At 68.9% G+C, this 56,107-nt stretch carries 57 protein-coding genes, 1 tRNA gene and 3 rRNA genes (1 of these 61 cut by a window edge); 28 read left to right on the top strand and 33 right to left on the bottom strand.

Features of this window, described 5'->3' with window-relative positions; all coding sequences use genetic code 11:
• The 12 genes from ACUZ2Y_RS00305 to ACUZ2Y_RS00250 form a co-directional block, all read left to right on the top strand.
• Window positions 1-658, top strand: the end of a protein-coding gene (locus ACUZ2Y_RS00305; RefSeq protein ID WP_476331481.1) for an FtsK/SpoIIIE domain-containing protein. It extends 743 nt beyond the left edge of the window; only the last 658 of its 1,401 coding nucleotides appear in the window; its start codon lies off the left edge, out of view; the stop codon is at window positions 656-658.
• Entirely contained in the window at window positions 658-825 is a 168-nt protein-coding gene (locus ACUZ2Y_RS00300) for a hypothetical protein (RefSeq protein WP_476325712.1), read from the top strand. Before ACUZ2Y_RS00305 ends, ACUZ2Y_RS00300 begins: the two co-directional genes overlap by 1 nt.
• Window position 826: 1 nt before the next feature.
• Window positions 827-1,063, top strand: coding sequence for a hypothetical protein (locus ACUZ2Y_RS00295; RefSeq protein ID WP_476325710.1), 237 nt, complete (start codon window positions 827-829; stop codon window positions 1,061-1,063).
• Window positions 1,064-1,384: a hypothetical protein gene (locus ACUZ2Y_RS00290; RefSeq protein ID WP_476325708.1), complete on the top strand. Its 321-nt coding sequence runs from the start codon at window positions 1,064-1,066 to the stop codon at window positions 1,382-1,384.
• Between the two features lie 68 nt (window positions 1,385-1,452).
• Window positions 1,453-1,734 (top strand): hypothetical protein, encoded by a 282-nt coding sequence (locus ACUZ2Y_RS00285; RefSeq protein WP_476325706.1) that lies wholly within the window; start codon window positions 1,453-1,455, stop codon window positions 1,732-1,734.
• Window positions 1,735-1,737: 3 nt separating this feature from the next.
• Entirely contained in the window at window positions 1,738-1,965 is a 228-nt protein-coding gene (locus tag ACUZ2Y_RS00280; RefSeq protein WP_476325704.1) for a hypothetical protein, read from the top strand.
• Entirely contained in the window at window positions 1,962-2,303 is a 342-nt protein-coding gene (locus ACUZ2Y_RS00275) for a hypothetical protein (protein WP_476325702.1), read from the top strand. Before ACUZ2Y_RS00280 ends, ACUZ2Y_RS00275 begins: the two co-directional genes overlap by 4 nt.
• On the top strand, window positions 2,290-2,700 hold the full coding sequence (locus ACUZ2Y_RS00270; RefSeq protein WP_476325700.1) for a hypothetical protein: 411 nt from the start codon (window positions 2,290-2,292) through the stop codon (window positions 2,698-2,700). The genes ACUZ2Y_RS00275 and ACUZ2Y_RS00270 overlap by 14 nt, the downstream gene beginning before the upstream one ends.
• Before the next feature lie 39 nt (window positions 2,701-2,739).
• Window positions 2,740-3,465 (top strand): DUF2637 domain-containing protein, encoded by a 726-nt coding sequence (locus tag ACUZ2Y_RS00265; RefSeq protein WP_476325698.1) that lies wholly within the window; start codon window positions 2,740-2,742, stop codon window positions 3,463-3,465.
• 85 nt (window positions 3,466-3,550) lie between these two features.
• Window positions 3,551-4,927, top strand: a complete 1,377-nt coding sequence (locus tag ACUZ2Y_RS00260; RefSeq protein WP_476325696.1) for a replication initiator — start codon at window positions 3,551-3,553, stop codon at window positions 4,925-4,927.
• A complete protein-coding gene (locus ACUZ2Y_RS00255) occupies window positions 4,905-5,084 on the top strand; it encodes a helix-turn-helix transcriptional regulator (RefSeq protein WP_476325694.1) in 180 nt (59 codons plus the stop codon). Before ACUZ2Y_RS00260 ends, ACUZ2Y_RS00255 begins: the two co-directional genes overlap by 23 nt.
• Window positions 5,085-5,266: 182 nt before the next feature.
• Window positions 5,267-6,295, top strand: coding sequence for a tyrosine-type recombinase/integrase (locus ACUZ2Y_RS00250; RefSeq protein ID WP_476325692.1), 1,029 nt, complete (start codon window positions 5,267-5,269; stop codon window positions 6,293-6,295).
• 109 nt (window positions 6,296-6,404) lie between these two features.
• Here ACUZ2Y_RS00250 and ACUZ2Y_RS00245 read toward each other — a convergent pair.
• Window positions 6,405-6,478 (bottom strand) — tRNA-Pro (locus tag ACUZ2Y_RS00245).
• A 441-nt stretch (window positions 6,479-6,919) separates the two neighbouring features.
• Here ACUZ2Y_RS00245 and ACUZ2Y_RS00240 point away from each other — a divergent pair.
• Window positions 6,920-7,243: a hypothetical protein gene (locus ACUZ2Y_RS00240; protein WP_476325690.1), complete on the top strand. Its 324-nt coding sequence runs from the start codon at window positions 6,920-6,922 to the stop codon at window positions 7,241-7,243.
• A 28-nt stretch (window positions 7,244-7,271) separates the two neighbouring features.
• Window positions 7,272-8,060 (top strand): alpha/beta fold hydrolase, encoded by a 789-nt coding sequence (locus tag ACUZ2Y_RS00235; RefSeq protein WP_476325688.1) that lies wholly within the window; start codon window positions 7,272-7,274, stop codon window positions 8,058-8,060.
• Here ACUZ2Y_RS00235 and der read toward each other — a convergent pair whose 3' ends face one another.
• From der to cmk, 3 genes are read right to left on the bottom strand one after another with little or no spacing between them, the layout of a single operon-like run.
• The gene (gene der, locus ACUZ2Y_RS00230; RefSeq protein WP_476325686.1) at window positions 8,061-9,464 is read right to left on the bottom strand and encodes a ribosome biogenesis GTPase Der; all 1,404 of its coding nucleotides are present in this window, start codon (window positions 9,462-9,464) and stop codon (window positions 8,061-8,063) included.
• On the bottom strand, window positions 9,461-10,105 hold the full coding sequence (locus tag ACUZ2Y_RS00225) for a lysophospholipid acyltransferase family protein (protein ID WP_476325684.1): 645 nt from the start codon (window positions 10,103-10,105) through the stop codon (window positions 9,461-9,463). The genes der and ACUZ2Y_RS00225 overlap by 4 nt, the downstream gene beginning before the upstream one ends.
• Window positions 10,102-10,797 carry a (d)CMP kinase gene (gene cmk / locus ACUZ2Y_RS00220; RefSeq protein WP_476325682.1) on the bottom strand — a complete coding sequence of 232 codons (696 nt, stop codon included), beginning with the start codon at window positions 10,795-10,797 and terminating at the stop codon, window positions 10,102-10,104. The genes ACUZ2Y_RS00225 and cmk overlap by 4 nt, the downstream gene beginning before the upstream one ends.
• A gap of 140 nt (window positions 10,798-10,937) precedes the next feature.
• Between cmk and ACUZ2Y_RS00215 the strand changes: the two genes are divergently transcribed.
• Both ACUZ2Y_RS00215 and ACUZ2Y_RS00210 read left to right on the top strand, forming a co-directional pair.
• Entirely contained in the window at window positions 10,938-11,363 is a 426-nt protein-coding gene (locus ACUZ2Y_RS00215; RefSeq protein WP_476325680.1) for a nitroreductase family deazaflavin-dependent oxidoreductase, read from the top strand.
• Window positions 11,360-12,439, top strand: a complete 1,080-nt coding sequence (locus ACUZ2Y_RS00210) for a winged helix DNA-binding domain-containing protein (protein ID WP_476325678.1) — start codon at window positions 11,360-11,362, stop codon at window positions 12,437-12,439. Before ACUZ2Y_RS00215 ends, ACUZ2Y_RS00210 begins: the two co-directional genes overlap by 4 nt.
• 279 nt (window positions 12,440-12,718) lie before the next feature.
• Here the strand turns inward: ACUZ2Y_RS00210 and ACUZ2Y_RS00205 are convergent, their stop codons facing one another.
• The 4 genes from ACUZ2Y_RS00205 to ACUZ2Y_RS00190 form a co-directional block, all read right to left on the bottom strand.
• The gene (locus ACUZ2Y_RS00205; protein WP_476325676.1) at window positions 12,719-13,138 is read right to left on the bottom strand and encodes a CBS domain-containing protein; all 420 of its coding nucleotides are present in this window, start codon (window positions 13,136-13,138) and stop codon (window positions 12,719-12,721) included.
• Between the two features lie 70 nt (window positions 13,139-13,208).
• Entirely contained in the window at window positions 13,209-14,366 is a 1,158-nt protein-coding gene (locus ACUZ2Y_RS00200) for a kynureninase (protein WP_476325674.1), read from the bottom strand.
• The gene (locus tag ACUZ2Y_RS00195; protein ID WP_476325672.1) at window positions 14,363-15,166 is read right to left on the bottom strand and encodes a tryptophan 2,3-dioxygenase; all 804 of its coding nucleotides are present in this window, start codon (window positions 15,164-15,166) and stop codon (window positions 14,363-14,365) included. Before ACUZ2Y_RS00195 ends, ACUZ2Y_RS00200 begins: the two co-directional genes overlap by 4 nt.
• The gene (locus tag ACUZ2Y_RS00190; RefSeq protein ID WP_476325670.1) at window positions 15,163-15,969 is read right to left on the bottom strand and encodes a PaaX family transcriptional regulator; all 807 of its coding nucleotides are present in this window, start codon (window positions 15,967-15,969) and stop codon (window positions 15,163-15,165) included. The genes ACUZ2Y_RS00195 and ACUZ2Y_RS00190 overlap by 4 nt, the downstream gene beginning before the upstream one ends.
• A gap of 73 nt (window positions 15,970-16,042) precedes the next feature.
• Between ACUZ2Y_RS00190 and ACUZ2Y_RS00185 the strand changes: the two genes are divergently transcribed.
• The 9 genes from ACUZ2Y_RS00185 to ACUZ2Y_RS00145 all read left to right on the top strand — a co-directional run bounded on the left by ACUZ2Y_RS00185 (window position 16,043) and on the right by ACUZ2Y_RS00145 (window position 25,107).
• Window positions 16,043-16,882 (top strand): LLM class flavin-dependent oxidoreductase, encoded by an 840-nt coding sequence (locus ACUZ2Y_RS00185; RefSeq protein ID WP_476325668.1) that lies wholly within the window; start codon window positions 16,043-16,045, stop codon window positions 16,880-16,882.
• Window positions 16,879-18,927, top strand: a complete 2,049-nt coding sequence (locus ACUZ2Y_RS00180; RefSeq protein WP_476325666.1) for an oxidoreductase — start codon at window positions 16,879-16,881, stop codon at window positions 18,925-18,927. The genes ACUZ2Y_RS00185 and ACUZ2Y_RS00180 overlap by 4 nt, the downstream gene beginning before the upstream one ends.
• Window positions 18,924-19,682, top strand: a complete 759-nt coding sequence (locus tag ACUZ2Y_RS00175) for a creatininase family protein (protein WP_476325664.1) — start codon at window positions 18,924-18,926, stop codon at window positions 19,680-19,682. Before ACUZ2Y_RS00180 ends, ACUZ2Y_RS00175 begins: the two co-directional genes overlap by 4 nt.
• 30 nt (window positions 19,683-19,712) lie before the next feature.
• Window positions 19,713-21,239 (top strand): benzoate-CoA ligase family protein, encoded by a 1,527-nt coding sequence (locus tag ACUZ2Y_RS00170; RefSeq protein ID WP_476331478.1) that lies wholly within the window; start codon window positions 19,713-19,715, stop codon window positions 21,237-21,239.
• Window positions 21,236-21,916 carry an SDR family NAD(P)-dependent oxidoreductase gene (locus ACUZ2Y_RS00165; protein ID WP_476325662.1) on the top strand — a complete coding sequence of 227 codons (681 nt, stop codon included), beginning with the start codon at window positions 21,236-21,238 and terminating at the stop codon, window positions 21,914-21,916. The genes ACUZ2Y_RS00170 and ACUZ2Y_RS00165 overlap by 4 nt, the downstream gene beginning before the upstream one ends.
• Window positions 21,913-22,740 (top strand): enoyl-CoA hydratase family protein, encoded by an 828-nt coding sequence (locus tag ACUZ2Y_RS00160; RefSeq protein ID WP_476325660.1) that lies wholly within the window; start codon window positions 21,913-21,915, stop codon window positions 22,738-22,740. The genes ACUZ2Y_RS00165 and ACUZ2Y_RS00160 overlap by 4 nt, the downstream gene beginning before the upstream one ends.
• Complete coding sequence (locus ACUZ2Y_RS00155; protein ID WP_476325658.1) at window positions 22,737-23,144, top strand: RidA family protein; 408 nt, start codon at window positions 22,737-22,739, stop codon at window positions 23,142-23,144. Before ACUZ2Y_RS00160 ends, ACUZ2Y_RS00155 begins: the two co-directional genes overlap by 4 nt.
• Before the next feature lie 280 nt (window positions 23,145-23,424).
• Window positions 23,425-24,516 carry an acyl-CoA dehydrogenase family protein gene (locus ACUZ2Y_RS00150; protein WP_476325656.1) on the top strand — a complete coding sequence of 364 codons (1,092 nt, stop codon included), beginning with the start codon at window positions 23,425-23,427 and terminating at the stop codon, window positions 24,514-24,516.
• Window positions 24,517-24,528: 12 nt separating this feature from the next.
• Entirely contained in the window at window positions 24,529-25,107 is a 579-nt protein-coding gene (locus tag ACUZ2Y_RS00145) for a DUF4240 domain-containing protein (RefSeq protein ID WP_476325654.1), read from the top strand.
• Window positions 25,108-25,161: 54 nt separating this feature from the next.
• Here ACUZ2Y_RS00145 and ACUZ2Y_RS00140 read toward each other — a convergent pair whose 3' ends face one another.
• Window positions 25,162-26,523 carry a TrpB-like pyridoxal phosphate-dependent enzyme gene (locus ACUZ2Y_RS00140; protein WP_476325652.1) on the bottom strand — a complete coding sequence of 454 codons (1,362 nt, stop codon included), beginning with the start codon at window positions 26,521-26,523 and terminating at the stop codon, window positions 25,162-25,164.
• 89 nt (window positions 26,524-26,612) lie between these two features.
• Between ACUZ2Y_RS00140 and ACUZ2Y_RS00135 the strand changes: the two genes are divergently transcribed.
• Both ACUZ2Y_RS00135 and ACUZ2Y_RS00130 read left to right on the top strand, forming a co-directional pair.
• Window positions 26,613-27,095, top strand: coding sequence for a cation:proton antiporter regulatory subunit (locus ACUZ2Y_RS00135; protein ID WP_476325650.1), 483 nt, complete (start codon window positions 26,613-26,615; stop codon window positions 27,093-27,095).
• On the top strand, window positions 27,095-28,264 hold the full coding sequence (locus ACUZ2Y_RS00130; protein ID WP_476325648.1) for a cation:proton antiporter: 1,170 nt from the start codon (window positions 27,095-27,097) through the stop codon (window positions 28,262-28,264). Before ACUZ2Y_RS00135 ends, ACUZ2Y_RS00130 begins: the two co-directional genes overlap by 1 nt.
• Here the strand turns inward: ACUZ2Y_RS00130 and ACUZ2Y_RS00125 are convergent.
• The 10 genes from ACUZ2Y_RS00125 to ald form a co-directional block, all read right to left on the bottom strand.
• Window positions 28,261-28,716 carry a VOC family protein gene (locus tag ACUZ2Y_RS00125; protein WP_476325646.1) on the bottom strand — a complete coding sequence of 152 codons (456 nt, stop codon included), beginning with the start codon at window positions 28,714-28,716 and terminating at the stop codon, window positions 28,261-28,263. The two genes, ACUZ2Y_RS00130 and ACUZ2Y_RS00125, sit on opposite strands and share 4 nt — an antisense overlap.
• Before the next feature lie 30 nt (window positions 28,717-28,746).
• Complete coding sequence (locus ACUZ2Y_RS00120; RefSeq protein WP_476325644.1) at window positions 28,747-29,925, bottom strand: DUF1015 family protein; 1,179 nt, start codon at window positions 29,923-29,925, stop codon at window positions 28,747-28,749.
• Between the two features lie 41 nt (window positions 29,926-29,966).
• Entirely contained in the window at window positions 29,967-30,704 is a 738-nt protein-coding gene (locus ACUZ2Y_RS00115) for a pseudouridine synthase (protein ID WP_476325642.1), read from the bottom strand.
• Complete coding sequence (gene scpB / locus ACUZ2Y_RS00110) at window positions 30,694-31,491, bottom strand: SMC-Scp complex subunit ScpB (RefSeq protein WP_476325640.1); 798 nt, start codon at window positions 31,489-31,491, stop codon at window positions 30,694-30,696. Before scpB ends, ACUZ2Y_RS00115 begins: the two co-directional genes overlap by 11 nt.
• The gene (locus ACUZ2Y_RS00105; RefSeq protein WP_476325638.1) at window positions 31,488-32,321 is read right to left on the bottom strand and encodes a segregation and condensation protein A; all 834 of its coding nucleotides are present in this window, start codon (window positions 32,319-32,321) and stop codon (window positions 31,488-31,490) included. The genes scpB and ACUZ2Y_RS00105 overlap by 4 nt, the downstream gene beginning before the upstream one ends.
• The gene (locus tag ACUZ2Y_RS00100) at window positions 32,318-32,698 is read right to left on the bottom strand and encodes a hypothetical protein (RefSeq protein WP_476325636.1); all 381 of its coding nucleotides are present in this window, start codon (window positions 32,696-32,698) and stop codon (window positions 32,318-32,320) included. The genes ACUZ2Y_RS00105 and ACUZ2Y_RS00100 overlap by 4 nt, the downstream gene beginning before the upstream one ends.
• On the bottom strand, window positions 32,695-33,633 hold the full coding sequence (locus tag ACUZ2Y_RS00095; protein ID WP_476325634.1) for a ParA family protein: 939 nt from the start codon (window positions 33,631-33,633) through the stop codon (window positions 32,695-32,697). Before ACUZ2Y_RS00095 ends, ACUZ2Y_RS00100 begins: the two co-directional genes overlap by 4 nt.
• Window positions 33,634-33,734: 101 nt before the next feature.
• Window positions 33,735-34,049 (bottom strand): ArsR/SmtB family transcription factor, encoded by a 315-nt coding sequence (locus ACUZ2Y_RS00090; protein ID WP_476325632.1) that lies wholly within the window; start codon window positions 34,047-34,049, stop codon window positions 33,735-33,737.
• A gap of 57 nt (window positions 34,050-34,106) precedes the next feature.
• On the bottom strand, window positions 34,107-35,027 hold the full coding sequence (xerD, locus tag ACUZ2Y_RS00085) for a site-specific tyrosine recombinase XerD (RefSeq protein WP_476331475.1): 921 nt from the start codon (window positions 35,025-35,027) through the stop codon (window positions 34,107-34,109).
• Window positions 35,024-36,145 (bottom strand): alanine dehydrogenase, encoded by a 1,122-nt coding sequence (gene ald / locus ACUZ2Y_RS00080; protein ID WP_476325630.1) that lies wholly within the window; start codon window positions 36,143-36,145, stop codon window positions 35,024-35,026. The genes xerD and ald overlap by 4 nt, the downstream gene beginning before the upstream one ends.
• 93 nt (window positions 36,146-36,238) lie before the next feature.
• Here ald and ACUZ2Y_RS00075 point away from each other — a divergent pair, with 93 nt between their 5' ends.
• Window positions 36,239-36,730, top strand: coding sequence for a DUF1707 domain-containing protein (locus tag ACUZ2Y_RS00075; RefSeq protein WP_476325628.1), 492 nt, complete (start codon window positions 36,239-36,241; stop codon window positions 36,728-36,730).
• Between the two features lie 139 nt (window positions 36,731-36,869).
• Here ACUZ2Y_RS00075 and ACUZ2Y_RS00070 read toward each other — a convergent pair whose 3' ends face one another.
• The 14 genes from ACUZ2Y_RS00070 to ACUZ2Y_RS00005 all read right to left on the bottom strand — a co-directional run bounded on the left by ACUZ2Y_RS00070 (window position 36,870) and on the right by ACUZ2Y_RS00005 (window position 55,908).
• A complete protein-coding gene (locus ACUZ2Y_RS00070; RefSeq protein WP_476325626.1) occupies window positions 36,870-37,490 on the bottom strand; it encodes an NUDIX domain-containing protein in 621 nt (206 codons plus the stop codon).
• Window positions 37,487-39,196 (bottom strand): CTP synthase, encoded by a 1,710-nt coding sequence (locus tag ACUZ2Y_RS00065; protein ID WP_476325624.1) that lies wholly within the window; start codon window positions 39,194-39,196, stop codon window positions 37,487-37,489. Before ACUZ2Y_RS00065 ends, ACUZ2Y_RS00070 begins: the two co-directional genes overlap by 4 nt.
• A gap of 216 nt (window positions 39,197-39,412) precedes the next feature.
• Complete coding sequence (locus ACUZ2Y_RS00060) at window positions 39,413-40,075, bottom strand: hypothetical protein (protein ID WP_476325622.1); 663 nt, start codon at window positions 40,073-40,075, stop codon at window positions 39,413-39,415.
• Between the two features lie 167 nt (window positions 40,076-40,242).
• A complete protein-coding gene (locus ACUZ2Y_RS00055) occupies window positions 40,243-41,184 on the bottom strand; it encodes a copper transporter (protein ID WP_476325620.1) in 942 nt (313 codons plus the stop codon).
• A complete protein-coding gene (gene steA / locus ACUZ2Y_RS00050; RefSeq protein ID WP_476325618.1) occupies window positions 41,181-42,365 on the bottom strand; it encodes a putative cytokinetic ring protein SteA in 1,185 nt (394 codons plus the stop codon). Before steA ends, ACUZ2Y_RS00055 begins: the two co-directional genes overlap by 4 nt.
• A 146-nt stretch (window positions 42,366-42,511) precedes the next feature.
• On the bottom strand, window positions 42,512-44,284 hold the full coding sequence (gene recN / locus ACUZ2Y_RS00045) for a DNA repair protein RecN (RefSeq protein WP_476325616.1): 1,773 nt from the start codon (window positions 44,282-44,284) through the stop codon (window positions 42,512-42,514).
• 55 nt (window positions 44,285-44,339) lie between these two features.
• Window positions 44,340-45,227, bottom strand: coding sequence for an NAD kinase (locus ACUZ2Y_RS00040; protein WP_476325614.1), 888 nt, complete (start codon window positions 45,225-45,227; stop codon window positions 44,340-44,342).
• Window positions 45,224-46,033, bottom strand: coding sequence for a TlyA family RNA methyltransferase (locus tag ACUZ2Y_RS00035; protein WP_476325612.1), 810 nt, complete (start codon window positions 46,031-46,033; stop codon window positions 45,224-45,226). The genes ACUZ2Y_RS00040 and ACUZ2Y_RS00035 overlap by 4 nt, the downstream gene beginning before the upstream one ends.
• A 4-nt stretch (window positions 46,034-46,037) precedes the next feature.
• The gene (locus tag ACUZ2Y_RS00030) at window positions 46,038-46,253 is read right to left on the bottom strand and encodes a hypothetical protein (RefSeq protein WP_476325610.1); all 216 of its coding nucleotides are present in this window, start codon (window positions 46,251-46,253) and stop codon (window positions 46,038-46,040) included.
• A gap of 41 nt (window positions 46,254-46,294) precedes the next feature.
• A complete protein-coding gene (locus ACUZ2Y_RS00025; protein ID WP_476325608.1) occupies window positions 46,295-47,281 on the bottom strand; it encodes an HAD-IIA family hydrolase in 987 nt (328 codons plus the stop codon).
• Between the two features lie 114 nt (window positions 47,282-47,395).
• The gene (locus ACUZ2Y_RS00020; RefSeq protein ID WP_476325606.1) at window positions 47,396-50,383 is read right to left on the bottom strand and encodes a hypothetical protein; all 2,988 of its coding nucleotides are present in this window, start codon (window positions 50,381-50,383) and stop codon (window positions 47,396-47,398) included.
• A gap of 303 nt (window positions 50,384-50,686) precedes the next feature.
• Window positions 50,687-50,803, bottom strand: a 5S ribosomal RNA gene (gene rrf / locus ACUZ2Y_RS00015).
• Window positions 50,804-50,911: 108 nt separating this feature from the next.
• A 23S ribosomal RNA gene (locus ACUZ2Y_RS00010) occupies window positions 50,912-54,020 on the bottom strand.
• A gap of 370 nt (window positions 54,021-54,390) precedes the next feature.
• Window positions 54,391-55,908: ribosomal RNA gene (locus ACUZ2Y_RS00005) — 16S ribosomal RNA — on the bottom strand.
• Together the 16S, 23S and 5S rRNA genes form the textbook arrangement of a ribosomal RNA operon.
• Between the last annotated feature and the right edge of the window lie 199 nt (window positions 55,909-56,107).

The raw sequence follows: 56,107 nt of genomic DNA, 5'->3' as shown, positions 1-56,107 counted from the left end.
CCGGGCCGGGCTGGTGCGGCTGTGGCTGGCTGACCCCAAGCAGTCGGAGTTCGCCGCGCTGCGCCCGATCGCCTACCGGTACTCCGCCACCGTGGAGACCGACGACGATGACGAGTACTCGATCGTCTCCCTGATCTCGGAGTACCGGGCGGAGATGGAAGAGCGGCAGCGGCAGATGGCCGCCAATGGGCAGCGCTCGTTCGCCATCTCGACGGAGACCCCGCTGGATCTGCTGATCCTCGACGAGATCGGCGCGATCACCGCCTACAGCGACATCGCCCGGCTGGTCCGTAAAGACCTTGCGGTGATCATCACTCAGGGTCGGGCGGCGGGTATGCGGGTGTGGGGTCTGGTGCAGGAACCCACCAAGGACACCGTCCCGATCCGGGACCTGTTCACCCTGCGGATCTGCCTGCGGGTCACCGCATCTTCCCAGGTGGACATGGTCCTCGGGGAGAACGCCCGCCTACGGGGTGCTTTGGCCGACGAGATCCCCAACACCCCGGCCACGGCCGGTATCGGCTACGTGATGCGCCAGCGATCCCGTGTCCCGCAACGCATCCGCGCCGCCTACGTCGATGACACCGAACTCGGCGAACTCGTCGACTTCGTCCGCTCCGGGTCCACCCCGGATTCACACCTGAAAGTGGTGGCCTGATGTTCACCCTGATCCGCCTCGCCCTGGCCGGTGCCCTGATCATCCCGGCCACCGACTACCTGACCTCGCCGGCCGAGGTCCCCGCGTTCGCCCTCTACATCGCACTCGTGATCACCGTGCTGTTCGCCTCGTCGCTGTTCCGCACCCGTACCGAGAAGGGAATCTGACATGACCATGATCATCGGCTCGGCGCTGGACATGACCGAGAACTACGACACCTGCGGCTACTGCACCGGAACCGGCAAAGAGGGCGAACAATTCGTCTGCGGTGGCGGTGACGCCTGCCCGGTGTGCCTGGGGTCCGGGCTGTCCCGGCTGTGCCCCACCTGCCTCGGGGTCGGGCATCACCCCGACTCCGAGAACACCGCCTGCTGGACCTGCGACGGCGCCGGGGAGGTGGCCTGAGTGAACGACACGGCCGAGACCTTCCTCGCCCGGACGCGGCGGCAGCCCCCGGAGCTGGTCGCGGGACTGCGGCTGATCCTCAATGAGGCGGTCTGCATCAACTGGTCGATGGCCTGGAAGCAGGGCCACAACGGCGTGCTGATCGAGCTGGACAGCCTCCTGCGCAGGGCGGTGTTCGACCTGTGCGCCTACGGCATGGCCGAACCCGAACAGACCTACGCCGACATCTACACCGACGAACACGGCGAACCCATGCAAGCGGGCCGCATGGTCATCTCCGCCGAAGGCCGCCGACTCCTCGACATCCTTGAAAGGGCGTGACAACCATGGCAGGGCTTCCTGAGGGGTACCCCCGGACGCTGGACGAATGCAACTCCGGGTGGTCGACGATGCGTCTTGCGCGCAACCACGAGTTGGGGATGACTGTGGGCGGGCGCGGGGTGATCATCACCGACTATCTGGGTTGGATGTGGCTGGCCAGCGACGACACCGCGCTGTTGACGCTGTTGGTCGAGTCCGGTCACCTGGAGTTCAGCGGCTGCCAGACGGGCGCCATCTGGGACGAATCCGATGAACTCACGCTCAACATCGTGGGTTGGACCGCCGCCGGGGCCGATCTGTTCGACCGGCTCGACGCGTTCCGCCCCAACGACTTCCCGCAGGAGGGCTGACCCGTGTGGAAGCTCGGATTTCGGTTCTGGTCGACCTGGCAACACGTCAAGATCGCCGGACTCGGGCTGCTGCTCGTGGTCCTGGTCTACCGGGCGCAGGGCGCGTCGGTGCTGTTCTGGTTCGTCCTGGTGGCCGCCCTGGCCGCGACGGCCGGTGCCCGCCTGGTGATCGGGGACCTCGCCCGACGAGAGGGAGCCGCCCCCGGCAAGAGTAAGGCGGGAAAGCGATGAGCGCCCGGAATGGATCTCCGATCGACAACTCGGTCACGCGGGCGCTGTACGCGGAGAAGGGGAGCCGGGAGGACTTTCGGCGGATGTTGCGCGCGGTCAAGCGCGGTGAGGTCGGGTTCGCGTGGTCGGTCGTCCCCGCCGCCAGTAACTACGGGCTCGCTGACCAAGAAATCCTGTCCTACCTAGCCGAGTGTGGCTGCATCGTCGAGGACTACCGGACCAAAGTCCGTATCGACGGCGAATCCGTCGCGGTCGACTGGTTCTGCCTGTCCCGCCGAGGAACCGCCCTGCTGGACCTGTTGCACGACAGGAAGGCGGCACGCGATGGCGCGGCATGAACACCAGCTCGACATGTTCGACTTCGACACCCCGGCCCCGCAAGCCGGGGTGTCTGCTTCTCGGGAGGTCCCACCGGTGCGGGGCAAGTCGCGGGCACGAGCATCGCAGCGACCGGACGTGGTGGTCGACGTACTCGCCGAGATCCACACCGGACTGCTCGGGGTCCTCGACGACACCGACCGGGTGATGGTCTTCGAGGACCACGACCGCGTCCGCGTCGCACTCGATGAGGACACCGTCCTGTCACTGCTCGCCCAGGGCTACGCCGAACGCCGCCCCCCGCGCGACACCGTGTCCTGTTTGCACGGCATCACCCGCAAGCCGGTCACCCCGCTTCGACTGACCCGCACCGGGCGGGCACTGCTGCACCGCTGGGGCGCACTCAAACCCATCTGACCGCACACCGTTGCGGCACAACGAAAGGAGGGACACACCGTGTCCACCAAAGACAGGAAATGGTCAGTGGTGGACGTGACCCGTGTGGGGATCGCCGCCACCCTCGGTGCGATCGGCGGCGCCGCCGGGTTCAAACACACCCACGACTGGGCCGTGGAGAACGGCCAACACGGGTGGCTCGCCTGGGCCGTCGCGGTCGTCGTGGAAGGCATGGCGGTGGTCGCCGGTTTCGAGATCCAGCGCGACCACCGCAACGGCAACCACCGCCGCGTGAGCTTCCCGATCGTCGTTCTCGTGGTCGCCTTCGCCATCCAAATGGCCTCCCAGGTCTCCCAAGCCCGTGACACCTTCGCCGGGTGGCTGCTGGCGGCAATGCCCGCGCTCGGGTTCCTCGTCGTGGTCAAGCTCCTCATGCGCTCCCCGGCAGCGAAGGTTCCCGCGGCTTCCACCCCGGCCACCCCGGCACCACCCGCACCCGCACCCCCGGCACCGGCGCCGGTACCGCCGCCCGCTCCGGCCCCGGTCGATCCTGCCCGTGATCTGCCACCGACGCCTGCGCCTGCTGCGCCTCAGGTGCGGGTGCCTCGGACCAAGCTGCCGCCTGCGGTCGCGGGCAAGATCGCCGCCGCGATAGCCGCCGCCCGCAGCGAGGGGCGCACACCGACCGCCGCCGACATCACGGCCGTGGTCGAGCTGCCGGACTCCCTCGTCGATCAGGTGCTCGCCGAGTTCGCCGCACCCGTCAACGGGCACCACGTCCCCTAACACCGCGCGAGAACCAGCGGGGCACTGCCGACCGGGTGGTGTCCCGCTTCTCGCTGCACCCAACAACTTCCGAGGAGGTAGCCGCATGTTCACACTCGAGGACCGGGTGACCGCCCGAATCCAGGCCGACGACTACCACGACTGGCGCGCCCGAGTGGAAGCCATCGGCGGGTGCGCCCGACCGATCCGCCTCACCGGTGGCTACTCCCTCATCGACACCACCACCGGCACGGTGATCCACGATCACGACGGAGACGTCATGGTCCCCTGCAACAACCGCCGCGAGTCGGTGTGCCCGACCTGCTCGGACCGCTACGCCGCCGACGCCTTCCACCTCGTCCGCGCCGGGCTCGTCGGCGGCTCCAAAGGCGTCCCCGAGACCGTCACCCACCACCCTCGCGCGTTCGTCACCCTGACCGCCCCCTCCTTCGGTGCCGTGCACAACCGGGCCGTCACCGCCAGCGGGAAAGTGCGGCGCTGCATCTGCGGGGCCTCCCACCACGAGCACGACACCCGCCTCGGGACGCCGATCGACTCCCGCGTCTACGACTACGAAGGCGCGGTGCTCTGGCAGGCACACACCGGGCTGTTGTGGGCGCGGTTCACCCAAGCCGTGACCCGCACACTGGCGGGCCTGGTCGGCATCCCGCAACGGGTGTTCAAGAACCACGCGCGCCTGTCCTACGGCAAGGTCGCCGAGTACCAGCGGCGCGGCCTGGTCCACTTCCACGCCTTCGTCCGCGTCGACGGCCCGGACGGCCCCGACACCCCACCCCCGGCCTGGGCAACCCCCGAGCTGCTCGACCACGCGGTCACCACGGCGGCGGCCTCGGTCGCGGTGACCCCCACCGTCCCCGGCGGCGACCGCCCACTTACCCGCACCGACGGGCGCCCGCTGCTGCTGCGGTGGGGCTCACAGGTCGACGTCCGCACCATCGCCGGACCCGACGACGACACCGACGGCGACGGGATCAAGGACCAAGCCCTAGCCGGGTACATCGCCAAGTACGCCACCAAGGGCACCAGCACCTCAGCCGCGGCTGACCGCCCTATCCGCTCGCAACTCGCGATTGACCACCTACAGGTCTCCGACCACCACCGGCGCATGATCCAAACCGCCTGGGACCTGGGCGAGCTGGCCGAGTACGAAGACCTCAACCTGCGCCGCTGGGCGCACATGCTCGGCTTCCGGGGCCACTTCCTCACCAAGTCCCGCGCCTACTCCACCACCTTCAAGACCATCCGGGGTGACCGGCGCGCGTTCCGCCTCGCCGAATCCCTGCTCGCCGCCGAACTCGACCCGGAAACCACGCTGCTGGTCAACGACTGGCAGTTCACCGGCAGCGGCTACCGCGACGACGCCGAACAAGAACTCGCCGCCGCCATATCCACCCGCGTCCGCGATCAGCGCGCACGTAAGTACCGAGAGGAGAGCGACCATGTCAAAGCTCTGGGGGACTAAGGAACTCGCCGACTTCCTCGGCATCCCCATTCAGACCATCTACCAGTGGCGCACCAAGGGCTACGGCCCTCCGGGGCGCAGAGTCGGGAAGCACGTGAAGTACAGCCCTGAGGACGTCTACGTCTGGTTCGCCCGGCAACCATTGGAGACGTTCTGATGGCGCGGGTATGGATCTACGACCGCTCCAACACGAAGCGGTACAAGGACGCGGTTCAGAAGGCGAAGCAGGCTCGTCGAGAACCACCGGGACGGTGGATGGTTCAGTACTACGACCTTGCGGGTGACCTGCGCTCTGAGGTCTTCTCCACGAAGACACCCGCTGAAACCAGACGGTCGACGTTGGAGACCGCGCTTCTCAGCGGCTCCTATGTGGACCCTGCCAAGTCAAGGGTGCGGCTGGAAACGGTGGCCGAAACCTGGCTGAGTTCACGCAACGGGCTAAGGCCGTCGACGTGGTGGAAGTACCGGGGACTCCTCGACAATCACGTGCTACCCCGCTGGGGCGACGTTCCATTGAACGCGATCTCCAAAGAGGACATCGGCGTCTGGGTCGGGAAGTTGGTCCAGCCGTCGAGTGAGGGCGGCAGCGGCCTCGGTCCGTCGCAGGCGCGGCACGCCTACCGCGTGCTGAGCATGATCCTTATCTGGTGTGTGCCGGACCGATTGCCTCAGAATCCGGCCAAGGACGTCGAGCTTCCGATCCCCGCCGAGTTGGAGCACATCTACCTCACCTATCGGCAGGTGGAGGCGCTGGCGACGGCGGCGGGCACCCTCACGACGAAGTACGGGCGGCCGACTGCCCACGCCGAGATCAACAGAGCGTTCGTCTTGCTACTGGCATACACCGGGCTGCGGCTCGGTGAGGCTGCCGCGCTCCGGATCAAGAACGTCAACCTGGATGGCCGTCGAATCCGGGTCGTGAGCACGTTCACTGAGGCAAAGGGCGGACTGCGGGAGGGGCCACCGAAGAGCGGTAAGAAGCGGACGGTGGCGCTGCCGACATCCCTCGTGCCGATCCTGCGGGACGTGATCGGGGATCGCCCCGAGGATGAGCTGCTGTTCACGACCGGGCGGGGGCAGCCAGTGAGGGCGAACAACTGGCGTCTTCGCGAATTCGTTCCGGCTGTCGAGGCCGCCAAGCTCAAAGTGCAGGGGCTCACCCCGCACAAGTTGCGCCACACTGCGGCGTCCCTCGCGATCGCCGCCGGGGCTGACGTGAAGGTTGTTCAGCTCATGCTGGGCCACGCCGACGCGTCGATGACGCTGAACGTCTATGGGCACCTGTGGCCTGACCGGCTCGACGAGGTGGCTGACGTGCTGGACATCCGCCGAACGGCGGCACTGGACGAGGAGGATCGGGCCGCGTAAACGAACGAACCGCCCTGGGGCATGTTGTGCATATGTTGCACAGCCCTAGGGCGGTTCGTGTTTACTGTCGACTGGCAAGCCGTCTACCTGCGTAAACGTGTCTTCCGAGTCGGGCTGACAGGATTCGAACCTGCGACCCCTTGACCCCCAGTCAAGTGCGCTACCAAACTGCGCCACAGCCCGGCCACATCCGCTCTCGCGGGTGCTGGGCAAGACTAGCGCACCGGCCTCGTGGGGATCTAATCGGGGCGGCCGTCTTGTGGATCTTGCCGCGGACGTGGGGCGATCCCGGTCCCGTAAATGGGAATGGGTGTAGCCGTCCTCACATTGTCCAATGCCCGTCGAAAACGGTAGTGCGAGCCCAATTCAACAGAATTGCACATAGGGCCGAAGAGTGCCGTGAGATTTCGTCAACAACAGTTAACGGTATCGCGCTAGAGCCACACTGCGGGATGGAAAGTTGCTGGTAGAGCGCGGTTCCACGACCATTTGTTGCCTGTGGGTGAACCCCGGAACCAGCCGTGTGAACAGTGCGAGGTACCGCATTCAAAACGCCCGAAAAGGCAACGCGCAGCCATAGACTGACGCCGCCGACTAAAGGCCGTTCAGCACACCTGAGGACTCATGACCGAGCGTAGACGTGGTTCTGTTCGCGGCAGGCTGACCCAGATGCTGGCCGTCTCCCTGACCATCGTGCTCAGCCTGGTCGGCTACGCGATGACTGTCGAGGTGCGCGGCTACCGGGCGGTGACCGCGGCGGTCGAGTCGGTGCCGGTCGCGTTGGTCGACGACGGCACGCGTTTCGACCTCGGCGAGGTCCGGGAGGCACTCGACCTCACCGACGACGTCCCGATCGTCTCGCGCGACGCACGGTCGCGCGCATCGGTCAAGCAGGTGCTCGGCGCGGTCGTCGAGGTGGCCATCGGCAGGCGGGCGCGCGCCATTTAAGGTGGGGTGCGACGACAGGAGACCCGCCGTGCCGATCGCCGACTTGGGTGACCGCAAGCTGCACTACATCCGCCGCGGCCAGGGCGCTCCGCTGCTGCTGATCCAGGGCATGGCCGGGCACCACGCCATCTGGGGCGAGCCGTTCCTGTCGCTGCTCGAACAGGATTACGACGTGCTCGCGTTCGACCACCGAGGCATCGGCGAGAGCGACCGGGCCGACGAGCCGTTCACGGTGGCCGAGATGGCCGAGGACGCGGCGAAGCTGATGGCCGCCGTGGGCTGGGACGACGCGCACGTGCTGGGTATCTCGATGGGCGGCATGGTGGCCCAGGAACTCGCCGTGCGACACCCCGACCGGATCCGCACGCTCACCTTGGGCTGCACCTACGCCGGGCCGGGCGGTTCATTGACGGCGCCGGGCCCGCTGCGCATGGTCGAGGCGATGAACGCCGGCGATGTCAGCAAGATCCTGCGCGCGGGCTACGAGGCGAACCTGTCCCCCGCGTTCCGCGCCGACGAGTCCCGGTTCGCGCAGTTCACCGAGGTGTCGCTATCGGTGCGCGTCCCGTCGCCGGTGATCCTCATGCAGCTGCAGGCCGTGCTTCAACATGACGCGGTGGCGGGCCTGCGGAATCTCGACCTGCCGACGCTCGTCGTGCACGGGAGCGCGGATGAGATGATCCTGCCGGCGAACGGGCAGCACCTGGCGAGCCTGGTGCCCGACGCCCGCCTGGAGACGATGGACGGGGTCGGACACCTGTTCTGGTGGGAACAGCCCGAACGCAGCGCTGAGCTGGTCCGGGCGCACGCCCGCTGACTACTTGCGGGCTTTCTTCTCCCGCACGCGAACCGAGATCCGTACGGGGCTGCCGGTGAAGCCGAACGTCTCGCGGAACTTGCGCTCGACGAAGCGGCGGTAGCCCGCCTCGAGGAAGCCGCTGGTGAACAGCACGATTGTCGGCGGCCGGGTCGAGGCCTGGGTGGCGAAGAGGATCTTGGGCTGCTTGCCGCCACGCACCGGGGGCGGGGTGGCCGCGACCAGGTCGGACAGCCACGAGTTGAGCTGACCGGTCGAGACGCGCTGGTCCCACGAGTTCAACGCCGTCCGCAGCGCCGGGGCGAGCTTGCGAACCGAGCGGCCGGTCAGCGCCGAGACGTTGACCTTCTCCGCCCACGGCACCCGCACCAGACCGCGCTCAAGCTCACGAACCATCGCGTGGCGGCGGTCCTCATCGACCAAGTCCCACTTGTTGAAGGCCAGCACGCACGCGCGACCCGACTCGACGACCATCGTCAGCACCCGCAGGTCCTGCTCGGCGATCGGCTCGCTGGCGTCGAGGAGGACGATGGCGACCTCGGCGGACTCGATGGCCGCCTTGGTGCGCAGCGACGCGTAGTACTCGGTGCCGCTGGCGAAGTTGACCCGCTTGCGCAGGCCCGCGGTGTCCACGAAACGCCACGGTTCGCCGTCGAGTTCGACGATGGAGTCGACCGGGTCGACCGTGGTGCCCGCGACCGAGTCGACGACCGCGCGGTTCTCGCCGGTGAGCCGGTTGAGCAGGCTGGACTTGCCCACGTTGGGCTTGCCGACCAGCGCGACGCGGCGGGGGCCGCCCTGCACGCCGAAGGTGTCCTTGGGCGACTCGGGCAGCGCGGCGAGGATCGCGTCGAGCAGGTCGCCGGAGTTGCGTCCGTGCAGGGCGCTGACCGGGAACGGCTCGCCCAGGCCGAGCGACCACAGCGACGCCGTGTCGGCGATCAGCCGGTCGTCGTCGACCTTGTTGGCGACCAGGATGACCGGCACCTTCGCGCGACGCAGGACCTTGGACACGGCCTCGTCGGTCGCGGTGGCGCCGACCGTGGCGTCGACGACGACGACGACCGCGTCGGAGTGGGTCATCGCGTACTCGGCCTGCGCGGCGACCGCGCCCGCGAGACCGTCGGCGCTGGGCTCCCAGCCGCCGGTGTCGAGCACGGTGAACTTGCGGCCGTTCCACAGCGCGTCGTAGGCGACACGGTCGCGGGTGACGCCAGGGGTGTCCTGCACGACCGCCTCGCGACGGCCGAGGATGCGGTTGACCAGCGTGGACTTGCCCACGTTCGGGCGCCCGACGACGGCGAGCACCGGCTTCGGGGTGGCCTCGCCATCGTCATCGGCGAACTCGTCGCCGATCGAGTCCCATTCGGACTCGTCGGACCAGGTGCCATCGAGCTCTGTCATTGATTCCGCTTCCGCTGTTCGTCAAGTTCGTCAACCAGGCCGGCGAGCCGGACCCGGATCTGTTCGGTGGCCTCAAGGAGGCCGGTGCGCCCGCGTCCGACCGCCAGGTCGAACGGCTCGCCCACCATCATGTCGACCCTGGGGCGAAACCGCCGCCGGGCGCCTTCCGGCCGGTGTGTGCCGCGGGTCGCCACCGGCAGCACGGTCGCGCCGGTCGAGCGGACCAGCCAGGCCGCGCCCTGCTCGGCGACCGCGACGTTGCCCTCGCCTCGGGTTCCTTCGGGGAAGACGCCGACCAGGCCGCCGCCCTTGAGGACGTCGACCGCGGTCAGGAGCGGGGTCCGGTCGGGTTCGCCGCGCTTGACCGGGACCTGCCCGATCGCGCGAAGACCCCGTCCCGCGATGCCGCGGAACATCTCCTGCTTAACCAGGAACACCGAACGGCGCGGCAGCATTCCGAAGATGAGCTGCGGTTCGAGCATGGAGCTGTGGTTCGCGACCAGCACGACGGGTCCCGTGCGTGGGACCCGCTCGATTCCGTGCACGCGGATGCGGAACGCGGGGCGGAAACCCCAGCGTCCGATCATCCGGCCGACGTCGTGCAGCCAGGGCAGTGCCCCCGCGGGCAGCTCTGTGGTCATCGACCCGCCGGTTGCACGGATGTGCCGCTCAGGCCGCGGTCACGGACCAGATCGAGCAGGTGCGCGACCACGCCGTCGATGTCGAGTTCGGTGGTGTCGACCTCGACCGCGTCCTCGGCCTGCTTGAGCGGCGACGCCGCCCGGGTCGAGTCGAGCCGGTCGCGGCGCTCCACGTCGGCCTTGACCGCGTCGACGGTGGCCGTGCGGCCCTCGGCGCTGTCCTGCCGGGTGCGCCGCGCGGCGCGCGCGTCGGCGGACGCGGTGAGGTAGACCTTGAGCCCGGCGTCCGGCGAGACCACGGTGCCGATGTCGCGGCCCTCGACGACGATCCCGCCGAGGGTGGCCCGGACCTCGCTGATGATCTGCCGCTGCCGGGCGACCAGCAGCTCGCGCACCTTCGGCACCGCGGAGACCGCCGAGACGGCGAGGGTGACCTGCTGGCCGCGGATCTCGGTGGCGACGTCCTGGGAGCCCAGGTGGACGATGGCGCGGTTGGGGTCGGTGCCGACGTGCAGGTCGGTGGCCTCGGCGACGCGGCGGACCGCGGTCACGTCGGCCGGGTCGACGCCCGCGCGCAGCACGGCCAGCGTCACCGCCCGGTACATCGCCCCGGTGTCGAGGTAGCCCGCGCCGAGCGAGGCCGCCAGCCGACGCGCTACGGTGGATTTGCCGGTGCCCGAGGGTCCGTCCATCGCGACGACTCCACGAAGCTGACCCTGTCCCACCGCGGCATCCTCCTGCTGATTTGTCCCAGACCAGTGCTCTATTCTGCCTGGCCCCTCCGGCGGCCCGACGCCCGGGCGATGTCGGTGGGCCGCGATACCGTCGTGGCATGACCGAGATCACGGACAGCTCGACCGGGTGGGTGGCCAGGCACATCCAGCGCTACGTCGAGACCGACGGCGCCGACGGGTACCTGTTCAACGGCTATCCGACGCTGCTGTTGACCACGCGCGGACGCAAATCGGGTCAGTCGCGGCGCACCGCGCTGATCTTCGGCGAGTCCGACGGCCGGTATCTGCTGGTCGCTTCCAATGCCGGCGCGGTGAAGCACCCGGCCTGGTACCTCAACCTCACGGCCGACCCGGAGGTCACTGTGCAGATCCGCGGCGAGGTGTTCGCCGCCCGCGCGCGCACCGCGACTGCGGAGGAGAAGCCGGAGCTGTGGGCGGCGATGGTTGCGGTGTTCCCGACGTACGCCTCCTACCAGCGCAAGTCCCCGCGCGACATCCCCGTGGTCGTGCTGGAGCGGGTGTGATCAGCACTCGCGCGCTGAACCGGGCGACGCTGGCCCGGCAGTTACTCCTCGAACGCTCCGACCTCGGGGTCGTCGACGCGGTCGAGCACCTGGTCGGCCTGCAGGCGCAGACACCGCACACCTGGTACGTGGGTCTGTGGTCGCGGCTGCGCGACCTCACCCCGTCGCAGGTGTCGGACGCCTTGCAGTCGCGGGAGCTGGTGCGGATCGCGCTGATGCGCTCGACCATCCACCTGGTCAGCGCCGCCGACTGCGTGCGGCTGCGGCCCCTGCTGGCCGCGATGCTGACGAGCGCCACGAACGCGATCTACGGCAGACACCTCGTCGGGGTCGACCGGGACGAACTGCTGGCGGCGGGTCGCTCGGTGCTCGAGGAGCAGGCGATGACGTTCGGTGAGCTGGGCAAGGCGCTGACCCCGAAGTGGCCCGACCACGACCCGTCGGCGCTGGCCCAGGCCGTGCGGGCGGACGCGCCGCTGGTGCAGGTCACCCCGCGCGGGCTGTGGGGACGGTCAGGCAAGGCGGCGCACACCACGGCTTCGCACTGGCTCGGGGACTTGGAGGTCGAAGAGCTGACGCTCGCCGGCATGGTCCGGCGCTACCTGGGCGCGTTCGGCCCGGCGTCGGTGAAGGACGTGCAGACGTGGTCGGGGCTGACCAAACTGTCGGAGGTGGTGGAGGGGATGGAGCTGGTCACCTTTACCGACGAGAGCGGACGGGAATTGTTCGACTTACCGGACGCGCCGCGACCGGACGAGGACACGCCGGCGCCGGTGCGGTTCCTGTATGACTTCGACAACCTGCTGCTGTCGCACGCCGACCGGTCTCGGGTGATCACGCCGCGGGTCAAGGAGCAGAACTTTGACCCGCATGGGCCGATTCCCCGGTTGGTCCTCGTCGATGGGGTTACGGCGGGTGTGTGGACTACGGAGATCGGCAAGGAGCGGGCGGTGCTGAGGGTGCGGCCGTTCGACCCGTGGTCTGGTGCGGTGCGGGATGAGGCTGAGCAGGAGGGGGCGCGGTTGTTGGCGTTCCTGGCTGGGGAGGTCGAGGACCAGCGGGTGGAACTGAGCTGAGCGGCTCAGTCGCCGCGATCACCTGAGGCTCCGAACTGCCCGGCTTTGGTGGGGGTGCACCTTCGAGTGGTTGGGGACCTCGCCCTAGGCATCGGCGTGGGCCTCGCTTATGGCATCGGCGCGGCTCGACTAAAGCGTAGGCGTTGGCCTCGCCTACGGCGTCGGCGTGGTCGGCTTATGGCGTCGGCGCGGGTGCCAAGTGTGGGAATGTGTCGGGACCTGCGGGTGGAGATCGGCTGAGCTGCCTTCGGCGTCCCGAAGGCGGCTCAGCGTGGTGGTTCACCTGGCTGCGTAGACGCTTTCGACGAACTGGGCGATCTGGTCCTCCGACAGGTGCCTGCCCACGTCGGCCTCGCTGATCATCCCGACGAGGCGCTTGCCCTCGAGGACCGGGACGCGCCGGATTTGGTGGGACTGCATGGTGCGCAGCACCTGGCTGATGTCGGTGTCGACCATGACGCAGTGCGGGGCGCCGTTGGCGAGGTCGGCGGCCTTCATGTCGGCCGGGTTCTTCCCCTCGGCGCAACACCTCAGCACGATGTCGCGGTCGGTGATGATCCCGTGCAGCCGGTCGTCGTTGCCGCAGATCGGCAGCGAGCCGACGTCGAGATCGCGCATCATCCGCGCGGCCACGAGCAGGCTTTCGTCCTCGTTGATGCACTCGGCACCGGCATGCATGATGTCGCGAGCGGTAGTCATTCGCGGCTCCTTCCGCTGGGTGGTCACGACCCTCCCAGCGTGCCCCCACCACCGCCGCACGGCGACTCGATCACGCGCTGACCTCGCCGAATGCCGCCATCGCGGCGCGCAGCTGGTCGTCGCGCAGGTACGGTGCCGGGCCGAAGCGCAAGTGTTCGCCGCGACTGTCGGTGAGCACGCCGCGCTCGGCGAGGGCCCGCTGGCACTCGGCTGCGCGCGGTGTCCGGATGGCCAGGAAGCCGCCGAAGAGGGTACGCGGGGAACGGTCCCGGGTGGCCACCGACTCGGGCAGGCCGAGGTCGTCGAACGCGGTGGCGAGCAGGGTGGTCTGGCGCAGCGAGATGTCACGCAGCACCGGCGCCGTCAACCGCTGGTCGGCGAAGAAGTCGATCACCGCGGCGGCGCGGTAGTGGCTCGTCGGGTCGTAAGTGGAGCCGGCGAACCTGGTGGCGCCGGGGCCGTAGGTGACCCGGGTGGGGTCCTTCTCGTCGGCGAGCGCGTCGAACTCGGCGAACCAGCCGGTGATGACCGGGCGCAGCCGCTGGGCGTGCGCGGGCAACCGCAGGAAACAGTTGCCCTCCCCCAGTTGCAGGTACTTGTAGCCGCCGCCGACCACCCACGCGTCGGTCAGTCCCGCGTCTGGCAGCGACATCGGGACGACGCCGAGCGCGTGGTAGGCGTCCACGAGCAGTTCGACGCCGTGCCCGGCGCAGGTGAACGCCACACTGCCGAGGTCGGGGACGATGCGCGAGGTCTCGAACAGGACCGACGACACGAGCACGGCCGCCGTCGAGGAGTTCACCTCGGCGGCCAGCCGCTCGGCCAGGGTGTCGGCGGGCAGCGCGGGCACCTGCACGACCTCGATCCGCTCCTCGGCGAGCCGGGCGAGTTGGCGGCGCAGGGTGTGGAACTCGCCGTCGGTGGTGACCAGCCGTGGCCGGGAATCCATGTCCAGCGCGGAAAGGAAGCGCACCACGAGCTCATGGGTGTTCGACCCGAGCGCGATGTCGCCTGCCGGGTCGTCGAGCAGGACGCGGTACCAGTCGCGCAGCTTGTCGGCCTTGACGAACGCGCGCGACCACTTCTCGTCCACAGTGGACGCGGCGTCGTCGAACGCCTCGATCTGGCCCTCCAGCGCGACATCCGGCCACGCCTGGTGCGAGTGGCCGGTGAGCAGCAACCGGTCGGCGACGCGGAAACGGCTGTAGTGCGCGGCCAGATCGCTCACAGTTCGCTCCGCACGGCCCACAGGTCGGGAAACACCGGCTGGAAAAGGGTTTTGCGCAGGTAGGCCGCCCCGGGCGAGCCACCGGTTCCCGGCTTGTCGCCGATGGTGCGCTCGACCATCTTCACGTGCCGGTAGCGCCACTCCTGCAGGCCCTCGTCGAGGTCGACGAGGTGTTCGGCCACTGTGGACGGACCGGAGTCGTCGGCGTAGACCTGCAGCAGCACCTTCTGCAGTCCCGGCGAGGGCTCCACCGGCTTGCGTACGTCGCGTTCGAGCAGGTCGACCGGGACGGCGTAGCCGTGGGAATGCAGGTAGGCCAGGAACGAGTCGAACACCGACGGCCGCGACATCGCGCCCTCGATCTGGGCCCGCTGCGCACCGCCCCGCGGGTAGTGGGCGAACGCGCGCTCGTCGCGCCTGCCGAGCACCGCCTCCAACTCGCGGAACTGCGCGGATTGGAAGCCGCTGGACGCGTCGAGGCGGGTCCGGAAGCTGGTGAACTGGCGCGGCGTCATCGTCTCCAGGACGTCGATCTGCGCGACGATGACCTTGAAGATGGTCAGCACCCGGCGCAGCACCCGCACCGCGTGCGGGGTGTGCCCGGACACCAGGACGCGCTGCAGTTCGTCGAGTTCGTGCAGCAGCTGCTTGAACCACAGCTCGTAGACCTGGTGGATGACGATGAACAGCATCTCGTCGTGCTCGTCGGAGCGCGGCCGCTGCGCCCCCAGCACCTCGTCGAGCGCCAGGTACGAGGTGTAGGTAAGGGATGCGGTTGTGTCTGCGGACTGGTCGGTCACGGCGTCATCACTCCGTCGAAGTGGCGCTGCGCTTGGGGCGCGAGCGCCGGGTAGGCGTGGTGGAACAGCGTCACGGCCGCGGCCCGGCAGGGCGGCGGCGCGACGAGATCGGCGGGCAGCTCGGGGTCGAGCAGCGCGAACTGGCGGTAGGTGTGCATCAGTCGGACCCGCAGCGCGAACGCCGAGCGCGGATCGTCGGCATTAGCGTGGCTGAACTCGGCGACGAACGACTCGTAGCGGGCCGCGAGGGCGTCGAGGTCCCAGACCCGGGGCACGAAGGCCGCGAAGTCGGGCACCTGGGCGGGCTCGCCGACCATCACCCCAGCATGCGCGCTCACGTCGAGCTGGTCGAGCAGGGCGGCCACCTCGGCGGTGCGGTCGCGCGGGGCGAGCCAGGTGCCGTCCTGCACGGAGCCGAAGCCGAGGAACCGCAGCCGAGCCACCAGGCGGGCGCGGGAGACGCGCTGCGACTCCGGGATCGTGTGCCACAGGATCGTCCACGGGCCCGGCGCCGACTCGCGGCCAAGACCGAAGATGCGCCGGTCGCCCTCAGCGAGCACGGCGGCGGCGCGCGGGGTGACCGTGTAGAAGACCATCCGGCCGTCTTTGACCCGTTCGAGCAGGTCACGGCGGACCAGCCTGGTCAGGGCCACCCGGGCCGCGCCCTCGGTGAAACCGAATTCACCCAGCAGGGCGACGAGCCCGCCGGACCACACGGCGGTGCCCTCGCGGGGGCCGACGTGCGCTCCGAGAATGGTCAGGACGAGGTCCTGCGGCGCGGGTTCGAACACAGTCCGGAGCATAGTTGACACCTCAGCTGGGTCAACCGTAGGGTTTTTCGTAGGACGTGACCGCGGCCACAAGGATGTGACGCTGGTGAAGGTCGGTATCGGGCTCCCCAACACCGTTCCGGGATGTGACGGCGCGACGCTCGTCGAGTGGGCCCGGCGGGCCGACGGCGGGCCGTTCTCCACGCTCGCCGTGCTCGACCGGGTGCGCTACGACAGCGTCGAGCCGTTCGCGGCGCTGTCCGCGGCCGCGGCGGTGACCAGTCGGATCGGGCTGGCGACGATGATCGCGATCGGGCCGCTGCGCGGTCCGGCGATGCTCGCCAAGCAGGCGGTGTCGGTCGACGCGCTGTCCGGCGGGCGCTTCACGCTCGGCCTCGCGGTAGGCGCGCGACTCGACGACTACGACGCGGCCGGGGTGGACCACCGCACCCGCGGCGCCGCGCTGTCGACTCAACTCGCGTACTTGCGCGGCGAGTTCGACTCGACGGGCATCGGGCCGGTAGTTCCGTTCGGGGCCAAGGGAATCGAGTTGCTCGTCGGCGGCACGAGCGGCGCCGCGCTGGCCCGGATGGCCCGCTACGGCGACGGCTACGCCCACGGCGGCGGACCGCCGCGGGCGTTCGGCTCAGCGGCGACGAAAGCCCGTGCCGCCTGGCGCGATCTCGGCCGTCCAGGCGCTCCTGCCTTGTGGGGTCAGGGATACATCGCGCTGGGCGACGCCGAGCGCGGCCGCGACTACCTGCGCGACTACTACGCCTTCACCGGTCCGTTCGCCGAGAAGATCGCCGCGGGCGCGCTGACGAGTGTCCGAGAGGTCAAGGACTACGTGCGCGGGTACGCCGACGAGGGCTGCGACGAGCTGATCCTGTTCCCCACCGTGGCCGACCTCGACGACCTGGACCGCCTGGCCGAGGCGCTGTCATGAAGGTCGCCATCGTCGGCGCCGGACCGGCGGGCCTCTACCTGGCGATCCTGCTGCGCAAGGCCGGGCACGACGTGTCGGTGCTGGAACGCAACGCGCCGGACGCGACCTTCGGCTGGGGCGTGGTGTTCTCCGAGGAAACACTCGGCGCACTGCGCGACGCGGACCCGGTGACCCACCTGGAGATCACCGACTCGTTCGCCCGTTGGTCCACTGTGGACATCCGGTATCAGGGCAAGCTGCTGCGCTCGCGTGGACACACGTTCTCCGCGATCGCCCGCAAGCACCTGCTGTCGATCCTGCAGCGCCGGGCCGCGGAACTCGGTGCGGACCTGCGATTCGGCGTCGAGGTGGATGAGCTGCCCGAGGCGGATCTCGTGGTGGCCGCGGACGGCGCGAACAGCCGGGTGCGCACCCGGGATTTTCGCGCGTCGGTGAAGCCACAGGGGTGCAAGTACGTCTGGTTCGGTACGGACCTGGTGCTCGACTCGTTCACGTTCTCCTTCAAGGAGACCGAGTTCGGCCTGTTCCAGGCGCACGCGTACCCGTTCGACGAGAACACGAGCACGTGGATCGTCGAGTGCGCCGAGCCGGTGTGGCGCCGGGCCGGGCTGGACACGATGAGCGAAGCGGACAGCATCGCGTTCTGCGAGAAGCTCTTCGCCGACGATCTCGGCGGGCACCGGCTGATGTCGAACCGGTCGCTGTGGCTGGACTTCCCGCTTGTCCGCTGCACGAGCTGGCACCGCGGCAATGTGGTGCTCCTCGGCGACGCCGCGCACACCGCGCACTTCTCCATCGGCTCGGGCACGAAGCTGGCGATGGAGGACGCGATCGCGCTGGCCACCGCGCTGGCCCGACACAGTGACCTCGGCGCGGCGCTGACCGAGTACGAACTGGACCGCCAGCCGATGGTGGAGCGGTTCCAGCAGGCGGCGGGCGAGAGCGCGGCGTACTTCGGCCGGACCGCCACCTATACCGGGTTCGAGCCGGTCCAGTTCGCGTTCAACCTGCTGACCCGCAGCGGCCGGGTCTCGCACACGAACCTCGCGCAGCGCGACCCCGACCTGATCCGGGTGCTCGACGCCTGGTTCGCCTCGGGGGCGTCGATGGTCCCCGGCGCGGTCGCCCCTCCCCCGCTGTTCGCACCGCTGCGCCTGGGTGCCGCGACGCTGCCGAATCGGCTGGTCGCCGAGGACGACTCGGTGCGCGCGGCCCGGGCAGGGGCCGGACTCGTCTTGGCCGGTCCCATCGCGGTGTCGCCCGAGGGCCGGATCTGCCCCGACACGCCCTTGACGTCGACCGCGAACGTCGACGAGCTGCACGAGGCAGGCGCCTTGGTGGGTCTGCGGTTGACCCACGCGGGGGCCCGCGGTGCGACGCGACCGCCTGCGCACGGGCTCGACATCCCGCTGCCCGCCGACCGGGCGTGGCCGCTGCTGGCCGCGTCCGCGGTGCCGTTCGGGCCGTTCGCGCAGACGCCGAAAGCCATGGACGCCGAGGATCTCGACACTGTCCGGCAGGCGTTCGCCGACGGGGCGACTCGGGCGGCCGACGCTGGTATCGACGTGCTGGAACTGGACATGGCCGACGGTCACCTGCTGGCGGGTTTCCTGTCGCCGCTGACGAACCGGCGCGACGACGAGTGGGGTGGGGAGCACCGGTGGGCGTATCCGCTCTCGGTGCTCGACGCGGTGCGTGCGGTGTGGCCGCGGCTGCTCTCGGTGCGGTTGACCGTGACCGACTGGGCGCCGCGCGGACTCGGGCTGCCGGAGGGAATCCGGCTGGCCAAGGCCGTGCACGAGCATGGGGCGGACCTGATCCACGTGCGGGCCGGGCAGAGCGTGGCCGAGGCGCGGCCGGAGTTCCGGCGCGGCTACCTGACGACGCTCTCGGACCAGGTGCGCAATCAGGCGGGCGTGCCGACTCTGGTGGGCGGATACTTGACCACACCGGACGAGGTGAACACGATCGTCGCCGCCGGTCGCGCCGACCTGTGCGTGCTCGCACCGGAACCGTCACCGATCGAGGCGGTGGTGTTGTCATGACCCAGTTCGCCGACCTCAGCTCACCGCAGGTCGCGGATGTCCTTGCGGGCGACCGGACTCCGGTGTTGCTGCTGCCGGTGGGCGCGATCGAGCCGCACGGACCGCACGCTCCACTGTCGACGGACCCGATCATCTCGGCCGGGATGTGCTCACGCGCGGCTGAGCGGCTCGCCGATGACCCCGCTGTGCGGGTGCTGATCCTGCCTGCCTTGCCCTACGGGGTCACGCACTACGGCGAGGCGTTTCCCGGTGCGGTCGGCATCAGCGCGGAGACGCTGCACGCGATCGTGGTCGATGTGTGCACTTCCCTTGCGCGGCAAGGTTTCACCAAGGTCGTCCTGGTGAACAACCACTTCGAGCCCGAGCACGTGACGGCGCTGACCTGGGCGGTCGACTCGTTGGCCGAGCACGGTATCCGAACTGGATACCTGCATCTGCTACGGCGCCGCAATGTCGAGCGGCTCACCGAGGAGTTCCAGTCCGGTTCCTGCCACGCGGGTCGCTACGAGACTTCGCTGGTGCTCGCCGACCAGCCCGCACTGGTCGACGCGTCGGTGATGCGCGGGTTGCCCCCGCTCATCGTCGACATGCCCAAAGCCATGCGCGAGGGTCGAACCGACTTCATGGCGATGGGGATGGACCAGGCGTACTGCGGATCGCCCGCCGAGGCGACCGCCGAGGAAGGACAGTCCACTTTCGACACCCTGACCGAGCTGCTGATCGACGTCATCCGCGACCTGGCCGATCAGGAATGAGAGGACACCGAGGTGTTGCGCTACGAGGACATCCCCGACCGGCTCAACCTGGCGACGTACTTTCTCGACCGCAACCTGGCCGAGGGGCGGGGTGAGCGCACCGCCCTGCTCGGACCCACGGGTCCCACGACCTACGCTGAACTGGCATCGCTGACCAACCGCGTCGGCAACGTCCTGCACGACCTCGGCGTTCGAGCCGGGCAGCGGGTGCTGCTGGCGCTCTGTGACGGCGTCGAGTTCGTCGCCACCTGGTACGCCGCGCAGAAGATCGGGGCGATCACCGCCGAGGTCTACACATTCTTGCCCGCCAAGGACTACGCGTACTTCCTGGACTACACCGACGCCGCCGTCGTGGTCGTCGACCTGACCACTCTCGACCGGGTCCGCGAGGCCGGGACCGCCGGCCGCAAGGTGCTGGTGATCGGCGAGACCTCGTTGCGGGACAACGAGTACGACTTCGCCTCGCTGGTCGGGGAAGCGTCGCCCCGGCTGGACTCCGCGCCCACGCACCGCGACGACGTGGCATTGTGGAAGTTCACCACCGGGAGCACGGGAGCGCCGAAAGCCTGCGTGCACACCAATCGCTCGCCCGTTCTCAGCCACGACTGGTACGCCCGTGGGGTGCTCGACCTCGGGCCGGACGACATCGTGCTGCCGGTGCCCAAGCTGTTCTTCGGCTACGCCCGCGATCTCGCCGCGCTCTACCCGTTCGGCGTTGGTGGCGCTGGGATCGTGTTCGGCGAGCGCACGACGCCGGAGCGGATCTTCGAGCTGATCGCGAAGTACCGGCCGACGATCCTGGTGAACGTGCCCACGATGATGAGCGCGATGGTCGCGCATCCGGCCGCCGCTTCGCAGGATCTGAGCTGCCTGCGGCTGTGCACGTCGGCGGGTGAGGCGCTGCCGCCGGAGCTGCACCGCAAGTGGGACAAGGCGTTCGGTGTCGAGGTGGTCGATGGGATCGGGTCGTCGGAGGCGTACCACATCTACATCTCCAACCGGCCGGGCGCGGCTCGGACCGGCAGCGTCGGCACGCTGGTCCCGGGGTATCGGGCGCGGATCGTCGACTTCGACGGGGTTGAGGCGCCGGAGGGCGAGACGGGAACGCTGGAGATCATCGGCGCGACGGCGGCGGTCGGGTACTACGGCGACCCGGACAAGTCGGCGCAAACGTTTCCGGGCGGCGACACCGTTCACACGGGAGACTTGTTCAGCCGCGACGCCGACGGCGCGTTCCACTATCAGGGGCGTGCGGACGACCTGTTGAAGGTCAGCGGCATCTGGGTGGCGCCGAGTGAGATCGAGCACTGCCTGATCGGCCACCCGGACGTCATCGAGTGCGCCGTGGCGGGCCACGAGACCGAGGGACTGGTCCGGCCGTACGCGTTCGTCGTGTCGCGAGTGGACATTGATGCCGAGGATCTGCGCGCGTATGTGCGGGAGCGTTTGTCCCCGCACAAGACCCCGGAGCGGATCGTGTTCGTCGACGCGCTTCCCCGGACCACCAACGGGAAGCTCGACCGGCGGGCGCTGCGCGGGTTGGATGTGGCGCGGTGAGCAGGATTGTGGTGGTGACCGGCGGAACCCGGGGCATCGGGGCCGCGGTGGCGGCGCGGTTCCGGGCCGCGGGCGACGAGGTGGTCGCTGTGGGGCGCGCTGAGTGCGATGTCACCGATGAGGATGCCGTGGCGTCGTTTTTCGCGGGCCTGGGGCCGGTCGATGTCTTGGTGAACAACGCGGGCATCTCGACCAGCGCGCCGCTGGCCCGGACCCGGCTGGCCGACTGGGAGGCACAGTTGGCGGTCAACGCCACTGGCGCGTTCCTGTGCACGCGGGCGGTCCTGCCGGGAATGTCCGAACGGGACAGTGGGCGGATCGTGACGGTCGCCTCGGTCGCCGGCCGTGTTGGGTTCCGTTACACGTCAGGGTATACGGCCTCGAAACATGCCGCGGTCGGCTTGATGCGGGCGGTCGCGGCAGAGGTCGCGGGGACCGGGGTGACGTCGAACGCCGTGTGTCCGGGGTACGTGCGGACGGACATGACGGACCAGACCGTGCGGCGGATCGAGGAGCGGACCGGGCGGGACGGCGAGGCGGCGCTGGCCGCGATGTCGCCGCTGGGTCGGTTGTTGGAACCGGACGAGGTCGCGTTCGCCGTGGCGTTCCTGGCCGCGCCCGAGGCCGGGGCGGTCAATGGGCAAACGCTTGTACTTGATGGAGGAGGGGTTCAGTGAGTCCTTTCAGGGCTTCGCCTGGTTTTACCGAGAAGTGGGAGCACTTCGGCTTCGACGTCACCGACGGCGTGGCCACGGTGACGCTCAACCGACCGGAGAAGCTCAACGCGCTGACCTTCGATGTCTACGCCGACCTACGGGATCTCTTGGCCGAGCTCCCCCACCGCGGCGACGCCCGGGTGTTGGTCCTGCGCGGCGAGGGCCGCGGGTTCTGCTCGGGCGGCGACGTCGAGGAGATCATCGGCGAGCTGCGGCGGATGGAACCGGCGCAGCTGTTGGAGTTCACCCGCATGACCGGCGCGGTGGTGAAGGCGCTGCGAGAATGCCCGCTGCCGGTCATCGCGGCGATCAATGGCATCGCCGCGGGCGCGGGCTCGGTGATCGCCCTCGCCAGCGACTTCCGCCTGATGGCCCGGTCGGCGGCGTTCGCGTTCCTGTTCACCAAGGTCGGCTTGGCGGGCGCGGACATGGGTTCGGCCTACCTGCTCCCCCGCCTGGTGGGCCTTGGCCGGGCGACGGAACTGCTGATCCTCGGCGACAAAGTCGACGCCGATCGGGCCGACCGCATCGGCCTGGCCACCCAGGTCGTCGACGACGAAGACCTGCCTGCCACCGCCACCGCTCTGGCCCGCCGGCTCGCCGACGGCCCGGCCCTGGCGTATTCCACGACGAAGGTGCTGCTCACCCGGGAGTTGGACATGGACCTGGGCAGCGCCATCGAACTGGAGGCGATCACCCAGGCCCTCTTGATGAAGAGCTCCGACCACGCCGAGTTCTACGCCGCGTGGTCGGCGGGCCGCCGCCCGGTCTGGACCGGCCGATGACCCCGCACGAGATCGTGACCGCCCCCGGCCTGGCCGCCCCAGTCGGCTTCGCCCACGCCGTCATCGCCACCCCGGGTCGCTCCGCGTACCTGGGCGGCCAAACCGCCCAAGACGCGGACGGGACCATCGTCGGCACCACCATGGCGGACCAATTCGATGTCGCCGCGGGAAATGTCGTGGCGGCCCTCGCGGCGGCAGGTGGCTCCCCCGGCCACTTGGTGTCGCTGGTGATCTACGTGACCGGCGTGTCCGCGTACAAGGCGGCGTTGCCGGAGCTGGGCCCGTTGTGGCGCAAGCACTTCGGCCGCCACTACCCCGCCGTCGCCCTCCTCGGCGTCACCGAACTCTTCGACGCCGAAGCAATGATCGAACTGATCGGTACCGCGGTGATCCCCGATGAATGACCCGCAAAGTTATCCACAGCCCCCCGCAAACCAAGATCCTTTGTCACCCCCCACCGATAGACTGGCCAAGGGCCGTCCCCCCGGGGAAGGGCGGGGGCTGTCTGGTGGGCTGCGCGATGACGAAGAACAAGAAGAGCAGGCCGGCGGGGAAGTGGCCGGCGCACCCTCCGACCGACCGCGCGACGGAGAAGGACAAGAACGGACCGGCCTACCGCTGCCCCGCGACGACGGGCAAGCAAAACGGGCTGGTGGGGCGGAGTTGGCCGCGTACACCGAGAAAATGGCAGCGGGGCCGCTCCTGGAGATTGCCAAGCAAGGCGTGCCCGGGCGGATCAACCGACCGCTGCTCGCCGCCCTGGCGGAGCATGGGTTGCTCGGGCGGATCTTCCAGCGGGGCGAGCGCGGGTATGTGCCGACCTCCGCGATGGACCTCTGCATCATCCGTGAGGCTCTCGCGCGCCATTGCACGGAGGCTGAGACGGCGTTCGCGCTCCAGGGGCTTGGCGCGTATCCGATTCTGCTCGCCGGGACACCCGAGGTGGTCGAGGCGTGGATTCCGCGGATCGCCGCGGGCGAGGCCGCCGTGGGGTTCGCGCTGACCGAGCCGGACGCCGGGTCCGATGCGGCGTCGTTGGCGTTGCGGGCCAGCGTGGACGGCGATGACTTCGTGCTCGACGGGGAGAAGACCTACATCTCGCACGCGCCGGAAGCCGAGGTGTACTCGGTGTTCGCCCGCACCACCGACGGCGCGGGCGCCCGCGGCATCACCGCCTTCGCGGTCGCGCGGGACACCCCTGGTCTCACGGGTGAACACATCGACCTGTTGGCGCCGCACCCGATCGGGCGGTTGCGGTTCGACGGTGTGCACGTTCCCCGCTCGCACGTCCTCGGCGACGTCGATGGCGGCTGGGGCGTCGCGATGCGCACCCTCGACATGTTCCGGCCCAGCGTCGGCGCGTTCGCGGTCGGCATGGCGCAGGCCGCGCTGGACGCGGCGGTGGCGCATGCGGCGCAGCGGCAGGCGTTCGGGCGGTCGCTGTCCTCGTTCCAAGGGGTGTCGCACCAGCTCGCCGATGTGGCGACCCGGCTGCGGGCCGCGCGGCTGTTGGTCCACGACGCGGCCGCCGCTTACGACGCTGAGCCGGGGACGACCGGGCACCTGTCCGCGATGGCCAAGCTGTTCGCCACCGAGACCGCGCAGGTGGCCGTCGACCTCGCCATCCAGGTGCACGGCGCCCGCGCGCTCGAACGGGGGCACCTGCTCGAACACCTCTACCGGGAAGTGCGGGCGCCCCGCATCTACGAGGGCGCGTCCGAGATCCAGCGGGAGATCATCGCGCGCAGCTTGTTCAAGAGTGTCGGTGCCCGCTGAGACCATGCGGGCATGACCGATGATGCGTTCTGGCTGCTGATCGAGCGAGCCGCGGAACAGGCGGGCGACCACGACGAACAAGCGGAGTGGCTCACCGAGGAACTCACACGGCTCCCGGTGGAGCAGATCGTCGGCTTCCGAATCCTGCTGTCCGCCCACCGGTTACGCGCCGACACCTGGGACATGTGGGCCGCCGCGCGCGTCATCATGGACGGCTACTGCTCCGACGACAGTTTCTGGTACTTCCAGCTCTGGCTGCTCGGACTCGGCCGCCACACCTTCGACCGGGTCATCGCCGAACCGGACCTGCTGGCCGAGGTCGAGCCCGTGCGCGCCCTGGCCGCGAAGCCGATCCGGACGTGGTCGGCAAGCGACTGGCCGGACTGGGAAAGCCTGGACTACGCCGCCGCCACCGCCCACCAGGACGCCACCGGACGCGAGCTCGGGCTGGAGAAAACGCTCCTGGACGCCGGGATCGACCTGCCCGTGAACCCGGAACCCGCCGACGTGGCCTGGGACCTTTCAGACCTGACCGAGGTCGCCGCCCGGCTCCCCCGGCTGAGCCTCCTGTTCAGCGCACAGGTCAGGTAGACACCGGCAGCTCACCGACGTCGCCGCCCGGCTAAGCCTCCTGTTCAGCGCGGGTCAGGTAGACGCGGGCAGCTCCGCGAGCGCGCGCTCGATCTCCTCCTCCGGCAGGTCGTGGTCAATCATCTCGCCACCGAGGTAGGCGCCATACGCGGGAAGATCGAGATGGGCGTGCCCGCACAGCGCCGTCAGGATCACCTTCTCCTCACCGGTCTCCTTGCACCGCAACGCCTCGCGGACGCACTCGGCCAAGGCGTGGGTGGGCTCGGGCGCCGGGATGATGCCCTCGGCCCGAGCGAAGCGGACACCGGCGGCGAAGCACTCCTGCTGCGGCAGGGCAACGGCGTCCATCAGGCCCAGTTCGTAGATGTGCGACAGCAGCGGTGACATGCCGTGATACCGCAGGCCGCCCGCGTGGATCGGGTCGGGGATGAAGCCGTGGCCGAGGGTGTGCATCTTCAGCAACGGGGTCAGACCGGCCGTGTCGCCGAAGTCGTAGGCGTAGACGCCCCGGGTCAGCGACGGGCACGCCGCGGGCTCGACGGCGCGAATGGCAGGCGACATGCGACCGGCCAGCTTCTCCCGCAGGAACGGGAACGCCAGGCCACCGAAGTTGGAGCCGCCGCCCGTGCAGCCGACGATGACGTCCGGGGTGTCCCCGGCCATCTCGAACTGCTTCAGCGCCTCCTCACCGATCACCGTCTGGTGCAGCAGCACATGGTTGAGCACGCTGCCCAGCGCGTAGCGGGTGTCGGGGTCGGCGGCGGCCATCTCGACCGCCTCGCTGATCGCGATGCCGAGGCTGCCGGTCGAGTCCGGGTGCTCAGCCAGCACCGCCCGGCCGGACACGGTCAGGTCCGACGGACTCGGGTGCACGGTCGCGCCGAAGGTCTCCATCATGAGCTTGCGGTACGGCTTCTGGTCATACGACGCCCGCACCTGCCAGACCTCGCACTCCAAGCCGAACACCGCGCAGGCGAACGCGAGCGCACTGCCCCACTGACCCGCGCCGGTCTCTGTCGTCAGCTTCATGACACCCTCACGCGCGTTGTAGAACGCTTGCGGGACGGCGGTGTTCGGCTTGTGCGAACCGACCGGGCTGACACCCTCGTACTTGTAGTAGATCCGCGCGGGCGTGCCGAGCGCGCGCTCAAGGCGGTGGGCGCGGTACAGCGGCGACGGCCGCCACAGCCGGTACACGTCCTGGACCTCGTCGGGGATGTCGATGTAGCTCTCCCCCGACACCTCCTGCGCGATCAGCGCCTGCGGGAACAGCGGCGCCAGGTCGTCCGGCCCGACCGGCTGCTTCGTCCCCGGGTGCAGCGGCGGGGGCGGCGGCTCCGGCAGGTCGGGGATGATGTTGTACCACTGGGTCGGCATCTCCGACTCGTCGAGCAGGAACTTCGTGCGTCCGGACATGCCCGCCTCCCGTGGCTCGGTCGATCCGTCCAACGCTAGAACTGTCGCGGCGGCACGGCCAACGGAAGCGCGGTTGTTACCGTGGTGGGGTGAACGTCGAGGTGACACCCCTGCCGGGAATCGGCACGCGCCAGGACTTCCTCTCCCGCTCCGGCCGCCGCATCGGGGTGATCACCTACCGCGACGGCCACGCCGAGCTCATCGTCTCCAAACAGGACGACCCCGACTCGTGTGTCGCGTCGATCCCGATGACCATCGAGGAGTCGAGCACGCTGGCGAACCTCCTGGGCGCGCCGCACCTGGTCGCGCAGCTCGAGGAGCAGCACCGCGAGGTCACCGGCGTGACCACCCGGCAGCTGCCGCTCGCGCCGGGCTCGCCGTTCGACGGCAAGACCCTCGGCGACACCGAGCTGCGCACCCGCACCGCGGTCTCCGTGGTCGCGGTCGTGCGCGCCGGCACCGTGCACCCGTCGCCGCGACCGGACTTCCGGTTCGCGGGCGGCGACATGCTGGTCACTGTCGGCACCGCGGAAGGGCTCGCCCGAGCCGCCGACGTCATCGAACACGGCTGATGCCGGAGACCGCTGTCCCCCTGATCGAACTGGGCGCCGTCTTCTTCGGCCTCGGCCTGCTCGGACGGCTCGCCTGGCGCATCGGCATCTCCCCGATCCCGCTGTACCTGGTCGGCGGACTCGCCTTCGGCGCGGGCGGGCTGGTGCCGCTGCACGGCATCGAGGGCTTCACCCACATCGCGGGCGAGATCGGCGTGATCCTGCTGCTGCTCCTACTGGGGCTGGAGTACTCGGCGGCCGAACTCGTCACCGGGCTGCGGCGGTCCTGGATGGCCGGTCTGCTCGACCTGGTGCTCAACGCGGCACCGGGCGCGGCGGTGGCGCTGATGCTCGGGTGGGGGCCGATTGGCGCGCTCGCGATGGCGGGCGTCACCTACATCTCCTCCTCCGGGATCATCGCGAAGGTGCTGGGCGACCTCGGTCGACTCGGCAACCGGGAGACGCCGGTGGTGCTGTCGATCCTCGTGTTCGAAGACCTCGCCATGGCGGTCTACCTGCCGATCCTCACCGCGCTGCTGGCAGGCGCGACCCTTCTCGGTGGCCTGACGGCGGTCGGGATCTCACTCGTCGCGGTGACCGTGGTGCTCGTGGTCGCCCTGCGCTTCGGCCGGTTCGTCTCGATGATCGTCGACAGCCCGCAGCCCGAGGTCTTCCTGCTGCGCGTGCTGGGCGCGGCCCTGCTCGTCGCCGGTGTCGCCTCCCAGCTGCAGGTGTCGGCGGCGGTCGGCGCGTTCCTGCTCGGCATCGCGATCTCCGGGGCGACCGCCGAGAACGCGACGAAGCTGCTCGAACCGCTGCGTGACCTGTTCGCGGCTGTGTTCTTCGTGGTCTTCGGCTTGAACACCGACCCATCGACGATCCCGCCCGTGCTCGGCTACGCGGTGGCGCTCGCGTTCGTCACCACGCTCACGAAGGTGGCGACCGGCTGGTGGGCGGCACGCCGGCAAGGCATCGGTCGACTCGGCCGGGCCCGGGCGGGCGCGGCCCTCGTCGCGCGCGGCGAGTTCTCCATCGTCATCGCCGGGCTCGCGGTGAGCGCGGGCGCCGTGGACAGCCAACTGGCCGCGCTGGCGACCGCGTACGTGCTGCTCATGGCCATCTTCGGGCCCGTCGCCGCACGAGTCGTCGAACCAGTCGCCGAGCTGTTCCGGCGCAAGGCGCCTGCCTAGGCGACGCAGAACTCGTTGCCCTCCGGGTCCTGCAAGACGACTGCGTAGTGATCGATATCGGGGTCGTCGAGCATTCGCACCACCGTGGCGCCCGCCTTGAGCACCCGGTCGACGACGACGGTCACCCGCTCTTTGCGCTCGGCCATCGGCACCGCGCGGCCACCGCTGACCTTGAGGTCGAGGTGCACCCGGTTCTTGCCGACCTTGGGCTCCGGGACCTGTTGGAACCACACCCTCGGCCCGATGCCCGCCGGGTCGACGATGGACTCAGGGATCTCGCCGACGCCGTCAGGGAGTTCGTCCTCGGGCACCCCCATTTCGGCCCAGTAGTCACGCCAAGTCGCGTGTCCGCCGGGGGCAGGCTCCGGGATGTAGCCGAGGGCCTCGGTCCAGAACGCCACCTGGCGCACCGGGTCGGCGCAGTCGATGGTGACCTGCAGTGTCAGTTCCATGAGCCCGAGCCTGCCACGGGGGTACGACAGTCAGCTCAGGTCGGCGAGCAGCAGGCCGCTGCGGGGCTTCGGGGTGAAGTAGGTGCTCTTGCGAGGCATCCGGCCGCCCTCCGCGTGCACGGTGAGAACGTCGGCCAGCGGAACCGGCGCGATCTGGAGCACGGCCTCGACATCCGGGCCGGGGTCACGGCCTGCGGGCAGGGTGCGCACGTTCGGCCCCTCCGGGTCCAGGGCGAGCGCCTTGCGGATCAGGAGTTCCTCGACGACCTCGTGGTCGATCCGGGGCACCGGGTCGGTGGCCGTGGGCGGCGGCAAGTCGACCACGAGGGTGCGGTGGCCGTGCCGGACGACGACGGTTCCGGGGACGGTCGGCGGCAGTGCGTCCGGGTCCTCGCGGACGGTCAGACCGAACGCGCGCCAGGCGGCGGCCAGTTCGTCGGCGGTGCGGCCGGTGCCGACGATGACCCGGTGGAACGCGCCGATTTGCAGCCCGGGACCGGCGCTGATCAGGGCGAGGATGCCGTCGAGCTTGGCTTCCGCGGCGGCGGCGACCCGGTGGTTGCCGTCGGCGACGAGCAGCGGACGGGCGGCGGCGACCGCCATGATCGCGTCGCGGATGGGGCCGGGGCCGAGCAGCCAGACCCGGTGGCGCCTGCCCGCGGAGTCCACGGTCGACACGGCGGGCGCGCCCGCGGCGGCGATGGCGTCCTTGACGGCCGCGGTGAGCGTGTCGCCATGGGTTACCGGGACGAGCAGGGCGGCGCTGGTCGCGCAGCCAAGCCCGGAGAGGACGGCGGCGCGTTCGGTGACGACGTCGGGATAGACCTGCTCGGTGTGGCGGACCTGGCTCAACCCGTCCACATCCACCGCGGCCGGGTCGACCATGCAGAGCAGGCCGGTCGCCGAGCCGTCAGGGCCGTCGACTTCATAGGGCGCGACGACATCGCTGACCGGGCGGTAAGCGACCCGGACGAGGTCAGCGAGCGCCCGACGGGCCTGCGGCAGCGCTTCGAGCAGGCTCAGCCCGTCACCGAGCGCCGCCGGAGTGCGGTGCGGGTGCTGCACGGCGAGCAGCGTGCCCCGCGCGGCGCCTGGCTGGGCCAGTGCCGCGCGGACACGGTGCTTCTCGGCGAACTCGTCGACGTCCGGCCCGGGAACTTCGGACCGAACGACCCATCCGCGCCTGATCGGACGCACCCAGCCAGTCATTGGACCATCCTGCCTGGAGTGCGTCTCATCGTGAGACTTGGTTAGAGCCCGACGGACTTGTACAGCGCGCCGACCTCGGGCCGGTTGAGCGAACGGATCGAGCCCGGCCGCTGGCTGCCCAGGTAGACGTCGCCGATCTGGGTGCGCACGAGCTTGAGGACCGGGTGGCCGACCTCTTCGAGCATCCGGCGCACGATGTGCTTGCGGCCTTCGTGCAGCACGACCTCGACCAGGGCCTTGCCCGCGAAGTTGTCGACCATGCGGAACGAGTCGACCCGGGCGGGGCCGTCCTCGAGCATCACGCCGTCCCGCAGGCGCTTGCCGACGTCGCGGCCGACCGGGCCGGGGACCTCGGCCAGGTAGGTCTTGAGGACCTCGAACGACGGGTGCATCAGCCGGTGCGCCAGGTCGCCGTCGTTGGTGAGCAGCAGCAGGCCTTCGGTGTCGGCGTCGAGCCTGCCGACGTGGAAGAGCTTGTCGGCGCGGTCACGCACGTAGTCTCCGACACACGGGCGGTTGCGCTCATCGTCCATCGTGCTGAGCACGCCCTTGGGCTTGTTCAGGGCCAGGTACACCCGGTCGTCCCGGACGATGACGCGCGCGCCATCGACATGGATGACCGCGGTCTGCGGGTCGACCCGCATGCCTTGCTCGCGCACGACCTTGCCGTCGACACTCACCCGGCCCTGATCGATCAGATCCTCGGCCGCACGCCGCGAGGCGACTCCCGCGCTGGAGAGCACCTTCTGCAGGCGAATGCCTTCCGGGCTATTCGACATCGTCAATCGCATCCACTTCTGGCAACAGCGGAGCGATCGGGGGCAGGTCCTCCAGGGAGGCCAAACCCAATCGCTCCAGGAACAGCTCGGTTGTCCGGTACAGGAGCCCACCGGTCTCGGTGTCGGTGCCGGTCTCCTCGATCAGACCGCGCACGACCAGGGTGCGGATCACGCCGTCGACGTTCACACCGCGCACCGCCGCCACCCGCGACCGGGTTACCGGCTGCCGATAGGCGATGACCGCGAGGGTCTCCAGCGCCGCCCGGGTGAGCTTCGCCCGCTGCCCGTCGAGCAAAAGCTTCTCGACGACCGGCGCGTACCTGTCACGAGTGTAGAACCGCCACCCCTGACCCACTCGGCGCAGGTCTATGCCACTGCCTTGTTCGGTGTAGCGGGCGGCCATCCGGCGGAGGGCCGCCCGCACCCTGGCGACGCTCTGGTCGACCGCGCCCGCGAGGAGCTCGTCCTCGGCGGGGGCGTCGACGACCAGCAACAAGGCTTCGAGAGCGGCGTCTAGATCGGCGTCTTCGGTGAGGTCGGGGAACTGCGAGCCGATGGTGACGAGGTCGTCTTCGGTGAGGACGTCGGCGGGGTCGGACTCGGGGTCAGCGGTGCCGGCGATACCGGCGGTCGGATCGGTGCTCTCACCTGAACCGAGAGCAGTGCTCGCAACTGGAGCACCGCTCTCCTCACCGTTGTGAGCGGTGCTCTCGTCCCCAGCGGAGCGGTGCTCACCGTTGTGAGCAGTGCTCTCGTCAGCGGGTGCTGTCTCGTCGACGGGGCTCACCCGTAGTCCTCCTCCTCGGTGCCCGCCGTCGGGGGCGCCGCCGCTTCGGCCTCGGCTACCGTGCCGCCGGTCCATTCCACGTGCAGTTCACCGAGCGGGTCGGCCTGCTCGAAGAGCACCGTCGCCTCCCGGTACAGCTCCAACAACGCCAGGAACCGCGCCACCACCTCGATGGTGTGCTCGCAGTCCGCCGTCAGCTCGGCGAAACTCGCCCGGCCCATCTCCGCCAGCCGCACCCGCAACAGCGCCGCGGTCTCCCGGACCGACACCTTCCCCATGTGCAGGTGGTCCAGCGACAGCGTCGGCGGCGGCTTCGGCCGGAACACCGCCGCCGCGATCGCGGCGAACCGCTCCGGGTCGACGCCGAGCATCACCTCGGGCAGCAGCTCCGCGAACCGGTCCTCCAGCGCCACCGACCGCGGGTACCGCCGCAGCGCGCCCTTCTCCAGCTCGGAGAACAGGGCCGCCACCTGCTTGTACGCCCGGTACTGCAGCAACCGGGCGAACAGCAGGTCCTTGGCCTCCAACAGCGCCAAGTCGTCCTCGTCCTCGACATCCCCCGCCGGCAGCAGCCGGGCCGCCTTCAAGTCCAGCAGCGTCGCCGCGACGACCAGGAATTCCGTGGTCTCGTCGAGGTTCCAGTCGTCGCCGAGGGCGCGCAGGTGGGCGATGAAGTCGTCGGTGACGCGGTGCAGCGCCACCTCGGTGACGTCCATCTGGTGCTGCGAGATCAGCTGCAGCAGCAGGTCGAAGGGGCCTTCGAAGTTCGACAGCCGAACCGTGAACCGGCCGCTCGGCACCGCCTCGGGCGCATCTGCCACCGCGGTCACTGCCCGGTGTCCTGGCGCAGCCTGCGCACCAGCACCGAGTCCTCGCCGTGGGCCTCGAGGTCGGCGAGGATGACCGAGATCGCCTCGCGCACGACGCGGCCGCGGTCGACGGCGAGGCCGTGGGCGGCGCGGAGGGTGAGGCGGGCGTGTTCGAGGGCTAGCAATTCCTCATCCGAGACGTAGACGGTGATCTTGGAGTTGTGCTTCTGCCGGGGCGTGCCACGCGGGCTCCGGGCAACCGGCGGCGGGGACGGAGGCGCTTCGAACACATCCCGAGAAGGTGTGTCGAACCAGTCGGTCTCGCCATCGGCCTGCGGGGCGGGACCGGTGGGCCGGAACAACTCCGCCGCCCCCGGCAGGGAACTGCGACGAGTCACCTGGCGATCACCTCACGTGCGAGCTGGCGGTAGGCCTTCGCGCCCGCCGAACGCGGGGCCCAAGTCGTGATCGGCTCGCCCGCGACCGTGGTCTCCGGGAAGCGCACCGTGCGGTTGATCACCGTGTCGAACACCGTCTCGCCGAACGCCTCGACCACGCGCGCCATGACTTCACGCGAGTGCAGCGTGCGCGGGTCGAACATGGTGGCGAGGATGCCGGTGATGTCCAGCCTCGGGTTCAGCCGGTCCTTCACCTTCTCGATCGTGTCGATCAGCAGCGCGACACCGCGCAGGCTGAAGAACTCGCATTCCAGCGGGATGAGCACGCCGTCGGCGGCCGTCAGCGCGTTGACGGTCAGCAGGCCGAGCGAGGGCTGGCAGTCGACGAGGATGTAGTCGTACTCGTCGACGATCGGGCGCAGGGTGCGCACCAGGGTGTGTTCACGGCCGACCTCGGTGACCAACTGCACCTCGGCGGCGGACAGGTCGATGTTGCTCGGCAGCAGGTCCATGTCCTCGACGCAGGTGCGGATCACCACGTCGTGGATGCCGACGGACCGTTCGATGAGCACGTTGTAGATGGTGCGGTCGAGCTGGTGGGCCGGGATGCCCAAGCCGACCGACAGCGCGCCCTGCGGGTCGAAGTCGACGAGCAGCACCCGGCGGCCGAACTCGGTGAGGGCGGCGCCCAGGTTGATCGTGGAAGTGGTCTTGCCGACCCCGCCCTTCTGGTTGCAGACGGCCAAGATCTTCGCCGGACCGTGGCCGTTGAGTAACGACGGCTCGGGGATGTGCCGCCACGCCCGGCCGGTCGGACCGACGCCGCTCCCGTTGCCGCTGGAGTCGGCGAAGGGCTGCTCGTCGTCGTCGGACGCGGCGCGCGGCGCGATACTCAGCTCCACCGTGCCACGTCCCGACTGCGGAAGTGTCGACATGGCGATCTAGCTCCTTGTCGCCTGCGATCGGTGTCAAGCGCAGCGTAAGCGGGTATTGGTCACCCACCAACGCGGCTCGCCGCGTGGAGGCTTAGGTCAGCTCAGGCATCGGTGGGGTTGATGGCCCCTAGGACGGAGTCGAGCAGCCCGGGAAACGCCTGGTCCAGGTCGTCGCGGCGGATCGAGAGCCAACGCTGGTTGCCATCCGGGCGGGTGTGGGTGACCCCCGACTCACGCAGCACGCGCAGATGCTGGGACAGGGTCGACTTGGCCACGGCGACCTCAAGGTGCCCGCACGACATCTCGTTCGTCGAGGCGAGCTGCGCGACGACAGCCAGGCGGGTGGGGTCGCTGAGCGCGTGCAGCACCCCGGGAAGCGTGACGTAGTCCACCTTCGGTTCGTCCAGCTCACCCATCTCGCACCTCCAGGGCGCACAGGGTATTGGAGACCAATATGTGAGCCGAACTCAGGACTACCCGAGAGCGCGCGGATGCGCGGTGGCGTAGACCTCGCGCAGGGTGTTGACCGTGACGAGCGTGTAGATCTGGGTCGTGGTGACCGACGCGTGGCCGAGCAGTTCCTGGACAACCCGCACGTCAGCGCCACCTTCGAGCAGGTGCGTGGCGAACGAGTGCCGCAGGGTGTGCGGGGAGACCGGGACCCGGATGCCCGCCTGTTCGGCCGCGATCTTCAGCGCGTTCCACGCGCTCTGCCGGGTGAGCCGCCCGCCGCGGACGTTGAGGAACACCGCGGGCGTGCCCCGCCCGCGCGCGGCCAGTCCCGGCCGGGCCCGCACCAGGTAGGCGTCGAGCGCGTCGAGGGCGGGCCTGCCGATCGGGACAAGCCGCTGCTTGCCGCCCTTGCCGTCGAGCAGGACCGTGCGCTCCACCGTGTCGATGTCGTCGAGGTCGAGCCCGACCGCCTCGGAGATCCGCGCGCCCGTCGAATAGAGGACTTCGAGCAGCGCGCGGTCGCGCAGCACGCCCGGACCTTCGCCGACCGGGGTGTCGAGCAGGCGCAGGACGTCGTCGACCGGGAGGGCCTTGGGCAGCCTGCGCGGCGGGGTCGGCGGCTTCACCTCGCGCGCCGGGTCGTGTTCGGTGATGCCCTCGCGGACGGCGAATCGGTGCAGCCCACGCACGGCCACCAGCGCACGCGCGGCGGACGACGCGGCCAGCGGCGGGTGGTCGGCGTCGCCTTCGCGCAGCTTGGCCAGGAACGCCGACACGTGCCGCTCCCCCACGTCACCGAGATCCCCGAGGTTCTCGGCCGACAGGTGGTCGAGGTAGCGGCGCAGGTCGCGGGTGTAGCCGTCGAGGGTGTTCGGTGATGTGCCGCGTTCGACGGCGAGGTGGTCGAGGTAGGTGCGCAGGACGGCTTCGGGGGCGCTCAGCGGAGCCCCCCGATCACGTCGGCCAGCGGCACGTGCTCAAGCCCATGCGCCTGGGCGACCTCGGGCAACACGATCGCGCCGTCGACCACGTTGACGCCCTTGGCCAGCGCGGGATCGGCGGTCACCGCGGTCCGCACCCCGCCCACGAGGGCGAGGACATAGGGCAGCGTGACGTTGGCGAGCGCGCGGGTCGAGGTGTTCGGCACCGCGCCGGGCATGTTGGCGACGCAATAGAAAACCGAGTCGTGCACCCGGAACGTGGGCTCGGCGTGCGTGGTGGGCCGCGAATCGGCGAAGCAGCCGCCCTGGTCGATGGCGATGTCGACGAGCACCGACCCCGGACGCATCCGTGAGACAAGTTCGTTCGACACCAGCGTCGGGGCCTTCGCGCCGGGCACGAGGACCGCGCCGATCACCAGGTCCGCCCAGCGGCACGCCTTGTCGATCTCGTAGGCGCTGCTCGCGATGGTCTGCAGGTGTCCCCGGTAGGTGAAGTCGATCTGCCGGAGCCGGTTGATGTTGGTGTCGAGGACGACCACCTCGGCCTGGAAGCCCAGCGCGATGCTCGCCGCGTTCATCCCGGACACCCCGGCGCCGATGACGACGACCTTGCCCGCCGCCACCCCGGACACCCCGCCGAGCAGCACACCGCGGCCGCCTTGGGCGCGTTCGAGGCAGTGCGCGCCGACCTGCGGCGCCATCCGCCCGGCGACCTCGCTCATCGGGGCGAGCAGCGGCAGCGACCCATCTGGGAGCTGCACGGTCTCGTACGCGATCGCGGTGGTGCCCGCGTCGACCAGGGCGCGGGTGCATTCGGCGCTCGCGGCGAGGTGCAGGTAGGTGAAGAGGGTCTGGCCGCGGCGCAGCCTCGGGTACTCCTCGGCCACCGGTTCCTTGACCTTGAGCACGAGTTCGGCGGCGCCCCACACGTCGTCGGCGGTGGGCGCGATCTCGGCGCCCGCCTGGAGGTACTCCGCGTCGGGGAAGGCCGAGCCGTCACCGGCGCCCGCCTCGATCAGCACCCGGTGCCCACGGTCGATCAACTCGAGCACCCCGGCAGGCGTGATGGCCACCCGGTACTCGTGGTTCTTGACCTCCCGCGGAACGCCGACCAGCACGCAGTCGAGCGTAGTGCCGAACGCCGCCCGCGACCCGATGACGCGCGGCGAAACCGGTCATCGACGCCGTGCGTCTGAACTAGTGTGACGACCGTGAACGACCCTGACGCGATCCGCATCGGCACCGCGGAGCGCGACGACGTGGTGCGGATCCTCGGCGCGCATTTCACCGAGGGCAGGCTGCCTGTCGACGAGTACGACGAGCGCATCAACGTGGCGGTCAACGCGGTCACCCGCCGTGACGTGCGCGCGCTGTTCGTCGACCTGCCGCCGCCCTACCCGGCGTTCATGGTCCCGCCCACGATCGCCGCGCCTCCGCTGCCGCGCTACCCGCCGCCCGCGCCGGTGCACGTCTATTACCCGCCGCCGCCGGACTACTACTACTCACCCAAGTCCAAGGTCGTCGCCGGGATCCTGCAGATCTTCCTGCCGTTCGGTGTCGGCCGGTTCTACACCGGCCACTACGGCATCGCCGTCGCCCAACTGGTCACCTGCGGGGGCTTCGGCATCTGGACGCTGATCGACGGCATCCTGCTGCTGGTCAACGGCGGCACCGACGGCGAGGGCCGCCGCCTGCGCGACTAGGCTGTTCCGCCTCCCCGAAATTTTAGGGTTGGTCACCTGCCATCTGATGGTGCGGTGTGGCGGTGACCGTGGTCGGCAGTCGTCACGGTCCCCTAAGGTGGCGGTCCGTAGTGCAGCCGGTTTGTCCCTGCCGTCCGCGTCAGGAGCGCTGGGCGAACTTCGTGGGCTCGTCGATCCAGGGCGCGTCCGGGACGCGCGGGGCGGCGGCGCCGGAGTCCACGGCGAAGGCGGCCAGCACACCGCTGATCGCCGCGGCGTTCACGATCTCGCCCGCCAAGGCCATCCGGACGGCTTGGTCCAGCGGCACCCGGTGCGCGACCAGGTCGGCCTCTTCGTCCCCGAGCACCTCATGGTCCACAGTGGACAGCCCGGTGGCCAGGTAGACCCGGATGACCTCGTCGGTGAACCCGGGCGAGACGGCCACGTCCACCAGGACCGACCAGTCCGACGCGACCACGCCGACCTCTTCGACCAGTTCCCGCTTGGCCGCGGCCAGCGGGTCCTCACCGGCGTCGATCAGCCCGGCGGGCAGCTCCCACAGCCTGCGCCCCAACGGATGCCGGTACTGGTCGATCAGGACCAGCTTCCCGTCGTCGTCGAGCGCGGCCACCGCGACCGCGCCGAGGTGTTCGACCACCTCACGCGAAGCGGTGTTGCCACCGGGCATCCGGACCTCGTCGATGCGCAGCGCCAGGATGCGTCCGATGTGGATGTCGCGAGTGGACACCACGGAGAACTCGTGCCGATCGGTCTCGGTCACGCCTTCGCCCCGGCGGCCACCGGCTCCTCGTCCATCTCCACCGGCAGGCGCTCGGCCAGCAGGTAGGTCATGGCGGCCTTGATGAAACCGGCGAACAGCGGGTGCGGGCGGGTCGGCCTGCTCTTGAGCTCCGGGTGCGCCTGGGTGCCGACGAAGAACGGGTGGACCTTCGCGGGCAGCTCGACGAACTCGACGAGGTGGCCGTCCGGCGAGGTGCCGGAGAACACGAGACCGGCCTTGGCCAGGCGGTCGCGGTAGGAGTTGTTGACCTCGTAGCGGTGGCGGTGCCGCTCGGTGATCTCACGGCTGCCGTAGACCCCGGCGACGACGGACCCCGCGGTCAGCGCGGCCGGGTACGAGCCCAGGCGCATGGTGCCGCCCATGTCGCGCTCACCGGCGACGACGTCCTCCTGGTCGGCCATGGTGCTGATGACCGGGTGCTTGGTGTTCTCGTCGAACTCCGCGGAGTTCGCCCCGGCGATGCCCGCGAGGTTGCGCGCGGACTCGATCACCATGCACTGCAGGCCCAGGCACAGGCCGAGCGTGGGGATGCGGTTCGTGCGCGCGTAGGTGATCGCGCCGAGCTTGCCCTCGATGCCGCGCACGCCGAATCCGCCCGGGATCAGCACACCGTCCACACCGGACAGTGCGGCGGCCGCGCCCGCGGGCGTCTCGCACTCGTCGGAGGGTACCCACAGGATCTCGACCTTCGCGCGGTGCGCGAAACCGCCCGCGCGCAGGGCCTCGGTGACCGACAGGTAGGCGTCGGGCAGGTCGACGTACTTGCCGACGAGCGCGATCCGCACCGTCTCCTTCGGCTTGTGGACCCGGTCGAGCAGGTCGCCCCACACGGTCCAGTCGACGTCGCGGAACGGCAGGCCGAGGCGGCGCACCACATAGGCGTCGAGGCCCTCGCCGTGCAGCACGCGCGGGATGTCGTAGATGGATGGCGCGTCGGGCGCGGCCACGACGGCCTCGGTGTCGACATCGCACATGAGCGCGATCTTGCGCTTGAGCCCGTCCGGGATCTCCCGGTCGGCCCGGCAGACGATCGCGTCGGGCTGGATGCCGATGTTGCGCAGCGCGGCGACGGAGTGCTGCGTCGGCTTGGTCTTCAACTCACCCGACGGCGCGAGGTACGGCACCAGCGACACGTGCAGGAAGAAGACGTTGTCGCGGCCCACATCATGGCGGACCTGGCGCGCGGCCTCCAGGAACGGCAGCGACTCGATGTCGCCCACGGTGCCACCGACCTCGGTGATGACCACATCGGGCGCCGCACCGCTCTCGTCGGGCAGCGCCATCGCTCTGATCCGGGCCTTGATCTCATCGGTGATGTGCGGGATGACCTGCACGGTGTCACCGAGATACTCCCCGCGCCGCTCCTTGGCGATGACCGCCGAATACACCTGGCCGGTGGTGACGTTCGCCGAACCGGAAAGCGAGCGGTCGAGGAAGCGCTCGTAGTGGCCGATGTCGAGGTCGGTCTCGGCGCCGTCCTCGGTGATGAAGACCTCGCCATGCTGGAACGGGTTCATCGTTCCAGGGTCGACATTGAGGTACGGATCCAGCTTCTGCATGGTGACCCGCAGGCCACGCGAAGTGAGTAGCTGGCCGAGGCTGGACGCGGTGAGCCCCTTGCCCAGCGAGGAGGCGACGCCTCCGGTCACGAAGACGTGCTTGGTCGTCCGAGCTTGCTGAGGCAACGATGCTCCCGTGGTCGATCTACCTGCGACGGCCGCTGAATCGCAGCCGTTCCACGGGACTTCACACTAACATGGCACGCCCTCCGGGCGCGCGGCTCGGTCGCCTTGATGGTGACGTTTCGGGGGCCACGCGCGAACACTGCCACCTTCGATGGCGTGTTCGCGCATGGCCCCCGAAACGTCACCGCGACCGAGCGGGGTGGTTCCGTTTACTGATTACGGGGTTGGGGAGCAGGCCGTGCGGCCGACTACGACCTCGCCGTTGATTCCTGAGGCCGGGAGGAAGGTGATGCGCATCATTGTGAGGGCGATGCTGCCGTCGTTGGGGTTGGGCAGGGTGATCTCGTTGAACGTCGCCGTCGCCAGCACGGTGCCGCCGGTCTTGGTGAGGTTCTTGACGTAGCCGCGGGGCATCGGGTTCGGCAGGCCGGTGATGCCCGTCATCCCCGCGAACGACCAACTCGCACTGGTGCCGCCCTGGGTCGCGTTGCACGTGACGCGGTAGCTCGTCAGGCGCACCCGGGGCCCGCCCGCCGAGACCAGCGCCGAAAGTTCGAACGTGCCGCCGAGCGCCTCCGACTTGGTCGTGGTGACGTCGTTGTCCGGGTCGACCACGGTCGTCGTGCAGGTCGAGGTCGCGGTGCCCCAGCGCACGCCCGAGGCGGTGACGCCGGGGGTCGTCGCGGTGGTCTGGCCGTCGACGGCGCACTGGGCGAGCGTCGGCACGCTGGTCGTCACGCCCGCCTTGACGAACTGGGCCGATCCGAGTGCCGCCACCCCCGCCGGGTTGGTGGCCAGCGCGGGCGTGGCGCCCGCGATCAACCCGACCGCCGCCGCGGCCGCGCAGAACCCCAGCCGCGTTGCCCTGATGTGTCCCATTGCCGCTCACTTTCCTTGTTCCTGCCGCAGATATCGATGCCTTCATGGGGCACATCGGTCCAGGGACAAGGGAAATGAGCAGGATCACCGGCAGCCCACCCGTCCGTGCGGGCCAGACCATCCGAACGGGTTTCGCAGGTGGGCTGCCGTTCGCTGTGCGTGGAGTTCTACTCGGCTGGGGCACCGGGTGCGGGGGCTTGCGCGTTGCCCGCGTTCCCGTACCGGCCCGCCTTGCCTTCCAGCTGCTCGCCGAGCGCCAGGATCGTGACGATCCGGCCCGCCGGCGTGTCGGCGTTGTCCACCGTCGAGAGGATCGACGACGCCGCCGTGTCCGCGCGGATCACGCCCACGGCGCCGGTCCCGTTCGCCGAGCCCGTCGACCCGGCGAGCACCGCACCGGCACCGGAGCGGTCCACCTGGGCGGCGAAACGCGCGACGGTGGCCGCGCGGTCGCCCGCGCCGTCACCGGACGCGGCGCCACCGGTCAGGATGATCGCGAGCTGCGCGGGCTTGAGTTCCGGGGATGCCTTGACGAACCCGCCGTCGGTCAGCCCGGCCAGCACCGCGGCCGCCTCCTCGGGGGTGAGCTGCGGCTTGTTGTCGGTCTTGCTGATGAGCATCAGCGGGCCCAGCAGACCGCCCGCGAGCGAGCCCGGGTCGCTGACGGTCGGCAGCTGCACACCGGCGGGGAGCAGCCGGGTGACGATGTCCTTGAGCTCGTCGGCGCGGCTCTGGTCGGCGAAGGCGTCGGTCAGCTGCAGCTCCCCGGTGACGGTCGCGCCCGCGTTGGCCACCAGGCCCTTGAGGGAGTCGCGGTCGGACGGTCGCGCGTCGGCGGTCGTCACCAACACGACCGTGCGCTGCGCGAGGGAGCCCTTGACCGCGCCCGGGCCGATGGTCGCGGCGAACGAGTCGGCGTCGCCGAGGCGGGCGTTGAGGGCGTTGCGCTGGTCTTCGAGTTCGGTGACCTGGGTGCCGAGTTCGCTGTTCTCGTTGTTGAGCCCGGACAGCAGCGTGCGGCTCAGCGTGGTCGAGCCCAGCACCACGCCGACAGCGAGCGCGAGGAAGACCGCGGCGATCGAGATGACGTGGTAGCGCAGCGAGATCACGAGAACAGCCCCTTGAACCAGTCGACGAACGAGTTCCACGTGCCGATGATCGAGTCGGTGTACGCCGCGCCCACACCGGACACGACCAGCGCCGCGGCGATCGCGACCATCGCCGCCATGACCAGCAGCACGATGGCGGCGACGGACACCCGGCTGCGGTGCAGCGCGGCGACGGCCTTGCCGTCGACGAGCTTGCCGCCGAGCTTGAGCCGGGTCAGGAAGGTGGACGGGTTGGAGCCGGAGCGGCCCCGGTCGAGAAATTCCCTGAGGGTGGCCTGGAAACCGACCGTGACCACCAGGGTGGCGTCGTGGAAGTCGGCCAGCAGCAGCGCCAAGTCCTCGGCGTTGCCGGACGCGGGGAACGTCACCGCGCCGATGCCCAGGTCCTGGATGCGGACGAGACCGGGCGCGTGTCCGTCGGTCTGCGCGGGCACGACGACCTCGGCGCCGGACCGCAGCGTCTCGGTGCTGATGCCGCGCGGGTCGCCCACGATGATGTCCGGCTTGTAGCCCGCGACGCGCAGGGCGTCGGCGCCGGAGTCGACGCCGACCAGGACCGGGCGGTGCTCGGAGATGTAGCGCTTGAGCAGCTTGAGGTCCGCGACGTGCTCATGGCCGCCCGCGACGACGACGACCTGCTTGCCTTTGAGCGGCGTGCCCAGCTCGGGGACGCCGACACCGTCGAGGATCATCGTGCGCTCGCGGTGCAGAAACTCCATGGTGTTCGCGGAGAACGCCTCCAGCTGCGCGGACATGCCCGCCTTGGCCTCGATCATCTGGTCGGCCACGGACTCGGGGGTCTGCTGGACACCCTGCGCGATCTCGCGTTCGCCGATGTAGACGGTGCCGTCGTGGAGGCGGAGCTTCGTGCCTTCCTTGATCGCCCGCAGCGCGTCCTGGCCGACGCCGTCGATCAGCGGGACACCCGCTCCGACAAGGACTTCGGGCCCGAGATTGGGGAAGCGACCGGAGATGGAGGGGGACGCGTTGACCACGGCGCCGACCTCGGCGCGCACCAGGGCGTCGGCGGTGGCGCGGTCGAGATCGAGCTGGTCGAGGACGACGATGTCCCCCTGGGACACTCGGCGCAGCAGGTCACCGGTACGCCTGTCGACCCGTGCGACGCCGGTCACCCCTGGCAGGGCGTGCTGTGATCGATGGAGGACGCCGGGAAGCTTCATGGCCCGATGGTGACAAACCGATCCGGGTTGGTCCGTTTGCCACGCCGTCGCGAGTCTTCATTTCCGACAACGAGTGCTCAATTCAGGCACGGCAAGCCGCCTGAATTGAGCACTCGTTATCGGGAAATGAAGACTCGCGGTTGGGGTCAGCGGCGTTTGGGTCGGGGTTTGCCGGTGAGTTCCCAGTCGTGTTTTTCGCCGTCGGCCAAGGCCAGCAGCTCTTCCGCGTGGGCGCGGCCGGTTTCCGTGGACTCCATGCCCGCGAGCATGCGGGCCAGCTCGATGACCCGCGTCGGCTCGTCCAGGGTCCGCACATCGCTTCGGGTGACGCCGCCGGTGGCGCTCTTGTCGACGATCAGGTGGCGGTCGGCGAACGCGGCGACCTGCGCCAGGTGGGTGACCACGATGACCTGGTGGCTGCGCGCCAGCCGGGCCAGCCTGCGGCCGATCTCCACCGCCGCCCGACCGCCCACACCGGCGTCCACCTCGTCGAACACCAAGGTCGGCACCGGGTCGGAGTGGGCCAGGACGACCTCGATCGCCAGCATCACCCGCGACAGCTCACCGCCCGACGCGCCCTTGTGCACCGGCAGCGGAAGCGCTCCATCGTGGGCGACGAGCAGCAGCTCGACGTCGTCGACGCCGTCGGCGCCCGCGTGCAGGGTTTGGCCCGCCACGTCGAGCGCCACCGGGTCGCCGTCGTCGGCGGTGCGGGGGCGGACGGTGATCTGGATGCTGGACTGGCCCATCGCGAGCCCGCCCAGTTCGTCCGTGACGGCCTTCGCCAGTTCCTCGGCGGCCTTCTCGCGGTCGGCGGTCAGTGCCACCGCGATCCCGGCGAGCTGCTGGGCCAGCGCGATCTTGCGGGCGGCCAGTTCGCCGAGGGCGCCCTCGGAGGTGTCGAGGCTCGCCAGCTTCTCGTTCGCGTCGCGGCCCCAGGCGAGGACACCGTCGATGTCGGCGGCGTACTTGCGGGTGATGGTCTTCAACTCGGCTTGACGCGCGAGGACCTGCTCCAGCACGGCCGGGTCGGCGTCGAGGGAGTCGAGGTAGGCGGTCAGCTCGGAGCCGACGTCGGTCAGCAGCACGGCGGCCTCGGCCAGGCGCGGTTCCAGCTCACGCAGACGCGGGTCGTCGGCGCCCGCGAGGCGGCGCTGGGCTTCGCCGATGGCGCCGAGGGCGCCGGGCAGATCCGGGTCGCCGTCGGGTGATCCCGACACGGCGAGGCTGGCGCCGGTGGCGGCTTCCCGTAGTTGGTCCGCGTCGGCGAGCCTGCGGGCGCGGTCGACGAGTTCGACGTCCTCGCCCGGCTTCGGGTCGACCGCGGCGATCTCGTCCAGACCCAGCCGCAGGACTTCGGCCTCGCGGGCCATCTCCTTGGCGCGGCGGGTGCGGTCGGTGAGCTCGGTGCTGACGGCGATCCACTCGTCGCGGACGCGGCGGTAGTCGGCCAGCACGGAGCTGAGGGCCTCGCCCGCGTAGCGGTCGATGACCGCGCGCTGCTCGGCCGGGCGCAGCAGACGGAGCTGGTCGTTCTGCCCGTGCACCGCGATCAGCTGCTCGGCGAGGTCGGACAGCACGCCGACGGGCACAGATCGGCCGCCGAGGTGCGCGCGGGAACGGCCGTCGCTGTTGACGCTGCGCAGCGCGATCAGGCTGCCGTCGTCGTCGGGTTCGGCGCCCGCCTCGGTGGCAACCGCCGCGGCTGGGGACCCGGTCAGGCCCTCGAACCGGCCCTCGACGACGGCCTTGGACTTCCCGCTGCGCACACGGGACGCCTCGGCTCGGCCGCCGGAGAGCAGGTGCAGGCCGGTGACGACCATCGTCTTGCCCGCACCGGTCTCGCCGGTGACGACGGTGAATCCGGGGTGGAGCTCCAGCGTGGCCTCATCGATCACGCCGAGGTCCTGGATACGCATCTCGGCTAGCACAGGGCGCACCCTAGCGGCTCCGTCTGACATCCGGGTGCGGGTGTCACCGGGATCGCCACCCCTGCACCGGCAGATCGAACTTGTCGACCAGCCGGTCGGTGAACGGCTCGTCGCGCAGCCGGACCAGCTTGATCGGCAGTTTCCCGCCCACGATCTCGATCCGGGAGCCCGGCGGGATGTCGAAGGTGCGGCGGCCGTCGCAGCACAGCACGGCCGGGTGCCCGGCCGGGTCGACCTCGACGGCCACGACGGAGTGCGGCGAGACCGCCATCGGCCGGGAGAACATCGCGTGCGCGTTGCTGGGCACCACGAGCATCGCCTGCACGTCGGGCCACACGATCGGCCCGCCCGCGGAGTACGCGTAGGCGGTCGACCCGGTCGGCGTGGCGCACAGGACACCGTCGCAGCCGAAGGAGGACACCGGGCGGCCGTCGACCTCGATGCGCACGTCGAGGATGCGTTCGCGGCTGCTCTTCTCGACGCTGGCCTCGTTGAGCGCCCACGTGTCGGCGATGATCTGTCCGTCGAGCCGGGCGATGACGTCCACGGTCATCCGCTCTTCGACCCGGTATCCCTGGGTGACTACAAGGCTGACGGCTTCCTCCAAGGCATCCGACTCAGCCTCCGCGAGGAAGCCGACCCGGCCGAGGTTGACGCCGAGCACCGGCACACCCGCGGGCCGCGCGAGTTCGGCGGCACGCAGCAGGGTGCCGTCGCCGCCGAGGACGAAGACCAGTTCGGCGCCGACCGCCGCCTCCGGGCCGAGCGGGACCACCCGCCCGTAGCAAGACGGGTCGAGGTCGGGGGCCTCGTCGTCGAGGACGCGCAGCCGCACGCCCGCGGCGGCGAACGCGCCCGCGACCTTCTCCGCGGTGCGCCGGTTCTCGACGCGGCCGGTGTGCACGACCAGCAGGATCTCGCGGTCCGTCATTGCGGCCCTTCCTCGACGGCCTTCTCGACCAGTGCGCGCGCCTCCGCCTCGGGCAGCGGTTCGCCGCGGCGCAGCCAGACGAAGTATTCGACGTTCCCGGACGGGCCGGGCAGCGGGCTGGCCACGACACCGTGCGCGCGCAGCCCCTTGCGCGCGGCGGTCTCGATGACGCCCAGAACAGCTTCGGCGCGCAGTCCGGGACTGCGGACGACGCCGCCGGTGCCGAGCCGCTCCTTGCCGACCTCGAACTGGGGTTTGACCATCGGCAGCAGGTCGGCGTCCGGGTTCGCGCAGGCCAGCAGGGCGGGCAGGACCAGACCGAGAGAGATGAACGACAGGTCGGCGACGATCAGGTCGACCGGGCCGTCGGTGTCCTCGGCGGTCAGCGCGCGCACGTTTGTCTTGTCGCGGACCAGGACGCGGTCGTCAGTCTGCAGGCGCCAGACCAGCAGGCCGCGGCCGACATCGGCGGCGACGACCTGGGTGGCGCCTCGGCGCAGGAGGACATCGGTGAATCCGCCGGTGGACGCGCCCGCGTCGAGGCAGCGCTTGCCTTCCACGGCGATGCCGAACGCGTCGAGCGCGCCGATCAGTTTGTGGGCGCCGCGGGAGGCCCAGTTGGGGTCTTCGACGTCGTCGCGGAGCACGATGGGGGCGTCGTTCTCGACACCGGTGGCGGCTTTGGTCGCGACGGTGCCGCGGATGGTGACCCGGCCGTCGGAGATGAGCTGGGAAGCGTGTTCCCGCGAGCGGGCGAGGCCTCGGCGCACCAGTTCCGCGTCGAGCCGCGCCCTCTTGGGCGGCACCGGGTCAGACCTTGTCGATGCCGGCGAGGGCCGCGGTCAGCGCGACGTGCACGGTGTCGTAGCGCTCGACGTGATCGGCGACCGACAGCGCGTCGAGGCCATTGAGACCCGCGACGGCGTCGTTGATCGCCGCGTCGTCGATGACTGGATCGTTGTCGGTCACGGCGCCGCTGGGCGGCGGCCCGGGGACGGGCCGTGGCCTGGTTTCGTCGAAATCCACCTGCACCCCTCCACGCTATCCGATCGACGGGTATGACCGCGTCAGCGCGGCCCGGAGAGTCCCAGCGCACTGAGTGCGGCTGCCGCGCCCCTATTCGCCGACCGCACGGTCACGGGACCGCCGTCCCCGGCCCAGTGCGCGGCGCAGAGGGCACGCAGGAGGTCGAGGTGGTCGCCCTCGCCGCTCGCTGTCAGGTGGCCGTCCGTCGCTTCGACGGTCCAACCGGGCTTCGCGGTGAATTCGGGGGCCGGTTCGGTGAGCGCGGCGAGGTCTTCGGCGACGTAGGTGGGGCGCTCGTGCGCGCCGGCCTCCAGCAGGTCACGCGGGGTGGCGACGCCGGTGAGGACGAGCAGGGAGTCGAGCTTGGCCGTCACGGCGCCTTCGATGTCGGTGTCGAGGCGGTCGCCGACGACCAGTGGGCGGTCGGCGCCTGCGGAGCGGACGGACTCGGCCATCAGCGGCTTCGCCGGTTTGCCCGCCACCAGCGGCTCGCGGTCGGTCGCCACGCGCAGGGCGTGGACGAGGGAACCGTTGCCCGGCAGCAGACCGCGTTCGGTTGGGAGAGTCCGGTCGACGTTGCAGGCGACCCAAAGCGCCCCGGCGCGGATGGCGACGCACGCTTCGGCGAGGTCAGGCCAGGCGGTCTTCGGGGAAAGGCCCTGCAACACGGCTTTGGTGTCCGGGCCTGCCACACGGACCACGCGGAAACCGGCCTTGACGACCTCGTCGGCGAGCGCGTCGGAACCGATGACGAGGACTTCGTCGTCGGCGTCGAGGTGCTCGCCGAGCACGGCGGCGCCCGCCTGGGCGCTGGTGCTGACCTCACCGGGGTCGGCGGTGATGCCGATCCCGGTGAGGTGCGCCGCGACTTCTTCTGGCGCCCGTGAGGCGTTGTTCGTGACGAACCGCACCGCGACGCCCTGGTCGCGGGCGGCCAGGACGGCCGGGGCCGCGCCTGGGATGGCTTCGCCACCGCGGTAGACGGTGCCGTCGAGGTCCAGCAGCAGTGCGTCGTAGCGGTCGAGCACTAGTCCGCCTCCCCGAAATTTGAAGCTTGGTCACCGATGTGGCGACGCCCACGGAAGTCGGTGACCGTGGTTGAGCGCCGTCACGGTGGCCCCTTGGGTGCGGCCAGCCGATTCTCAGCTTCGGTCGGTGGAGTCCTTGTCTGCGGCGGTTTCGGTGTCGGGCACCGAATCCGCCGTGTCGTCGGCTTCAGCGCCGGGCTTGTCGGCCGCCGCATCAGTTTCGCCGTCAGCCACGTCGGCTTCGGAGGCCTTGTCCACCAACGGTTCCGCGTCGACATCGGAGTCGGTGTCGCCGTCGGTGTCGGTGTCGCCGTCGCCGTCGCCGTCGGTGTCGGTGTCGGTGTCGTCGGCGGTGTCGTCGGCGGGCAGGGGTTCGACCTCGATCTCGATCTCGATTTCGAGGGTCTCGCCCGGGAGCACGGCGGCCACTTCGGCTTCGTCGGCGCCGAGGGCGAACGCGCGCTCAGCGGCGTCGGTGTCCTCGTCGTCGTCGACCTGCGCGGCGTTGAGGAACCAGCGGATCGCGTCGTCGGTGCGGCCCGCGGCTTCCAGGTTGTCGGCGTAGGCGTAGAACAGGCGCGCGCTCCACGGGTCGTGGCGCTTCGGGTCGAGGTCCGGGCCCTGCAGCGCGACGACGGCGGCATCAAGCTGCCCCATGTCACGCCGGGCACCCGCGGTGACGATCCGCAGCTCCACGGCGACGTCGGCGGGCAGGTCGGAACCGGCTTCCTTCGCCAGTTCCAACGCCTTCTCGGGCCTGCCCATGGCGCGCTCGCAGTCGGCCATCACGGCGATGTGGGCGTTGCCGCCACTCATCCGGCGCACCGCCCGCAGCTCGGACAGGGCCTCGGCCCACTCCCCCGCGTGGTACGCGGTCAGACCGGCTGCCTCGCGGACGATGGCCACGCGAGCAGCGCGCTCACGGGCATAGCGGGCGTGGACGAGAGCCCGCTGCGGGTCCTCGTCGATGAGCATGCCCGCGGCGACCAGGTGCTTGCCGATCATCTCGGCCAGCGACTTGGGCAGGCTCCGCAGCCCGGCGCGAGCCTCGACGTCGAGGTTGGCGTAGTCGGCGCCTTCCGGCACCGCCGGGCCACTGTCGAACGGGGCGTCGCCCTCGCGGCGGGGACGCTCTTCGCGGGGACGGTCTTCCCGGCGCGGACGCCGGTCACCGTCGTCGCGGCGCGGACGGCGCTCCTCGTCCCGGTCGAACCTCCGCTCGGCCGGAGCCTCAGCGTCCGGTGCGGTCACGGGGCTGTCGGAAACGACCTCGGCCGAGGCTGCTTCCGTTGCCTGCACAGTGGATTCGCTGGATTCGCCTGCGACGGACTCATCCGTCGACGCGATGTCTTCGACATTCTCGCGGGTCTGGTAGGGCGGTCGGTCGTCGCGATGGCTGGGGCGAAAACCGGGACGGTCGGCGGGCTTGTAGCCACCGCGCTCGCTCTTGCCGGTGGGGCGGGTGCTGCGGCCGTCGCGGGCACCACCGCGGTCGTCGCGGGAGCCACTGCCTGCCTTGTAGCCACCACGGTCGTCACGCGAACCGGTGCTCGACGAACCGCGGTAACCGCCGCGGTCGTCGCTGGAACCGGTGCTGGATGAACCCCGGTAACCACCACGGTCATCTTTGTCGGACGGGCGGTAGCTCGGTCGATCGCTACGGTCGCTCGTGCTGGACGAACCGCGGTAACCACCACGGTCATCCTTACCGGACGGGCGGTAGCTCGGACGGTCACCACGGTCGCTCGTGCTGGACGAACCGCGGTAACCGCCGCGGTCGTCCTTGCCGGACGGGCGGTAGCTGGGACGGTCACCGCGGTCGCTGGAACCGCCGCGGCTGTCCCTGTCGGCCGGCCGGTAGCTGGGGCGATCGCTGGAACCACGGCCGTCGCGGGAGTCCGAACGCGGGCCTCGGTCATCACGGTCGTTGGACCGGTAGCCGGTGCGGTCGCCCTGGCCACGGCTGTCGCGGTCGGCGGGCTTGTAGCCGCCACGGCTGTCCTTGTCGGCCGGGCGGTAACCGCCACGGTCGCTGGAACCGGTGCTGGAGGAGCCGCGGTAGCCACCACGGTCGTCCTTGCTCGCCGCGCGGTAAGTGGGGCGGTCACCGGAGGTGCCGCGCTCGTAGCCGCCGCGGTTCGGGCGGTCGGGGCGGTCGCTGGAGCCACCGCGGCTGTCCCGATCGGACGGGCGGTAGCTCGGCCGGTCACTGGAACCGGTGCTCGACGAGCCCTTGTAGCCGCCGCGGTCGTCCTTACCGGACGGGCGGTAGCTGGGACGGTCACCACGGTCGCTGGATCCGCCGCGGCTGTCGCGGTCGCCGGACTTGTAGCCGCCGCGGTCGTCGCGGTCGTTGGAGCGGTAGCTGGGGCGATCGCCCTGGCCACGGCTGTCGCGGTCCGCGGGCTTGTAGCCACCACGGTCGCTGGAGCTACCACGGGTGTCGCGGTCACCAGACTTGTAGCCGCCGGGGCCTGAGTCGCGGTCGCCACGGTATCCACCGGAGGAGCCACCACGCGAATCGCTCGACCCGCCACGGTATCCACCCGACGAACCACCACGCGAATCGCTCGACCCGCCACGGTATCCACCCGACGAACCACCACGCGAGTCACTCGACCCGCCACGGTATCCACCCGACGAACCACCACGCGAATCGCTAGATCCACCGCGGTAACCACCAGTCGAACCACCACGCGAATCGCTAGACCCACCGCGGTAACCACCAGTCGAACCACCACGCGCATCACTCGACCCGCCACGGTAACCACCCGACGAACCACCACGCGAGTCACTGGAACCACCGCGGTAACCGCCCGAGGAACCACGGGAGTCGCCGGAGCCGCCGCGTGAGTCGCGGTCGCCGCCGCGATAACCGCCGCGGTCGTCACGGTCGTTGGACCGCGAGCCGCCGCGGTCGTCGCGCGGGCGGTAGCTGGAGCCTCGCGAGTCGGCGCCTGGGCGCGAGTCGCTGGAGGTGCCTCGGTAGCCGCCTCGGCTGTCGCCGCCCGCCGGGTTCGGGCGGTAGCCGCCGCGGTCCTGGGAGCTACCCCGGTGCGGGCGGCCTGCCTCGCCGGAACGCGAGTCGTCACGGCGCCACACGGAACCGGTGGCACGGTCACCACCGCGGGAGCTGTCGTCGCGGCGGGGCTTGAAGTCGCGGCTTGGTGAGGTATCGCGGCGGGGGGCGCCACGGCTGCCGCTGTTCGCGCGGCCCGTTCCCGATCCGCGGTCGCTGCCCCGGCGGTCGTTACCGCCCGAATCGTCCCGTCGCCCGAACTCCGACACTTCGTCCTCCCGCGTGCGGGTCCTGCCCCGCAACAATTTCTCTACAATGACGCCAAAGGGGCCTGTGGACAGTGCACGCTTAAACGTGCTCCTCCACAAGCCCCTTTGGGAATGATTGTCCGGCGGCGTCCTACTCTCCCACACCCTCACGAGTGCAGTACCATCGGCGCTGGCAGGCTTAGCTTCCGGGTTCGGGATGGGACCGGGCGTTTCCCTGCCGCTATGACCGCCGTAACTCTATGAAACTGTCAACCTCAACCCACCAACCCAGAACACACGTAGGTGTTGTGGTGGTGGGGTGGTTGGTGTCTCAGACACCGCACAGTGGATGCGTAGCATGTTTGTAGCAAGCCCTCGGCCTATTAGTACCGGTCAACTCCACCCATTACTGGGCTTCCATTTCCGGCCTATCAACCCAGTGGTCTGCTGGGGGCCTTAACCCCTCAAAGGGGGTGGGAGACCTCATCTTGGAACAGGCTTCCCGCTTAGATGCCTTCAGCGGTTATCCCTTCCGAACGTAGCCAACCAGCCATGCCCCTGGCGGGACAACTGGCACACCAGAGGTTCGTCCGTCCCGGTCCTCTCGTACTAGGGACAGCCTTCCTCAAGTCTCCTGCGCGCGCGGCGGATAGGGACCGAACTGTCTCACGACGTTCTAAACCCAGCTCGCGTACCGCTTTAATGGGCGAACAGCCCAACCCTTGGGACCTACTCCAGCCCCAGGATGCGACGAGCCGACATCGAGGTGCCAAACCATGCCGTCGATATGGACTCTTGGGCAAGATCAGCCTGTTATCCCCGGGGTACCTTTTATCCGTTGAGCGACGCCGCTTCCACCAGCCAGCGCCGGATCACTAGTCCCGACTTTCGTCCCTGCTCGACCTGTCAGTCTCACAGTCAAGCTCCCTTGTGCACTTGCACTCGACACCTGATTGCCAACCAGGCTGAGGGAACCTTTGGGCGCCTCCGTTACCCTTTGGGAGGCAACCGCCCCAGTTAAACTACCCACCAGGCACTGTCCCTGAACCGGATCACGGTCCGAAGTTAGACACTCAGTACGATCAGAGTGGTATTTCAAGATTGACTCCACCCACACTGGCGTGAGGGCTTCACAGTCTCCCACCTATCCTACACAAACCGAACCAAGCACCAATACCAAGCTATAGTAAAGGTCCCGGGGTCTTTCCGTCCTGCCGCGCGTAACGAGCATCTTTACTCGTAGTGCAATTTCGCCGGGCCTATGGTTGAGACAGTCGAGAAGTCGTTACGCCATTCGTGCAGGTCGGAACTTACCCGACAAGGAATTTCGCTACCTTAGGATGGTTATAGTTACCACCGCCGTTTACTGGCGCTTAAATTCTCAGCTTCGCCCCGAAGGACTAACCGGTCCTCTTAACGTTCCAGCACCGGGCAGGCGTCAGTCCGTATACATCGTCTTGCGACTTCGCACGGACCTGTGTTTTTAGTAAACAGTCGCTTCTCGCTGGTCTCTGCGGCCACCTCGCCCTAGCCTGCAAGAGGCTTCAAGCGCTGTGGCCCCCCTTCTCCCGAAGTTACGGGGGCATTTTGCCGAGTTCCTTAACCATAGTTCACCCGATCGCCTTGGTATTCTCTACCTGACCACCTGTGTCGGTTTGGGGTACGGGCCGCGTGGAAACTCACTAGAGGCTTTTCTCGGCAGCATGGGATCACTCTACTTCGCCTCATTCGGCTATGCATCACGTCTCAGCCTTAACGGTTGACGGATTTGCCTATCAACCGGCCTACACGCTTACACCAGACACCAACTGCTGGCGGAGCTACCCTCCTGCGTCACCCCATCGTTTGGCTACTACCGGATCAGGTCCCGCGCTCCACTCACCCGGTCCGAAGACCAGACTCGCTTTGGGCGGTTAGTATCACCGAGCTCACCAGGGACGCGTCCACACGGGTACGGGAATATCAACCCGTTGTCCATCGACTACGCCTGTCGGCCTCGCCTTAGGTCCCGACTTACCCTGGGCGGATTAGCCTGGCCCAGGAACCCTTGGTCATCCGGCGGAAGAGTTTCTCACTCTTCTTTCGCTACTCATGCCTGCATTCTCACTCGCACAGCCTCCACACCTGGATCACTCCGGCGCTTCCATGGCTGCACGACGCTCCCCTACCCATCCACACCACTGCACCGAATCCCGAAAGACACGGTGGATGTATTGTGTGAATGACACAGCTTCGGCGGTGTGCTTAAGCCCCGCTACATTGTCGGCGCAGGACCACTTGACCAGTGAGCTATTACGCACTCTTTCAAGGGTGGCTGCTTCTAAGCCAACCTCCTGGTTGTCTGGGCGACCCCACATCCTTTCCCACTTAGCACACACTTAGGGGCCTTAGCTGGTGTTCTGGGCTGTTTCCCTCTCGACTACGAACCTTATCGCCCGCAGTCTCACTGCCGCACTCTAACACACCGGTATTCGGAGTTTGGTTGATTTCGGTAAGCTTGTAGGCCCCCTAGACCATCCAGTGCTCTACCCCCGGCGTGAAACATGCGACGCTGCACCTAAATGCATTTCGGGGAGAACCAGCTATCACGGAGTTTGATTGGCCTTTCACCCCTACCCACAGCTCATCCCCTCAGTTTTCAACCTAAGTGGGTTCGGGCCTCCACGACGTCTTACCGTCGCTTCACCCTGGCCATGGGTAGATCACTCCGCTTCGGGTCTAGACCACGCGACTCAAGCGCCCTATTCAGACTCGCTTTCGCTACGGCTACCCCACACGGGTTAACCTCGCCACGCAGCACTAACTCGCAGGCTCATTCTTCAAAAGGCACGCCATCACCCCGAAAGGCTCTGACGGCTTGTAGGCACACGGTTTCAGGTACTCTTTCACTCCCCTCCCGGGGTACTTTTCATCTTTCCCTCACGGTACTAGTCCGCTATCGGTCATCAGGAAGTATTTAGGCTTAGCGGGTGGTCCCGCCAGATTCACAGCAAATTTCACGAGCTCGCTGCTACTTGGGAACACTCTCAGGAGACACCGGGTTTTCACGTACGGGACTCTCACCCTCTACGGTCGCGCTTTCCAGCAACGTTCCACTAACCCAAGTGTTTTCTAACTCCTCAACAGACCGGCAGATCTGTTAGAAAGGTCCCACGACCCCGAACACGCAACCCCTGCCGGGTATCACACGTATCCGGTTTAGCCTCATCCGCTTTCGCTCGCCACTACTCACGGAATCACGGTTGTTTTCTCTTCCTACGGGTACTGAGATGTTTCACTTCCCCGCGTTCCCTCCACACACCCTATAGATTCAGGTGCGGGTGACACCACATGACTGATGCCGGGTTTCCCCATTCGGACATCCTCGGATCTCAGCTCGGTTGACAGCTCCCCGAGGCTTATCGCAGCCTCCTACGTCCTTCATCGGCTCCTGATGCCTAGACATCCACCGTATGCCCTTAATATCTTGCTACAAAGATGCTCGCATCCACTGTGCAGTTCTCAAACACCAACCAGAAACCCACCACAATCTCAAGAACACCTACCGAAGCTTCCGCTTCCACGGTTTGTTCTTTGCGGTGGCCCTGACCAGAGGACAACCCCACAACGGGTGTTGTCTCAGGACCCAACAGTGTGCCGACACACATCCACTCCACAACCCCGGTCCTCAGCGTTCCACGCGCACCCTTACGGATGTGCAGTACTAACCGGATGACCGGCGCCGCGAGTCTCAGCTCGTCCAGTAGTTCCACAGCGAATGAGCAACCACCCACCAGGCATTCGCTGGCAGCATGGCCCTCCCACACGAACCACAAGTGGTCCGCGGGTCAGATGCTCCTTAGAAAGGAGGTGATCCAGCCGCACCTTCCGGTACGGCTACCTTGTTACGACTTCGTCCCAATCGCCAGTCCCACCTTCGACCACTCCCTCTGCAAGCAGTTGGGCCATGGGCTTCGGGTGTTACCGACTTTCGTGACGTGACGGGCGGTGTGTACAAGGCCCGGGAACGTATTCACCGCAGCGTTGCTGATCTGCGATTACTAGCGACTCCGACTTCACGGGGTCGAGTTGCAGACCCCGATCCGAACTGAGACCGGCTTTAAGGGATTCGCTCCACCTCGCGGTCTCGCAGCCCTCTGTACCGGCCATTGTAGCATGTGTGAAGCCCTAGACATAAGGGGCATGATGACTTGACGTCATCCCCACCTTCCTCCGAGTTGACCCCGGCAGTCTCCTATGAGTCCCCGCCATTACGCGCTGGCAACATAGAACGAGGGTTGCGCTCGTTGCGGGACTTAACCCAACATCTCACGACACGAGCTGACGACAGCCATGCACCACCTGTGAACCGACCACAAGGGGGCCTACATCTCTGCAGGTTTCCGGTCCATGTCAAGCCTAGGTAAGGTTCTTCGCGTTGCATCGAATTAATCCACATGCTCCGCCGCTTGTGCGGGCCCCCGTCAATTCCTTTGAGTTTTAGCCTTGCGGCCGTACTCCCCAGGCGGGGTGCTTAATGCGTTAGCTACGGCACGGAGAACGTGGAATGTTCCCCACACCTAGCACCCACCGTTTACGGCGTGGACTACCAGGGTATCTAATCCTGTTCGCTCCCCACGCTTTCGCTCCTCAGCGTCAGTATCGGCCCAGAGACCCGCCTTCGCCACCGGTGTTCCTCCTGATATCTGCGCATTTCACCGCTACACCAGGAATTCCAGTCTCCCCTACCGAACTCAAGTCTGCCCGTATCGACCGCAGGCCCAGGGTTAAGCCCCAGGTTTTCACGGCCGACGCAACAAACCGCCTACGAGCTCTTTACGCCCAATAATTCCGGACAACGCTCGCACCCTACGTATTACCGCGGCTGCTGGCACGTAGTTAGCCGGTGCTTCTTCTGCAGGTACCGTCACTTGCGCTTCGTCCCTGCTGAAAGAGGTTTACAACCCGAAGGCCGTCATCCCTCACGCGGCGTCGCTGCATCAGGCTTTCGCCCATTGTGCAATATTCCCCACTGCTGCCTCCCGTAGGAGTCTGGGCCGTGTCTCAGTCCCAGTGTGGCCGGTCGCCCTCTCAGGCCGGCTACCCGTCGTCGCCTTGGTAGGCCATTACCCCACCAACAAGCTGATAGGCCGCGGGTTCATCCTGCACCGCCGGAACTTTCCACCACAACACATGCGTGAAGTGGTCATATCCGGTATTAGACCCAGTTTCCCGGGCTTATCCCAGAGTGCAGGGCAGATTACCCACGTGTTACTCACCCGTTCGCCGCTCGTGTACCCCGAAGGGCCTTACCGCTCGACTTGCATGTGTTAAGCACGCCGCCAGCGTTCGTCCTGAGCCAGGATCAAACTCTCCAATAATGAATGTTTGACAACCTGACAAAAAGACACCAAAACTGGCATCAATTCATCTCAAAGGAACCCACTAAAGGGGTTCTATATTTAAGCTCTACTGGCTTAAATCGGCACACTGTTGAGTTCTCAAACAACACACGCACATCCGAATAACCACCCCGTAAGGAGCGACAGCATCAGAGGCTGGTATTGCTAACAAGTTTTT

The organism is Actinokineospora sp. UV203 (assembly GCF_056323665.1).
The sequence above is the reverse complement of the archived record's forward strand: the minus strand, read 5'-3'. Positions and strand labels throughout refer to the sequence as shown.

Coding starts and splice junctions, on each gene's coding strand:
- ACUZ2Y_RS00300 (WP_476325712.1), top strand. CDS start 658: ATGTTCACCCTGATCCGCCTCGCCCTGGCCGGTGCCCTGATCATCCCG.
- ACUZ2Y_RS00295 (WP_476325710.1), top strand. CDS start 827: ATGACCATGATCATCGGCTCGGCGCTGGACATGACCGAGAACTACGAC.
- ACUZ2Y_RS00285 (WP_476325706.1), top strand. CDS start 1,453: ATGCGTCTTGCGCGCAACCACGAGTTGGGGATGACTGTGGGCGGGCGC.
- ACUZ2Y_RS00275 (WP_476325702.1), top strand. CDS start 1,962: ATGAGCGCCCGGAATGGATCTCCGATCGACAACTCGGTCACGCGGGCG.
- ACUZ2Y_RS00270 (WP_476325700.1), top strand. CDS start 2,290: ATGGCGCGGCATGAACACCAGCTCGACATGTTCGACTTCGACACCCCG.
- ACUZ2Y_RS00260 (WP_476325696.1), top strand. CDS start 3,551: ATGTTCACACTCGAGGACCGGGTGACCGCCCGAATCCAGGCCGACGAC.
- ACUZ2Y_RS00255 (WP_476325694.1), top strand. CDS start 4,905: ATGTCAAAGCTCTGGGGGACTAAGGAACTCGCCGACTTCCTCGGCATC.
- ACUZ2Y_RS00240 (WP_476325690.1), top strand. CDS start 6,920: ATGACCGAGCGTAGACGTGGTTCTGTTCGCGGCAGGCTGACCCAGATG.
- der (WP_476325686.1), bottom strand. CDS start 9,464: ATGACAGAGCTCGATGGCACCTGGTCCGACGAGTCCGAATGGGACTCG.
- ACUZ2Y_RS00225 (WP_476325684.1), bottom strand. CDS start 10,105: ATGACCACAGAGCTGCCCGCGGGGGCACTGCCCTGGCTGCACGACGTC.
- cmk (WP_476325682.1), bottom strand. CDS start 10,797: ATGGACGGACCCTCGGGCACCGGCAAATCCACCGTAGCGCGTCGGCTG.
- ACUZ2Y_RS00215 (WP_476325680.1), top strand. CDS start 10,938: ATGACCGAGATCACGGACAGCTCGACCGGGTGGGTGGCCAGGCACATC.
- ACUZ2Y_RS00205 (WP_476325676.1), bottom strand. CDS start 13,138: ATGACTACCGCTCGCGACATCATGCATGCCGGTGCCGAGTGCATCAAC.
- ACUZ2Y_RS00190 (WP_476325670.1), bottom strand. CDS start 15,969: ATGCTCCGGACTGTGTTCGAACCCGCGCCGCAGGACCTCGTCCTGACC.
- ACUZ2Y_RS00180 (WP_476325666.1), top strand. CDS start 16,879: ATGAAGGTCGCCATCGTCGGCGCCGGACCGGCGGGCCTCTACCTGGCG.
- ACUZ2Y_RS00175 (WP_476325664.1), top strand. CDS start 18,924: ATGACCCAGTTCGCCGACCTCAGCTCACCGCAGGTCGCGGATGTCCTT.
- ACUZ2Y_RS00155 (WP_476325658.1), top strand. CDS start 22,737: ATGACCCCGCACGAGATCGTGACCGCCCCCGGCCTGGCCGCCCCAGTC.
- ACUZ2Y_RS00150 (WP_476325656.1), top strand. CDS start 23,425: ATGGCAGCGGGGCCGCTCCTGGAGATTGCCAAGCAAGGCGTGCCCGGG.
- ACUZ2Y_RS00145 (WP_476325654.1), top strand. CDS start 24,529: ATGACCGATGATGCGTTCTGGCTGCTGATCGAGCGAGCCGCGGAACAG.
- ACUZ2Y_RS00140 (WP_476325652.1), bottom strand. CDS start 26,523: ATGTCCGGACGCACGAAGTTCCTGCTCGACGAGTCGGAGATGCCGACC.
- ACUZ2Y_RS00130 (WP_476325648.1), top strand. CDS start 27,095: ATGCCGGAGACCGCTGTCCCCCTGATCGAACTGGGCGCCGTCTTCTTC.
- ACUZ2Y_RS00125 (WP_476325646.1), bottom strand. CDS start 28,716: ATGGAACTGACACTGCAGGTCACCATCGACTGCGCCGACCCGGTGCGC.
- ACUZ2Y_RS00120 (WP_476325644.1), bottom strand. CDS start 29,925: ATGACTGGCTGGGTGCGTCCGATCAGGCGCGGATGGGTCGTTCGGTCC.
- ACUZ2Y_RS00115 (WP_476325642.1), bottom strand. CDS start 30,704: ATGTCGAATAGCCCGGAAGGCATTCGCCTGCAGAAGGTGCTCTCCAGC.
- ACUZ2Y_RS00095 (WP_476325634.1), bottom strand. CDS start 33,633: ATGTCGACACTTCCGCAGTCGGGACGTGGCACGGTGGAGCTGAGTATC.
- ACUZ2Y_RS00090 (WP_476325632.1), bottom strand. CDS start 34,049: ATGGGTGAGCTGGACGAACCGAAGGTGGACTACGTCACGCTTCCCGGG.
- ACUZ2Y_RS00060 (WP_476325622.1), bottom strand. CDS start 40,075: ATGGGACACATCAGGGCAACGCGGCTGGGGTTCTGCGCGGCCGCGGCG.
- steA (WP_476325618.1), bottom strand. CDS start 42,365: ATGAAGCTTCCCGGCGTCCTCCATCGATCACAGCACGCCCTGCCAGGG.
- recN (WP_476325616.1), bottom strand. CDS start 44,284: ATGCGTATCCAGGACCTCGGCGTGATCGATGAGGCCACGCTGGAGCTC.
- ACUZ2Y_RS00040 (WP_476325614.1), bottom strand. CDS start 45,227: ATGACGGACCGCGAGATCCTGCTGGTCGTGCACACCGGCCGCGTCGAG.